The following is a 45,994-nucleotide window of genomic DNA, read 5'->3' on the forward strand; positions in this document are numbered from 1 at the left end:
GTGGTGCTTGGCAAGATTCAGCCTGACCGCTTTCCTTCCGTCTTCGGCCCCGGTGGCGATGAACCGCTGGATGTGGAGGCCGCCCGCATGGGGTTCCAAGCCATGGCCGCGCAGATCGCCGCGGAAACCGGCGAGGCCCCGAAAACGCCAGAGGAGCTGGCCGAGGGCTTCCTGCGGATCGCGGTGGAGAACATGGCCAACGCGATCAAGAAGATCAGCGTTCAGCGCGGCTATGACGTGACCCGCTACACGATGAACTGCTTTGGCGGCGCGGGCGGGCAGCATGCATGCCAGGTCGCGGATGTGCTGGGGATGGAGAGCATCTATATCCACCCTTTCGCCGGTGTCCTGTCGGCCTTCGGAATGGGGCTGGCCGATATCCGGGCGATCCGGGAACACCAGCTGGCACGCCCCCTGACGGATAACGCGGAGGCGCGTGCGGCGCTAGACCGGATCGGCGCGGATGCGCGGGACGAGGTCGCCCGGCAAGGCATCCCGGCAGACCGCATCACCCTGATCGAAACCGCCCATATCCGCACGCCGGGGTCACACCAGACCCTGCCTGTGCCCTTCGGCCCGGTGCAGGAGATGCGCGAAGGGTTCGACGCCGCGCATCAGCAGCGCTTCGGCTTCGTGCCGGATTATGACGGGCTGATCATCGACCTTCTGACCGCCGAGGCCGCGGGCGAAACTGGCGAAGCGGTGACTCTCCCGGACGCCAATGACCCACCCGCGCAACAGGACAACGCCCGTATGTATTGCGCAGGTGGCTGGCGGGACGTCCCGCTGATCGACCGCGCCACCCTGCGCGCAGGCGACACGCTGACCGGCCCCGCCATCATCGTCGATCTGACCGGCACCAATGTGGTGGAACCGGGTTGGCAGGCCGAGGGGCTGGCAGGTGGCGCGCTGGTCCTGCACCGGGTGGTGGCGCTGGACCGGCAGGAGGCGATCGGAACATCCGTCGATCCGGTGATGCTGGAGGTCTTCAACAACCTCTTCATGTCCATCGCCGACCAGATGGGCGCGACGCTGGCCAACACCGCCTATTCGGTGAACATCAAGGAACGCTACGATTTCTCCTGCGCGATCTTTGATGCGGCGGGCGACCTCGTGGCCAACGCCCCGCATGTGCCCGTGCATCTGGGATCCATGAGCGAAAGCGTCCGCACCGTGCTGCGCGAGAATGCCGGTAAAATCCGTCCCGGCGACGTGTTCATGATGAACAACCCCTTCAACGGCGGCACCCATCTGCCGGATGTGACCGTCATTACGCCTGTGTTCGATGAGGCAGGAGAGAAGATCATCTTCCTCACCGCCTCTCGCGGCCACCACGCCGATATCGGCGGCAAGACGCCCGGATCGGCCCCACCGGATAGCAGCCATATCGAGGAGGAGGGCGTCCTGATCGACAATGTCCTGCTGGTGGATCAGGGCCAGTTGCGAGAGGTGGAGACGCGTGCCCTTCTGGCCTCCGGCCCTTACCCCTGCCGCAATATCGACGAGAACATGGCCGACCTCGCCGCGCAGATCGCCGCGAATGCCACCGGCGTGGCGGAGTTGCAGAAGATCACCCGGCAATTCGGGTTGCCCGTCGTGCAGGCCTATATGGGCCATGTGCAGGACAACGCGGAGGAAAGCGTGCGCCGGGTGCTGGATGTTCTGAAAGACAGCCGGTTCACCTACAAGATGGACAGCGGCGCGCAGATCGAGGTGGCGATCACGGTGGACCATGACAGCCGCAGCGCGGTGGTGGATTTCACCGGAACCTCACCTCAGGACCGGCTGAACTACAACGCGCCGCTCTCGATCTGCCGGGCGGTGGTGCTCTATGTCTTCCGCACGCTGGTAGGGGCCGACATCCCGATGAACGAGGGTTGCCTGAAACCCATCGAGATCCGCGTGCCGGAAGGCAGCATGATCAACCCGCGCCCGCCTGCGGCGGTGATTTCCGGCAATACCGAGGTCAGCCAGTCCATCGCCGATGCGCTTTATGGCGCGCTTGGGGTGATCGCGGGAAGCCAGGGGACGATGAACAACTTCGTCTATGGCAATGACCGGTTCCAGAACTACGAAACCATCTGCGGCGGGACCGGCGCGGGGGAAGGGTTTGACGGGGCCAGCGCCGTGCACAGCCACATGACCAACACGAGGATGACCGACCCGGAAGTGCTGGAAACTCGTTTTCCGGTGAGAGTCGAGGAGTTTTCGATCCGCCACGGATCGGGCGGCGCGGGACGCTGGCACGGCGGTAACGGTATCACCCGCCGCCTGCGGTTCCTGGAGGAGATGACGGTGACGGTCCTGTCCTCGCACCGGCAAGTGCCGCCGCACGGAACCCATGGGGGTGAACCGGGGCAATGTGGCCACAACGCGGTGGAGCGGGCTGATGGTCGGGTTGACCTTCTGGCGGGCAACGATCAGGTCCAGATGCAGCCCGGTGACATATTCCTGATGCAAACGCCCGGCGGGGGCGGTTACGGTCGCGCCTAAAACGAAAGGGGCCGGGGGAAAACCCCGGCCCGCTTGGCTTTATTCCCCAAGCGCGTTTTGCAACCGGGTGACGACCTCGGCCACGAACTCCGGGTTGTTGCGTGCCTGTTCCACGGCGGCCGTCAGGGCGGCGCGAGAGATCGGGCTTAGCTCTGCCGCCTCAATGGCCAGCAGCGCCGCATCGGCGTCAAACGCCGCATCCTCCATTGCGCCGTGATCCTCGGTCATGTCGTCGGACCCGGCGTCGTCGGTCATGTCCTCTGCGGCCTCATCCGATCCGTCGGTCATGTCCTCTGCGGCCTCTTCTGTCCCTTCGGTCATGTCCTCGGCGGTTTCCTCCGCGTCGTCAGCCATGGCCCCGGCATCATCGGCGCTGTCCTCTTCCATATCCTCTTCGGGCGCGGCCATAGACTCCGCGAGGGCCTGCTCCAGCTCTGCCACCCGTGCCTCTGCCGCCGCCAGGGTTTCCGCCATCTGGCCTTGCAGGGTCCGCATCTGGGCCATCTCGGTCGCATCCGCTGTCGCGGCAGCTTCCAGGTCCGCCACCCGTGCGTTCGCGGTGGCGAGCGCCGCCAGGGTCTGATCCAGGCTTGTCTGGACCTCTGCCATTTGCACGGCACTTGCCGCTGCCGCCGCCTCCAGCTCCGCGACACGCGCCTCCGCAGCGGCCTGCGCGGCGATGGCCGTGGTCGCTGCGGTTTCCGCCGTTTCCGCGCGGGACAGAAGCGCCGCGGCCTCGTTCAGCGCCGTTTGCGCGGCAGTAGACGCCGCCGCACTGCTGGCCTCGGCCTCAGCGCTTGCCGCAAGCGCCGCCTCGCGCGCGGCAATGGCCGCATCCCGTTCGCCATTGGCGGCACTGAGCGCGGCTTGAAGATTGGCCACCTCTGCCTCCAGTTCCACGATCCGGGCCATCTGGCTGGAATCGGGCGCGGTGGGGGTCGGGGCCGGGGCTGCCGTGCTTTCCACACAGGGCCATTTGCCCGCATCGACACCCTGGTCGATCTGCACGCCCGTGGGGTCGATCAGATAGGTGACACCGCCGCGGGTCACCACATAGACATCCTCGGTCAGAACGCTGAGCGTGCCCGGCCCCTCAGCCAGCGCGCCACCCGCGATCACGAACCGCTCGGTCCGGCCTGCGATCTGACAATCATAGATAGTCGCGCCACCGCTTGCCGCAACGGGAGCGGGCGCAGGAGCGGGCTGTTCAATCGGTGGACCGGCCAAGGCGGGGCTGGCCAGCAGCGACAGGGCGAGGGCGTAAGGCAGTCGGGTCATATCGGATCAGACCTCCGTAAATGCGAGTTTTGAATATATGCACGTCCGGGTAAAATCCGGACGCCTCCCGCCCCGCAGCCTACTCAATCGGGGCCTTTCTGCATAGCCTCGGCCTTGGCGACCTGCGCCTTGACGGCGGCGAAGCTGTCGGGCGTGACGGAAATCGAGTCGATCCCCGCATCAACCAGCAGCTGCGCGAAGGCCGGGTTGTTCGACGGGGCCTGCCCGCACAGGCCGATCTTGCGCCCCGCCGCGCGGGCCTTTTCGATCACCGTGCGGATCATCCACAGAACCGCCGGATCGCTTTCATCGAAGAGGCTGGCCAGCCGGTCGCTGTCGCGGTCCACCCCGAGGGTCAACTGCGTCAGGTCGTTCGATCCTATGGAGAAGCCGTCGAAGCGGTCGGCAAACTCCTCGGCCCGGATCACGTTGGCCGGAATCTCGCACATGACGAAGACCTCCAGCCCCTCCTTGCCCCGTTCCAGCCCGGCGCGGCCCATGACCTCCAACACCTTGTCGGCCTCCTCCGGCGTTCGGCAGAAGGGGATCATGATGGCGACATTGTCGAAGCCCATCTCCTCGCGCAATTGCCGGATCGCCCGGCATTCCAGCTCGAAACCCGGACTGTAGGCCGGGTCGGTGTAGCGCGAGGCGCCGCGGAACCCGATCATCGGGTTTTCTTCCTCCGGCTCAAAGGCCCGTCCACCCAGAAGCTCGGCATATTCATTGGTCTTGAAATCGCTCATCCGCACGATCACCGGGTTCGGGTGGGCGAAGGCGGCGATCTGGCTCAGCCCGCGTGCGAGCTGATCGATGAAATAGTCGGGTTTGTTGGGGTAGCCAGCTGTCAGGGCCTCGATCTGGGCACGTTCGGCGGGGTCCGTGACCTTGTCGAACTCGATCAGCGCCATGGGGTGCACCTTCACGGCGTTGTTCACCACGAATTCCATCCGCGCGAGGCCCACGCCGTCAGCGGGCAGCCGCCACCAGCGGAAGGCGGCAGAGGGGTTGGCCATGTTCAGCATGATCCGGGTGCGCGTTTCGGGCAGGTCCGACAGGTCCAGTTCCTCGACGCTCACCTCGGCAATTCCGGCGTGGATCAACCCGTCCTCGCCCGCCGCACAGTTCACCGTCACATCCTGCTGGTCGTGCAGCACATGGGTGGCGTTGCCGGTGCCGACAATGGCGGGCACCCCCAGTTCCCGGCTGACAATCGCCGCGTGCGACGTGCGCCCGCCATGATCGGTGATGATCGCCGCCGCGCGTTTCATGACCGTCACCCAATCTGGGTCGGTGTTGGAGGTCACGAGGATCGAGCCATCGACGAACCGGTCTATATCGGCCACGCTCTCGATCAGGCAGATGCGCCCCGTGGCGACCGCGTTGCCGACGCTCAGGCCCTGCAACAGAACCTCCCCCTCCCCAGACAAGGAATAGCTGCGTAGCGCGCCCGCCTTGCGTTGGCTTTCCACCGTTTCCGGCCGGGCCTGCACGATGAAGAGCTCGCCCGTATCGCCATCGCGCGCCCATTCCATGTCCATCGCGCAGCCGTAGTGGCGTTCGATGGTGGCGGCCATGCGGGCAAGCGACAGGATTTCCCCGTCGCTCAGCACCCAGGCCGCGCGTTCGGCCTTGGAGGTCGGCACATTGCGCACCGGCGCTGGTCCCGCCCCTCCTAGGATCATCTTGATCTCTTTCGCGCCGCGCCGCTTGCCGACGATGGGGCTGAGGTTCTCGTCCCCCAGGAAAGGCTTGAACACCTGATATTCATCGGGGTCCACCGCCCCCTGCACCACGTTTTCGCCAAGCCCCCAAGCCGCGTTGATCAGAACGATCTTGTCGAAGCCCGATTCCGTGTCGATGGAGAACATGACGCCCGATCCGCCGGTATCGGCCCGCACCATGCGCTGCACGCCCACGGATAGCGCTACGGCCATATGATCGAACCCCTTCACCTCGCGATAGCTGATCGCCCGGTCGGTGAAGAGAGAGGCAAAGCAGCGGCGGCAGGCGGTCAGCAGATCGGCCTCGCCCTCGATATTCAGGAACGTCTCCTGCTGGCCCGCGAAGCTGGCATCGGGCAGGTCCTCGGCTGTGGCGGACGACCGTACGGCCACAGCAACATCCGCCTTGCCCGCCCGGTCGCTGAGCGCCGTGTAAGAGGACAGGATATCCGCGCGGATGTCCTCCGGCCAGTCTCCCGCCACGATGGCGGCCCGGATGGCGCTGCCGGCCTCGGCCAGCGTGATCTTGCCCGCCTGCCAGCGGCCCACGGTGTCGGCAATCATCGCCTCCAACCCGTTGGCCTTCAGAAAGGCGCGATAGGCGTCAGAGGTGGTGGCAAAGCCGCCGGGCACCGCAATCCCCTGCCCCGCCAGTTCCTGCACCATTTCCCCCAGAGAGCTGTTCTTGCCCCCAACAAGCGCCACATCGGCGCGGCGCAGGTCTTCGAATCCGATCACGTAGCGTGCCATGTCTGTCCTCCATTTGGGCCGGGTCGGGCCGTTGGAGTCAGGTTAGGTGGGTTCGGGGGGCTGCTCCTTGATGCAGGTCATGGTCGATTGACGCAGGGCGCGGCACAAAAGATGCAACAGTTGACGGGAGCCGCAGATGACCCAAGACCTGACCACCCGCCTTGCCGCCGCCGAGATGCTGGACACTGACCTGCTGGCCGAGATCTGCACCGCCGCCGCTGCCACCTTCCCCGATGCCCCCGCACACCCAGAGGTGCTGTCAGACCCGACAGAGGCGGTCATGCACCTGCTGGCCCATTGTCTGCCCGGCTGGCATATCCACCTAACGGGACAGGCCGCCGAGCCGAATGGCCACTGGCGGTGTTCCCTGCGCAAATCCGACGCCCATGACGACGATCTGATTGTAGGGACTGCCACCGGGCCGACCATTCCGCTGGTGCTGGCGCGGGCGCTTTGGGATGTGGTGCGGAAGTCGGCGTAACAGTCGGTCGCCCACTACGCTCTCGATCGGACTTTTCGTTTCCCCCGTCACAGTCACTTTTCTTTGAATGCACAAGCATGGTCCGGGGTGCAGGGCATTGCAGCAAATAGATTCAATCCATGATAAAGCCTATCTGGAAGCTATCGGGGCAGGAAATTGACAGGCGAACCGTTTTACAAAGAGCATTGGCGAAGAATCGAACCAGAGAGGATGTCTGCCTATCGGAGTGGTTTCGGTTGGGATAAAGCGGCGGAACAGCTCTATGTTCCTGCCGACATCGCTGTTGGACAATCGGTTGCTGATTTCGGATGTGGGCCTGGTAAAGTTTCTGTGGCGCTCGCCCATAAAGTTGGACCGGGTGGACATGTCTACGCAATCGACATCAACACCGAGTTTCTGAATTTGGTCAAAGAGAATGCCGCAGCCGCCGGTGTCTCGGATCGAGTGACGACCCATTTGAATGATGGCGTCTCCTTGCCAATAGATGACGCCTCGCTTGACCGCGTCACGGCTCGAAACGCACTGATGTACGTTGACGATCCGGTTAACACGCTGACGGAGTTTTATCGGGTGCTTCGCCCCGGTGGGCTCGCTCACGCAATCGACGGCGACTGGTTCATGATGGTAGCGGAGCCCGTTGCGCATCAGCCCTGGAGAGAGTTTGTCGAAGCTGCCTCGCACGCTTGCCGCAATTCGGACATGGGGCGGAAACTATACGTTTCATTTTTGGAAGCTGGCTTTCAGGATGTGCGCGTTTCAATCATTGCTAATGCAGATGTTGAGGGTCGGCTGCTCGGCATGATCCGCAATATGGCAAAGTACGCTAAGGAGAGTGGCACGATTGACCACGACGCTGTTGATCACGTCGTTTCACAAGTCGAGCAAGCACATGTCGAAGGGACATACTTGGTTGTTTCTCCTCAATTTGTTGTTACCGGAAGAAAGACCGGCTGAGCCAAACTTCCGTTGAAATGGGCGCAAACCTGCCGTTGAGAATCTCATCTCAACAGCACTCTAGCCCCGCCCCGCCGACTGGAACTTGTGCGGCGACACCCCGTATTTCTCCCGGAACCGGCGCGAGAAATGGTTGGTCGATTCAAACCCGCAGGAGCTGGCGATATCAGCCACCTTCATATCCGTTTCCGCCAGCAGCATCCGCCCCCGGCGCAGGCGCAGGTCTGTGAGGTATTGCTTGGGCGTGGCTTTCACATGGGTCAGGAACAGCCGCTCGATCTGGCGGCGCGAGACCTTGAAGCGGTCGGCGAGGTCATCGAGCGAGAAGAGCTCCTCGATATTCTCTTCCATGTAGCGCAGGATTTGCAGCAGCTTGCGGTTGCGGGTGCCGATGGAGGCCGCGCGGGACGATTGCTGCGCCTCTTCCTCTGAGCGGTGCACCGGATGCAGGCACATGTTGAGCACCGAATGCGACATGACGGGGCCAAACCGCTCGGATATCAGCCGCAGGAAGAGGTCCGTTGCGGACGAGCCGCCGCCACAGGTCACGATCCGGTCGTCGATGGCGTAAAGCTGATCCAAAGGCTCCAGATCGGGGAAGCTTTCGCGGAAGGGTGGCATGTTTTCCCAATGCAGGGTGAAGTCCCTACCCTTCAATATCCCCGCCCGCGCCAGCGCATAGGCCCCGGTACACAGCCCGCCAACCTGATGGCCCATCCGCCAATGCTTGCGCACCAGGCCCGCCACCTGATCGGTGACCACGGTATCGGGTTCCACCCCGGAACAGACAAAGAGCGGCCCGGTGATCTTGGCATCCGCCAAAGCGCAGGTCGCCCCGATCTCCACCCCGTTGGAGGCGCGGACCGGCTTGCCATCCTGCGTGATCATCTGCCAGCTATAGAGCTTCTGCCCGGTCAACTGATTGGCGATGCGCAGCGGTTCGACCGCCGAGGTGAACGCCAGCAGCGACAGTTTGGGCAGCAACAGGAAACTGATCATTTCCGTCTTCTGCCCGGGGGGCAAATCCACATGTGCCACCCCCTTGGGGATGAACTCGTCGTTCATAGGCCGAGGGCCCTCCGCCGTTCTTCTGCGAAGCCCTGTACTATGCGGTCGGCGATCAGCGCAAGGATGGCCATGGCCGCGCCTGCCGAAATGCCGAGGCCCACGTCGCCTGCGCCAAGCGCAATATAGATCGACTGACCAAGCCCGGTGGTGCCGATGAGCGCCGCGATGACCAGCATGGCGAAGGCGTAGAGGATGGTCTGGTTGAGCCCCAGAAGGATCGTCGGCGCCGCATAAGGCGCGCGCACCTCGCGCATGATCTGCCATTCCGTCGCGCCGGAGGACACGGCGGATTCCAGCATCTCGGGCGGTGTGGTGACAAGCCCGTGGCGGGTGTACCGGATCATCGGCACGATGGCATAGGCGATGATGGCGAGGAAGGCCGAGAACTCGCCGATCTGGAAGAACATCAGAACCGGGATCAGGAAGACGAAGAGCGGGATCGTCTGCAGCATGTCGCAGACGGGCCGGATCACCGCCCATGCCGGTTTCGATACGGCCGAGAGCAATCCCAGAAGCCCGCCCAGAACCGCGCAGGCAATGACCGCCGCACCGCAAAGATAGAGCGACAGCATCGCCCGGGGCCAGAGGCCCGAAATGGCGATGAGCAACATCAGGATGACGACGAGCCGTGTCAGCTTCCATCCGCCCGCGACCCAGGCCACCGCGCCAAGCCCGACCAGAACGAAGGGCCATGGCAGGTCGGAGACGCCGGTTTCCACGATGATCGCGATGATCGGCAGACACATACCGAAGGCCATGCGACCGGTCATCGCCACGGCTATTCCAAGCGCGCCCGCCGCGGCAAAGAGCGCATAGGACATGTTTGCCGTCCAGCTGAAGCCCCAGGTAAAGGGCAGGACCGCCCCATCAAGCCCGATGCGCAGAGGCAGCAGCCCGTAGAACATCGCGTTGTTCTTGACCGCATCCAGCGTCGCGCCCGCGCTGCGGGTGAAGCTGGTCAGCGCACCGTCCACGGCCTCGACTGTCGGTGCCAGAACGGCCATGTCCCCAGGTGCGGGAAGCGCGGCCCATGCCAGGACCGAGGCGGCGATGGCCACGGCCAGGATGACCCAGGATATCCGCACATCGAACCGCTCGCGCGAGGTCGCCATACGGGCCGAAATCCGGTCGATGATGATCGCGAAGACCACGATCACCAGCCCGGCCAGCAGGCTTTGCCCGAAATTGGCCTGCCGCATGGTCAGCAGCACTTCCCATCCGATATCGTCAAAGCCCCCGATGACGGCCGCGATGATCACCATCGACAGCGCCGCCATAAGCGCCTGATTGACGCCGATCATGATCTGCGTGGCGGCAGCGGGGATTTCTACCTGCACAAGTTGCTGCAGACGCGTGGCACCGGACATGACCCCGGCCTCCTTCACCTCCGCCTCGACCCGTTGCAGGCCGAGAAGGGTGTTCCGCGCCATCGGCGGGGCGGCGTAGATGGCCGAGGCGATCAGGCCCACGACCGGGCCAAAGCCGAAAAGCAACAGCAGTGGCGTGAGGTAAGCGAAGGTCGGCACCGTCTGCATCAGGTCGAGCGTTGCCTCGATCCAGGGCCGCGCCCGCGCGCTTTCGTTGGACCAGATGCCGATGAGCAACCCGAGCGTCAACGCCAGCGGCACCGACACGAAGACCAGCGCCAGCGTGTTCATCCCCTCGATCCAGTAACCCGAGGCAAGCACGAAACCCAGACCCACCCCCGACATCAGGGCCAGCGACAGCCCGCCCGCATACCATCCAAGCGCCACGGTTGCGCCGATGATCAGCGGCCATGGCGTGTTGACCAGCAGCCAGTTCACCCAGACCATCGGATATTCCAGTACGGCCGAGATCAGGCGCATCGCGGGGCGGATGATGTCAAAGAGCCATTCCAATGACACGCCGATCCATTCCGTGACCGGCAGGGTCCAGGCCTCTGGCCAGACCGGCAGAAACTCGGTTGCGGATTCCAGTGCGAGGCATAGGGCACCAACGAGCAAGGTCAGCAATGCCGCTTTCGTACCGGGCGTCAGGCGGTCCATCACGGACGGGGCTGGCAGGCTGACGTCGCTCATGTGCGGTCCACCTGCAGGGCCTTGGCCAGATCGGAGGGATGGATATAGCCCGCCATCTGCCCGTCATTACCCCAGACCGGAACCGGCTCATACAGCGACATGCAGGAGGCCAGTGCCTCCTCCAGCGTCATGTCGAGGCGCAGCTTGGGATCGTCCGGCATGGTTGGCGGCGTGTCCGTGTGCAACACGCTTTCCAGTCGCGCATGGCGGCCCTTGGCCACATCGCGGGAAAACTCGCGCACATAGTCATCGACAGGGTTCAGCACGATCTGCGCGGGCGTGCCGATCTGCACGATCTTGCCGTCGCGCATGATGGCGATCCGATCGGCCAGTTTCAGCGCTTCGGAAATGTCATGGGTGATGAAGACGATGGTCTTGTGCAGCGTCGACTGGATCTTCAGGAACTCGTCCTGAAGCTGCCGCCGGATCAGAGGATCGAGCGCCGAGAAGGGCTCGTCCAGGAACCAGATATCGGGGTTCGCGGCCAGCGACCGGGCGATGCCGACCCGCTGTTTCTGACCACCGGACAGCTCTCGCGGATAGGCGTCTTCACGACCAGTCAGCCCCACCATCTCGATCACTTCCAGCGCGCGGGCGCGCCGTTCGGATTTCGATTTTCCCAGCATTTTCAGCGGAAAGGCCACGTTGTCGGCCACAGTCATATGCGGAAACAGGCCGAAATGCTGGAACACCATGCCCAGTTTTTCGCGCCGCAGCTCGATCAGCCGTTTGGCATTGGCCGAGAGGATATCTTCGCCATCGATCCGCACCGATCCGGCGGTTGGCTCCACAAGGCGCGAGATGCATCGGATCATGGTCGATTTGCCGGAGCCCGACAGGCCCATGATCACGAAAAGCTCGCCTTCCTTCACCTCGAAACTGGCGTCCTGCACGGCGGGGATCAACCCGTCATCGCGCAGGGCTTCGGCGGCGTCGGGGGCGGAACTGGTCCGCCCCTGCGCGTCTTTCAATCGGGTTTTGGCGTCATTGCCAAAGACCTGCCACAGCCCCTCGACGGCGATTGCCGGGGTGCCGGTCGGGGCCGAAGCGGTCATGTCCCCGGTTACTCCGTCGCGGCCGCGATCATGGCCGAGATGGCATCGGCATGGTCCGCGACATAGGCGGCGGCGACTTCCTCGACCGACATGCCGTCATTGTCGACCATGCCCATCATCGGCTGCTGGTCTTCGGTCATCATCTGGTAGGCGGTGAGGATTTCCGCAGCCGCAGGCCACTGATCCGCAAAGCCCGACCAGGTGATCTTGAAGACGCGGGTCGGCAGGAAGTCACAGTCGGAGGTCGCGTTCGGGTTCGGACCGACCGAGGCATCCTCATAGCATTCCGGGGTGCCCGGCGGCAGATCGACGAAGCGCACATCATAGGCCGAAACGGCCCAATGCGGCTGCCAGAAGACCATCAGCAGCGGCGTGCCGCGTTCGGTCGAGGCGCGCAATTCGGCGATCAGCGCCCCCTCGGACCCTGCTGGCACGGCACGGAACGGCAGTTCCAGACCGGCGGCGCGTTCGGCACCGGGGGTGCCCCAGTCGGCCGGATAGTCGATCAGGCGGCCCTGCGGGATGGTTTCGGCGGTGGCGAACTGCATGGCGCAATCGTTCAGCGCTTCCCATGCGGGTAGGCCGGGGCAGATCTCTTCGACATGGGCGGGATAGGCGAACCCTTCGCGGGCGGTCAGGCCGAGATCGCCAAGCTCCACCACGCCGCCATCATCCAGAACGTCATAGTAGAGGTCGGGCACGTTCGAGTCCCAGACCTCCAGCGCGGCATGAATCTCGCCCTCGCCGATCGCGGGATACATGTTGTAATACCCTGCGGTGACATATTCGACGGTATAGCCTGCCTGTTCCAGGATCTGGCCTGCTACATGCGTGGTCAGGTGCTGGCCGGTCCATTCATTGATGGCCAGCCGGATCGGTGTGCCTGTATCGCCAAGATCGGCAGCGGTGGCGGTGCCTGCCAGTGCCAGAACGGACAAGCCGGAAAGAAGCACGGATTTCATGAAGTCACTCCCTGAGGTCGTTTTCTTGGATTGTTGTTCTTAGAGTCTGCGGTCATTTCATATGACAAGGCGACGGATTTCCACCCATAATTGCAGATTTCCGCCATCTTATTGCATGAAAACGGCCTGCCCCGAGAAGAGGCAGGCCGTGAAAGGTCTTGCAACTGGGCCATTTGGCCTAGCCACCCTCGCGTTCGCGTAGCAGATCGGTCAGCCAATCCGGGTCCATCTCCGGGACCGAGGACAGCAGCAGTTCCGTGTAAGGATCATGCGGCGGCCGGAACATCTCGGATTTGGGGCCCTGTTCGATCACCCTGCCCTCTTTCATCACGACGACCTCATCCGCGATGGCCTTCACCGTGGCAAGGTCATGGGTGATGAACATATAGGCCAGGTCAAACTCGGATTGCAGCTTGTCCAGCAGCTTCAGGATGCCCTCGGCCACCAGCTGGTCAAGCGCCGATGTGACCTCGTCGCAGATGATGAACTTCGGCTCCGCCGCCAGCGCCCGCGCGATGCCGATGCGCTGCTTCTGCCCGCCCGACAACTCGGCCGGCAGCCGGTCGATATAATCGTCGGGCTCCAACTCGATCAGGTCGAGCAGATTGCGGATACGGTCTGTCAGGGCTTTGCCCTGTAGCCCCAGATACATCTGGGCAGGGCGTCCGATCAGTTCCCGGATGCGCAGCTTTGGGTTCAGCGCCGTGTCCGCCATCTGGTAGATCATCTGCGCTTGGCGCAGCTGGTCGCGGGTGCGCTTGCGGTAGTCCGGGGGCAACGTCTCGCCGTCGAACAGAATCTGTCCCTGACGCGGTGGCAACAGCCCGGTGATGACCCGCGCCGTGGTCGATTTGCCCGAGCCGGACTCGCCCACCACGGCCACGGTGCGCCGTTCATGGATGTCGAAATTGACGTTCATCAGCACATCGACCGAGCCATAGCCTGCGGTGATGTTCTGGACCGACACCACCGGCGTCTTGTCGGCAGCGACCGGGGGCTGTTCGGCCCGCGCGTGGCTGCGCACCGCCCAAAGCGACTTGGTATAGTCCTCTTTCGGGGCAGACAGCATCGACCGCGTATCAGCCTCCTCGACCTCATCCCCCTTCAGCAGCACCTTGATCCGATCCGCCATCTGCGCCACGACCGCGAGGTCATGGGTGATGTAGATCGCCGCCGTGTCGAACTGTTCCACGATGTTGCGGATCGCGGCCAGAACCTCGATCTGCGTGGTCACGTCAAGCGCGGTGGTGGGTTCATCGAAGATGATCAGGTCGGGACGGCAGGCCATCGCCATCGCTGTCATCGCCCGCTGCAACTGCCCGCCCGAGACCTGATGCGGGTATCGGAAGCCGATATTGTCCGGGTCCGGCAGTTGCATCCGGCGATACAGATCCACCGCATCGCTTTCTGCCTCGGCCCGGCCCATGACGCCGTGCTGCACGGGGGCCTCGCAATACTGGTCCATCAGCTTGTGGGCCGGGTTGAAGCTGGCCGCCGCGGATTGTGCCACATAGGCGATGCGCTTGCCGCGAAGATTGCGCTTGGTCGCCTCGCTGGCTTTCATCAGGTCGATCCCGTCAAAGACGATCTCGCCCCCGGAAATCCGACAGCCGTCGCGGGTAAAGCCCATGGCGGCCAGACCGACCGTGGACTTGCCCGCCCCGGATTCGCCGATCAGGCCCAGAACCTCGCCCTTGTGCAGGGTCAGGTCGATGCCATGCACGATCTCGGACCAGGTTTCGTCGGACCGGCCCTCGATACGCAGGCCCTTCATGGTCAGGAGGACCGGTTTTCCGTTGTTTTGCTCGGTCATGGTCTTACTCCTTCAACCCGCTGGCGCGGTGCAGCTGCCAGTCGACGACGAAGTTCACGCTGACCGTCAGCAACGCGATGGCTACGGCGGGCAGCAGCGGCGTGATGTCTCCGAAGGCGATCAGGGTCGCGTTTTCCTTCACCATGGACCCCCAGTCCGCCATGGGCGGCTGCAAGCCAAGGCCAAGGAAGCTGAGCGCCGAGATCGCCAGGAAGACGAAGCAGAAGCGCAAGCCAAACTCGGCCACCAAGGGCGCCATGGCATTGGGCAGGATCTCTCGCGTGATCAGGCGCCACAGCCCCTCACCCCGCAGTTTCGCGGCCTCTATATAGTCCATCACCACGATGTTCAGCGCCACCGAGCGCGCCAGTCGGAACACCCGCGTGGAGTCGATCACGGCGATCACGATGATCAGGGTGATGACCGACGTGCCGAAGATGGTCAGCAGCAACAGCGAGAAGATCAGCGCCGGAATGGCCATGAGCACGTCCACCATGCGGCTGAGCGCCTGATCCAGCCAGCCACCAACCGTGGCCGCCAGAAGACCCAGGATCGAGCCGATGAGGAAGGCCAGCGCAGTGGTCGCAAAGGCGATGCCCACCGTGTTGCGCGCCCCGAAGATCAGGCGAGACAGCATATCGCGACCCAGGTTGTCGGTGCCCAGAAGATGCGTCTCGTCCCAGGGCATGTATTCCGGCCCCACCACCATCCGTTCCGGAAACGGGGCGATAAGCGGGGCGAAGACGGCCACGATGATATAGATGATGATCACCATCATCCCGAAAGACGCGGTCAGCGGCGCGGTACGCAGCTCTTTCTTGACGCCTTTCGGAGTGACGGCAATGGCGATGGTCCGGAACAGCCAGCCCGCAGCCATACAGGCCGCGATGACAGCGACGAACCAGAAGAGTCCAGTCAGAAAACCCATGATCCGCCCCCCTTAACGACGATGCACGAGGCGCGGGTTGGACAAGGTCGCCAACACATCCGCCGTCAGGTTCAGCAGCACATAGGCCGCGGCAAAGATCAGCGCGACCGCCTGTACAACAGGCATGTCCCGCGCCGCCACGCTGTCGACCATCAACTGGCCGAGACCGGGGAAGACGAAGACCACCTCGACCACGACCACACCGGTGATCAGGTAGGCGAGGTTCAGCGCGATCACGTTGATGATCGGGGCCAGCGCATTGGGCAGCGCGTGCTTCACGATCACCCGCATCGGCTTCATCCCCTTCAGCCGCGCCATCTCGATATAGGGGCTGGCCAGCAGGTTGATGATTGCCGCGCGTGTCATGCGCATCATATGGGCGGTGACGACCAGCGTCAGGGTCAGCGCCGGAAGGAAGGTGCGATAGAGCATCTCCGCCATGGACGGATCCCCCCGGAAACTGGCCATCGAGGGGAACATGCCACCCCGGCCCGCCAGCCAGAAGATCAGGATATAGGCGACGAAGAACTCTGGAAACGAGATCGAGGTCAGCGCCGAGGCGTTCGAGAACCGATCGAAAAAGCTGTTGCGGAACAGCGCCGCAAGGATACCCAGCATCAGCGACAGCGGCACTGCAATCGCGGCAGCGTAGAGCGCCAGGAACAGCGTGTTGCCAAGCCGCGTGCTTATCAGCTCGATCACCGGGCGGCGGTTCGACAGCGAATTGCCGAAATCGCCCTGCAAGACGCCGGTCAGCCATTCGATATAGCGGGTGTGCATGGGCAGATCGAGCCCCAGCTCGCGCCGGATCGCGGCAACGGTTTCAGGCGTCGCGGCCTGCCCGAGGAATTCTTCGGCGAAATCGCCGGGCAACAGTTCCGTCGCCCCGAAGATCAGAAGTGACACGATGAACAGCGTCAGCAGGCCAAGGGCCAGTCGCTTCGCGATCATGCTCCAGATATGTGACATGGGTCCCCCTTCAGGCGGCACCGTCCCGAGTGCGCCTAAGGTCACAGAATAGAAACCCCGGGCCAGAACGGCCCGGGGCGATGTGTGTCAGATCAGGCAAACCACCAGCGTTCCGCGATCCGGTGACCGTCGTTGCGCCAGTTGGAAGCCACCTGTTCGCCATGCATCAGCGCATCGCTATGCGCGCCGACATAAGCCGCGAACATCGGGATCAGCGCGCCACCTTCGTCCGAACAGATCTGCTGCATCTCGAAATACATCTCGCGACGCAGGTCTTCGTTCAGCTCGGCACGGGCGGCCAGAAGCAGCTCGTTGAAGCGCTCATGGCTCCAGTAGGTTTCGTTCCACGGCGCGCCCGTTTCATAGGCGGTCGAGAACATCAGGTCCTGGGTCGGACGGCCGCCCCAGTAGGTGCCGCACCAGGGCAGCTGCATCCAGACGTTGGACCAATAACCATCGTTGGGTTCACGAACCACGTTGATATTGATCCCGGCCGCTGCCGCAGTTTCGGAATAGAGCACACCCGCATCGACCGCGCCCGCGAAGGCCGCATCGGCGAGGTGGATATCTACGTCGAGACTGTCCACGCCCGCCTGCGCGAGGTAGTAGCGCGCGCGATCGGGATCGTAGGCTTTCTGCTCCAGCTCGGTATTGTAGTAAAGCTGGCCAGAGCCGATCGGATGGTCGTTTCCGACAGCGCCATAGCCGTTCAGGATTGTATCCACCAGCTGCTGACGGTCGATGGCATATTTCAGCGCCATGCGGATGTTGTTGTCGCTGAACGGTGCTGCGCGGGTGTCCATCGGCAGGCCGTAATGCTGGTTGCCGGTGACCGACAGAACCACCACGCCCGGCGCACGCTGCAGCAGGTGCACGGTGTTGAGGTCGGCGGAGTCGATGTAGTCGACCTCGCCCGAGATCAGCGCGTTCTGACGCGCGGCGGCATCGTGGATGACGATCTGTTCGACCGCATCGAAATAGGCCGCGTCCGATTTCCAATAGCCTTCGTGGCGCGAATAGGTCGCCCCGACACCGAATTCGAGTTCCTCGATCTTGTAGGGGCCGCAGCCATCCATTGTCATCGGGTCGATGGCACCATCGCGCGAGGGCAGCATCGGCAGGTGATAATCGGCCAGCACGAAGGGGAAGTCGGCATTGCCAGAGGCCAGCGTGAAGATGACGTTCATGCCGTCAACGCGCATATCGGTGATCGGCGCCACGATCGGCGCGGCGGCCGAGGTGGAATCTTCGCCCATGTGGTGGCGCAGCGAGGCGACCACGTCTTCGGCGGTCAGGATATGGCCGGAATGGAACTGAACGCCGGACCGGATGGTGAACGTCCAGGTGGCGGCATCCGCCGAGGCTTCCCAGCTTTCCGCCAGTTCAGGAATCAGCGACCCGTCAGGCGCGATTTCCGTCAGGTAGTTGTTGCGGGTATGGGCCTGCAGAATGGTGAAGTCGTTTTCCCAAGACCCCGGATCCATCGAGTCGGTGGTGGAGCCATGGGCCTGAGCGACGCGCAGGGTGCCGCCACGGGTCGGCTGCGCCTGCGCTTTGCGGGCCCCCATTGAGCTGATCAGCGCCGCACCGCCAATGGCAGACGCGCCTTTCAGCACGCCACGGCGGCTTACACCGCCCGAAAGAAGTGAAGTTTTCGTCATGTTGCTTTCTCCGCTGTTGTCATAGTTCTTTCGAGTTTCTCACAGTCTCGAGCTGTGTTTCGTTGGCCCGCATGGTCAGGAGCAGGGACTGTCATCGGCCTTCCGTCGCATGGTCCAAGCCATGTTTTAAGCTAAACGGCTTTCGATATGCGCGGCAAGTGGTCTGAGCTGCACCCCCTGGGTCCCAATCGAAACAATGATCCTCAAATCCGCAAGCCAATTGCCCTGTTTTCGAGTTTTTCGAAACCTCAGTTCCGGAGTTCTGGCATGATGGCATCAAGTGCAGCGAGTCCATGGGGGCACTCTTGCACGGGTTTCCGAGGGCGAAAACCCAAATTCGACCGGTGATTGACGATTTGCGACACCGTTTCCGCAAAAGAAAGAAATTTTCTTGCGTCCGGCCCGGATCTTCATGTCATTGACACTGCACGTGCCCGATCGGCGCCGTGCCCGGCCACCCCCCGAAAAGAGGACAAACAGATGCAAAGGCCCCCGAATATCGTGCTGATCATGGCCGATCAGCTTGCCCCGCAGTTCACGGGCACCTACGGCCATCCGGTGGTGAAAACCCCGAATATGGATGCTTTGGCCGCACGCGGAACGCGCTTTGATTCCGCCTATTGCAACTCGCCGCTCTGCGCGCCGTCGCGGGCGTCTTTCATGACCGGTCAACTGGTTTCGAAAATCGGGGCCTATGACAATGCCGCTGAATTCCCCGCATCGATCCCCACATTTGCCCATTACCTCAGGATGATGGGGTATCGCACCTGCCTGTCCGGCAAGATGCACTTTGTCGGCCCGGATCAGCTGCACGGGTTCGAAGAACGGCTGACCACCGATGTCTATCCGTCCGATCATGCCTGGACGCCGGACTGGACCAACCCGCACGAGCGGATCGACAAGTGGTATCACAATATGGAGTCCGTGCAGCAGGCCGGACCTGCCGCGACCACGTTTCAGATCGAGTATGACGAAGAGGCGACCTTCCTCGCCCGCCGCCGCATTCTTGAATATGCGATGCGCGGGACTGCGCCCTTTGCCATGGTGGTCAGCCTCATCCACCCGCATGACCCCTATGTGCCTCGGCCCGAGTTCTGGAACCTCTATTCCGACGAAGAGATCGACATGCCCCAAACCGGACTGACGGATGACCCACACACGCTGCGCGTGCATCACGGGATCGGCGCGGATGCGCAACCGGTGACGGAGCAGGAGATCCGCAATGCACGCCACGGCTACTATGCCAACACGTCCTATTTCGACTCCAAGGTCGGCGAGATCGTGAAGGCGTTGGAGGAATCCGGGCAGTTGGAGAACACGATCGTCATCGTGACCTCGGATCATGGCGACATGCTTGGCGAACGCGGGCTCTGGTACAAGATGAGCTTCTTCGAGCATTCCGCTCGAATCCCAATGATAATTGCGGGTCCGGGTGTCGGGAACCGGACCGTGGCAGAGCCCGTCAGCCTGCTGGATATCCTGCCGACCTTCCTCGATATCGCGGCCTCCACGGGGCAAACTGCCCCCGATCCGGCAATGGATCTGGATGGGCGGTCGCTCTGGCCACTGCTTCAGGGGGCTGTGGATAACCCGGATGGCGGAGAGGTGCTTGGGGAGTACTGTGCGGAATGTGCAAGCCATCCGATCTTCATGATCCGGCGTGGCCCCTGGAAATACATCCACTGTGAGGTTGATCCTCCTCAATTATTTGATATTTCCTCAGATCCTTTTGAGCGTGAAAATCTGGCAGATGATCCCGCGCATGCGCAGAAAGTCGCAGAATTCAAAGCGTTCATTTCAGAGAAATGGCAGGAAGAACCGCTCTACGAGGCTGTTTTGGCCAGCCAGAAGCGACGAGGACCGGTGCATCGCGCGATGGAGATCGGGAACCTGGTGAGTTGGGACTATCAGCCGCCCCGCGACGCCGCGCAGGAATTCGTGCGCAACCATATGGATTGGACGGTGGCGGCAGAGATGACCCGCTTTCCACCTTTCAAAGCAAAATCAGATAGTTAAAAAAAGACTACTCGCCTTTAGGATGTTTGATCAAACAAAAGAGTGCCCCGCCAGTTCCAAACCTGGCGGGGCATTGCCTTGAATGGATCCTGCGGCCATTCTTCATGAATGACTCGAAAGTCGCTCAACAACTACTTGGATTCCAATAATGAATCTGATTTCAACGACTTAGAGCGGCCGTGTCAGCCCTGCCCGTCAAGAATTTCACAGGCTTTTTCGGCCAAAGGAGCAGCCAGCGCCCCCACCTGCAAGGCCCGATCCGAAGACGCATTGCCCTGCAATCCGCGATAACCCACGCCCTGCACGATGGCGGCCAACCGAAACAGGCCGAAGACCAGATAGAACTCCCAGTTCTCGATCCCTGAAAGCCCCATTCTGTCACAATACCGCGCGACGTATTCCTCTTCCGTCGGCACGCCAAGACTTGCCCGGTCCACCCCCTGCAATCCGCTCAGCACAGGCCCCGGCGGCATCCGCCACAACATGCATTGATAGGCCAGATCGGCCAGCGGATGGCCGAGCGTAGACAGTTCCCAATCCATCACCGCGATCAACCTGGGCGTGTCTGGCGCGAACATCACATTGTCCAGCCTGTAATCGCCATGCACCAGCGACACGCGCCCGTCATCGGCCACCATATTGGCACCCAACCAGTCGATGATCCGCTCCATCGCCGGGATCGGCCCGGTTTCCGTTGCCCGGTATTGGCGCACCCAAGTGGCGTATTGGCGGTCATAGTAGCTGCCCGCCCTGCCGAAATCAGACAGGCCCACGGCCGCCAGATCCACACTATGGATCGCCGCGAGCGCCACGTTCATCTGATCATAGATCTCTGCCCGCATCTCAGGGTCCATCCCCGGCAGCGACGGGTCCCAAAAGACCCGCCCCTCGACAAATTCCATCACGTAGAACATCGCCCCAAGCACGCTGTCATCGGCACAGAGATGCAGGGCACGTGCCACCGGCACATCCGTTTGGGCCAGTGCCGACAACACCCTAAACTCCCTGTCCACCGCATGGGCCGATTTCAGCAACTCGCCCGGTGGTTTGCGGCGCAGCACATAGGCCCCGCTTTCGGCGCGCAGCTTGTAGGTCGGGTTAGACTGGCCATCCGAGAATTTCTGTGCCGTGCGCAGCCCGCGAAAGCCCGGAAGATGCGCCTCCAGGTAGCTGCCTAACCGTCGGAGCTCCGCCTCTTCCATCAGACCGGCCCCTTATTGCCCTCGTGATGCGCCCTGACCAGCTGCCGCCCAAGCGCCATCATGTGCACCTGGTCAGGCCCGTCGGCAAAGCGTATCTGTCTGGCATAATTAAACAATTCCGCCAGAGGAAGGTCCTGGGTCAACCCCTTTCCGCCGTGGATCTGGATCGAGCGGTCTATCACCGTCTGTGCCATCATCGGGGCGACGATCTTGATTGCGGAAATCAGGTCTTTCGCGGCTTTCGCCCCGTCCCGGTCGATCTTGGCAGCCGCTTTCAACGTCAGCAGCCGGGCCTGTTCGATCTCGCACCAGCTTTTGGCGATGTCCTCCCGCACCGACTGGTGCTGGCTGAGCCGCCGGCCAAAGGTTTCACGCTCCTCCACCCGGTCCATCATCAGCTCCAGCGCCCTCTGCGCGGCCCCGACCAGCCGCATGCAATGGTGAATGCGTCCCGGCCCGAGCCGCCCTTGCGCAATTTCGAACCCCCTGCCCTCGCCAAGCAGCAGGTTGTCCGCTGGCACCCGCACATTGTCGAATTCAATCTCCGCCTCGCCAAAGGGCGCATCCGCATAGCCAAATGTTGTGACATGACGCAGAATTTTCAGCCCCGGCGCATCCCGCGGCACCAGGATCATGCTTTGCTGCTTGTGGCGGTCGGGATTGTCCGGGTCCGACTTGCCCATGACGATGAACACCGCACAGCTTTCCCGCATGCCCCCGGTCGTGTACCACTTGCGCCCGTTCACCACGTAGCTATCGCCATCGCGGCGGATCTCCGTGCGGATATTCGTGGCGTCCGAGGACGCGACATCGGGTTCCGTCATCGCGAACCCGGACCGGATTTCGCCCGCCAGCAAAGGCTCCAGCCAGCGCGTCTTCTGCGCGTCGGAACCATAAAGCATAAGCGTTTCCATGTTGCCCGTATCAGGCGCGTTGCAGTTGAAAATCTCGGGCGCCCACCAGACCCGGCCCATGATCTCGGCCAGCGGCGCATATTCGAGGTTCGACAGCTCCCCGCCATGGGCCTTGGGACGGAAGAGGTTCCACAACCCCGCCGCGCGGGCCTTTTGCTTCAGATCCTCGTAGAAATCGGGCGTGCGAAACGGCGTCTCCGTGGCCTCGAAATGCCGCGCGAAGACCGGTTCCGCCGGATAGATATGTGCCTCCATGAACTCGGTCAGGCGCGCCTGCATCTCGCGCATCTTCGGCGTCGGTTCGAAATCCACCGGTTCTGTCCTCCCTCGCTGGCTGGCGCTACGTTCCGGGTGCGGCCATGTGCTGTCAACTGTGCCGTGGTGTCATTTCCCACAAACCCCCGAAAGCCCTTGCCTTTCGTCTCCTCCTCTCTAGCCTTTCCAGAAAAGAGAGGCGCAGACATGACCATCCAACCGCATCCGCTATTCGACCTCACCGGGCGCGTGGCGCTTGTCACCGGCGCCAGTCGCGGCATCGGCGAGGAGATTGCGAAGATCCTGGCCGATCACGGCGCCCATGTGATCGTGTCCAGCCGCAAGATTGACGGCTGCACCGCCGTGGCCGAGGCCATCATCGCCGCAGGCGGCAGCGCAGAGGCCTTCGCCTGCCATATCGGCGACATGGACCAGATCACCGCCATTTTCGACCATATCAAGGCCACCCATGGACGGCTCGATATCCTCGTGAACAACGCCGCCACCAACCCCTATTTCGGGCATATCCTCGACACGGATCTCTCGACCTTTGAGAAGACGCTCGACGTCAATATCCGCGGCTATTTCTTCATGTCAGTCGAGGCGGGCAAGATGATGCGCGATCAGGGCAAGGGCGCGATCGTCAACACGGCCTCTGTCAATGCGCTGGAACCGGGCGACATGCAGGGCACCTATTCCATCACCAAGGGCGCGGTCGTGAACATGACCCGCGCCTTCGCCAAGGAATGCGCGCCGCTTGGTATTCGCGTGAACGCTCTGGCACCGGGCTGGACCCGCACGCGTTTCGCAGGCGCGTTGCTGGACAGCGAAAAACACTACAACGACATCATGGCCCGCCTGCCGATGAAACGCCCCGCAGAGCCGTCAGAGATGGCGGGCGCGGTGCTCTATCTGGTTTCGGATGCCGCCAGTTACACCACCGGAGAACTGCTGGTCGTCGATGGCGGGCTGACCATATGAAACGCTTTGACGGCAAGGTCGCGCTCATCACCGGGGCCGCAAGTGGCTTTGGCAAACTGCTGGCCGAGGCGCTTGCCGCAGAGGGCGCCCTTCTGGTCATGGGGGACCGCAACAAATGGGGTCTGCGCCATGTCGCGCGGGGGCATCTGGCCACTTACATGCGCTGTGACGTGACGAAAGAGGATCGCGTGAAGGCGCTCTGTGACCTCGCCATCGAACAGTTCGGCAAGCTCGATATTGCGGTGAACAACGCCGGAATCGCAGGCCCGATGAAACCCCTGACCGAGATCCGCGAGGATGAGTTCGACCTCATTCACGCGGTCAACGCCAAGGGCACGTTCTTCGGCCTCAAGCACCAGATCCCCCTGATGCGGGACACCGGCGGCGCGATCCTCAACGTGGCGTCGGTGGCGGGCCTCGGCGCCGCCCCCAAGCTGGCAGCCTATGCCGCCGCCAAACATGCGGTGGTGGGCCTCACGAAAACCGCCGCCATCGAGGAAGCGCGCAACAACATCCGCGTGAACGCCGTCTGCCCCTTCTACAGCCCCACGCCGATGGTCACCAATGGCGACATGGCCGACATGCAGGAGTTTCTCGCCAGTGCCTCCCCGATGAAACGTCTCGGAACGCCCGAGGAAATCACCGCCGCGATGATGGCGCTTCTCGATCCGGCCAACAGCTACATGACCGGTCAGGCCATCGCCATCGACGGGGGCGTCACCGCCTACTGATCCTCTTCTTGGCCCAAATACTCCCGCCGGAGGCGTCCCAACCTCACCACCGGGGACAGGGCCTGACACCCAAGCGCCGTCCTCTCCACGCAACCGTGGCAACACGCGCCGAGGAGGTCCCCGCGCAAGCGGGGGGTGACGAGGCGCGTTCACGGGTCGACGCCGAAGGCGGCGAAACGAAAAGGGCGGCCCCGAAGGCCGCCCTGATCCGTTAACCGGGGCTCATCCCCCGCAGCCGTTCCGACCGTCGCCGCAAAAGCTCCACGGTCGTCAGCAGGGCGATGGAGATCACCACAAGGATCGTCGCCACCGCCAGGATCGTCGGCGAGATCTGTTCGCGCAGACCGATGAACATCTGCCAGGGCAGCGTCTTCTGACCGGCGGAGCCGACGAAGAGCACCACCACAACTTCATCAAACGAAGTGATGAAGGCAAAGAGACCGCCGGAAATCACGCCCGGCAGGATCAGTGGCATCTGCACCTTGAAGAAGGTCGTCACCGGATCCGCCCCGAGGCTCGCCGAAGCCCGAGTCAGCGACTTGTCGAAACCCACCAGCGTCGCGGTCACGGTGATGATCACGAAGGGGATGCCAAGCGCCGCGTGCGCCAGCACGACGCCCAGATAGGTCCCCTGCAGCCCGATGCGGCTGTAGAAGAAATACATGCCGGCAGCCGAGATGATCAGTGGCACGATCATCGGCGAAATCAGGATCGCCATGATCGCGCCCTTGAAGGGCACATGGGACTGCGACAGGCCGATGGCGGCCAGGGTTCCGAAGGCGACCGACAGCAGGGTTGCCATGGGCGCGATCCGAACCGAGTTCCACAACGGTTGCTGCCAATCCGGGTTGGTGAAGAAATCCCGGTAGTGATCCAGCCCGTAGGCATCAGGATCCAGCGCCAGCATGCCCGGCGTGAAGGTGAAGAAATCCTCGGCGTTGAAGCTTAGCGGGATGATCGTGATGATCGGGGCGATCAGGAAGAAGAAGATCAACCCGCAGATCACCCGGAAGCTGTAGAACCAGATCTTCTGGCCGGTCGAGGCATAAGGAGGAAGGCTGCTCATGGTCTTTACCCCAGCTTCACGTTGTCGATGCCCACGATGCGGTCATAGATCCAGTAGAGGATCAGCACGACCCCGAGGAGGATACTGCCAAGCGCAGCGGCCAGACCCCAGTTGAGCGACGATGAGATATGATAGGCGATCCGGTTCGAGATGAAGGTACCCGTCCGGCCCCCGACCAGTTCCGGCGTGATGTAGTAGCCGATGGCGAGGATGAAGACGAGGATACAGCCCGCCCCGATACCCGGGATGGATTGCGGGAAATAGACCCGCCAGAACGCCGTCCAATCCGTCGCGCCGAGCGATTTCGCCGCGCGGACATATGAGGGCGGGATCGTCTGCATCACCGAATAGAGCGGCAGGATCATGAAGGGCAGCAGAATATGCGTCATCGCGATGATCGTACCGGTCTGGTTGTTGATCAGCTGCAATCGGGAATCATCGGCAACCAGTCCAACCCACACCAGGATGTCATTGATCACACCCTGCTGTTGCAACAGCACCTTCCAGGCCGAGGTCCGCACCAGAAGCGAGGTCCAGAAGGGCAGCAGAACCAGGATCATCAGGATGTTCGACACCCGCATCGGCAGGTTCGCCAGCAGGAAGGCAATCGGATAGCCCAGCAACACGCAGCTGCCCATGATGACCAGCGACATGAACAGCGTCCGGCCAAACAGCGTCACGTAGATCTGACGGTCTTCCGGCTGTGCGGTGATCCCGTCCGCCGACAATTGCATGTCGATGGCGGTCAGGAAATAGCCCGGCGTGTAGGAGGGCGAATAGACCCAGATCGTCTCCATCAACTCGGGGTTCAGCCAGTCTTCGTCCAGATCTTCGAACTGATCGCGGATCGAGATGCTGTCGAACCCGCCCACGGCGTCTGCGGCGGCGCTCAACAGCGCGTTGCTGCCGGAATAGCCGCTGCCAGCGAGGTCACGATACAGCGAGAAATACACGAAATCCTCGATGTTTTCCTCAGCCGGGTCATCATCATTGGCCTCGATGGTGATCCGAACCCATGTATCGAAAGAGGCTGCGGTCTCGGGCAGAGCGGCGCGGATGGCGCTGTCGCCCATCAGCCCGGTCCAGGTGGCGTAGTCGGCCCAGGCCGCATCCAGATCGGTGAATTGATCGGTGTAGATGTCGGTGTCAAAGCGGCCAACGCCGCGGCCCGCCTGCCGGAACAGCGACGAGATACCCGTCATCTCGTAGTTCAGACGGCTGCCAACGCGGGTGTGGCGGCGGAACTCGGCGGCCTCGAACAGGTCGATATACAGCCCCGCATACACGTCTTCGCCCGGCGCTTCGTCGTGGTTCTCCCACTCCTCCATCGCGGCGACGGTGCGCGGCAGGGTCTCTCGCACGATCTGGTTTTCGACCGAGCGGAACAGCATGTCCGCGATCGGAAGAATGAAGGTGATCAGGATGAACAGAAGCAGCGGCGCGATCAGCAGCAGCGCACGGATCTTCTGGGCCCTGAGCGCGCGATTGAGGCTCGCTTTCAGGGGTCGCCCGTCAGCGGCCAGCACCGGGCCTGCGGGGGTATCTGCCGTATTGTCGGTCATTCGTGGCCTTCCACTAGGATAATGACGCTATCCGCCGAGGCCCGGCGAATTTCGGCCACTTCCTGATATTCTGGGTCGTTGTAAGCGGCCTTGGCGGCCTCAAAGCTCGGGAACTCGATCACCACATGGCGCTCGAATGTCTCACCTTCCGGCACCTCCGACCGACCGCCCCGGACAATGAACTTGGCGCCCAGGTTCTGAAGGATCGGCGTATCGCGCCGGATATATTCCGGGTAGGCGTCAGGATCGGTGACGGTGATATGTCCGATGATATACCCCTTGGGCATCTGTCCCCCGCCTTTCGTGGTGAGCTGGCAAGGCGGCGCATGTCCGCCTTGCCACTGTCTCAGGTCATCGGGCGGGGTACGAACCCCGCCGCGAACGTCAGCTTACTGCGACAGCCACGCCTGGAAACGGGCGTCCATGTCGTCGCGGTAATCGGCCCACCATTCGTAGTTGAACAGGAAGGTCCGGGTCGCGTTGGCCGGATCGGTCGGCATATGCGGTGCCATGTCGATGCCCAGGTCGGCATGCTGACCAACCAGCGGAGCCGAGGAGGCACGGGTCGGGCCGTAGGAGATCCACAGGGCCTGGTCAGCCAGACGCTGCGTGTCGGTTGCGAAGCGGACGAAGTCCAGCACGCGGGCCAGACGGTCTTCCGGCAGACCTTCGGGGATGATCCAGCCGTCAAGGTCGAAGACCTGCGCGTCCCACATCATGGCGACGGGCTGGTTCTGCTCTTCGATCAGGCTGAAGAGACGACCGTTGTAGGTGGAGCCGAACACGACTTCGCCATCGGCCAGCAGCTGCGGGGTGTCCGCACCGGCAGACCACCAGACGGTGCTGTCCGCGATGGTGTCGAGCACGGCAAAGGCGCGCGCGATGCCCTCTTCGGTTTCCAGCACGTCATAGACATCTGCCTGGTCGACACCGTCGCACATCAGCGCCCATTCCATGTTGCCGATCGGGCGACGCTCCAGCGAGCGCTGACCGGGGAAGTTTTCCAGGTCGAACACGTCACAGATGTCGTCGGGGGTGTTGCCGCCCCAGGCTTCCACATCGGTGCGGTAGCCAAAGGTGGTGGAGTACACGATCTGCGGGATGAAGCAGTCGGACACGATAAAGTCGCCGAAGTCTTCGGAGGCCGGGGTGCCGTCGGGCGCCGGGGCCAGAACCTCGTCATGGTCGATTTCCATCGCCAGACCTTCGTCGCACAGGCGCATGGCGTCTGCGGCCACGACGTCGACGAGATCCCAGGTGATGTTGCCGGCTTCGTTCATGGCGCGCAGACGGGCCACGGCCTCGGCCGAGCTTTCGTCCCAGACCACTTCCAGGCCTTCATGCATTTCCTGATAAGGCGCGGAATATGCGTTCACCTGGCTGACCTGATAGGCGCCACCCCAGCTGACGAGCGTCATGCTGTTGGCCATATGACCGTCGGCATGTGCTACGGATGCGGCCATAACCGCGCCCGAGGTCAGCATAAGAGCTGTCTTGAGTTTCATGAGTCTCTCCTCTGTTGGTCGTCTTTATTAGAATAGGCACCGCCCCCATTCAGAGGGGCGGACCCGTTGCTCAGGCGTCCAGCGCCCGGCAATCCTCTGCGCGCCAGCCGATCTCGATCTGTTCGCCGGGCTGTAGCCGGCGCTGATCGGGGGCGTTACGCGTCTTGATGATGAAATCCTCGTTGCCGGCCACACGTAGCCGGGTGCGATAGATGTCACCCATATAGATGAACTCCAGCACTTCCGCCTTGATGGTGTGCGCGCCGGGGGTCAGGCGGTCCTTGTTGAATTCCACCCGCTCGGGGCGGATCGACACGAGCGTCCGCTCACCGACCTTGCTGACATTCACGGGCTTGGTGTCGATGATCTCGCCATCGTCCAGCCGCACCTCTGCGCGGTCGCCGTCGATCTTGCTGACAGTGCCCATCAGCGTGTTGTTCTCGCCGATGAACTGCGCCACGAAGCTGTTGGAGGGCGCCTCGTACAGTTCGTCCGGCGGGGCCAGCTGCTGAATGCGGCCATCGTCGAACACGGCAACGCGGTCCGACATGGTCAGCGCTTCGGTCTGGTCGTGGGTCACATAGACCGTGGTGATGCCGAGGTTATGGGCCAGGTTGGTGATCTCGAACTGCATGTGTTCACGCAGCTGCTTGTCGAGCGCGCCGAGCGGTTCGTCCATCAGCACGAGTTCCGGTTCGAACACCAGCGCGCGCGCCAGCGCGATCCGCTGCTGCTGACCACCGGACAACTGGGCCGGACGGCGACCGCCGAAATCGCCCATCTGCACCATGTCGAGCGCCCGCTTCACCTTCGCTTCCTGGTCGGACTTGCCCATGTTGCGGACTTGCAGCGGGAAGGCGAGGTTTTCGGCCACCGTCATGTGCGGGAACAGGGCGTAGTTCTGAAACACCATGCCTATGCCACGCTTGTGCGGCGGGATATTGTTGATCGGCTGACCGCCCAACAGGATTTCCCCGTGCGTCGCGGTCTCGAACCCGGCCAGCATCATCAGACAGGTGGTTTTCCCCGACCCCGAGGGACCAAGCATGGTCAGGAATTCACCCTTTCCGACGCTGAGATTGAGGTCTTTTACGACGAGTGTTTCGCCATCGTAGCTTTTCTGCACGCGGTCGAAGACCACGAAGTTTTCCGATCCGGAACTCGCGTTCATGTTTCTTCCCTGTTGTCCGGCGCCGGGGCGCTGGTTCTTATTTTCGGCTCTGGCGGCCATTCTTTATGCATTCGCCTCGGTTTCGGGCGCGCCAAACGACGCATGGCCGTCGAAAACCGACACGTATGTCCTGCTGCCCACCTTAAGCGCACAGACGAAGGCGTCCAGCCCCCGCAGGGAATTTAGTTCGAAAGACCAAAATACGGGGGTTTGTTAGGCAATCAGTGCAAGGGGTTGCGCTATAGATACGCGGAAATTGGACATCGGAGCCACTCGACCCTGACCGGTTGTGCAGCTTGCGGGAATCGGGTCCCGGATCAAATGGCCAAAGCCCAAAGCTGATTCGCGGCGATCGGGATTCGGGTGGCGCAGATCACAGCGCCGCCTCCAGCGATACCAGATCGGGGGCGGGCAGCAGGCCCATAAGTGACCGGAAGAGTCCCCGGCAGTCCGGTCCGCGCCAACCGGAGGGAAAAAAACAGTCCGGCAGGTCGGGATGACGGAACAGCAGGCGCCGCCAGCTATGAACGACAAGCAGACGCAGCGCCGCGGCCTCTGCCGTTGCCAGCGGAAGGGCGCGATCCAGTTTGGACAGCAGCGTTGTGAAATCCCGCTCCAACGCCGCATATTGCGCCATCAGGTCCGGCGGGCAAACCTGTTCCCGCAGCCAGTCTGGCACCGAGACCTGCCCGGTTTCCACCCCTAGCAAGCCCTTGAGAGTCTCGGGCAGAGGCCCCTGCCCGATCACCACCTGCGATCCGACCGGCAGGTATTCCCCGGTCAGCAGGAAACTGTCGAGCTGGCCCCGGCCGGTCTGTTCCCCGGTGCCGGACACCAAAAGATGCCACCTGTCCGGAAAGCCGCGCTCGGCCTCGTAGATGCGCGGGCTGGCCTCGGCGCTTTGCCTGCGCCCCATGGGGGTCAGGAAATGCAGGCTGCCCCGCCCTTCGCGGACACTGTCGATCCAGCCATCCTTTCGCAGGCGGAACAGCGCCACGCGCATCGCTTCGGGCTTCACGCCCATCAGGCCAACAAGCCGCGTCAGCGCCGCGCCGCTGATCCGGTCGCCATCACGCCGGGCGAGGTCGCCGAAAATGGTCACGATCAGCGACCAGACCCGGTGGCTTTCGCCCCCGGTCAGCAAAGCCGCCGCATCCCGGAATGTCTGGCTTTCCGTCTCCATGGCGCGACTATAGGCAGGCGCGACGCGGCTCGCCACTCTCAGAAGGCGACCATGGTCAAAAGCTCGTACTCCGCGACCATTTCGTCATCCTGATTGGTCAGGGTCGCGTGCCAGCGGACCTCTCCATATTCATCGTTGCGGCGGGTTTTCTTCTTGACGGTCAGACGCACCTTGATCGCATCGCCCGCCTGCACCGGCTTCATGAAGCGCAAGCCATCAAGCCCGGTATTGGCCAGAACCGGGCCCTCATTGGGTTCCACGAACAGCCCCGCCGCGAAGGACAGCAGCAGATAGCCATGCGCCACGCGGCCGGGGAAGAACGGGTTCCGCTTTGCGGCCTCCTCATCCATATGGGCGTAGAAGGTGTCGCCGGTGAAATGGGCGAAATGTTCGATATCCTCCAGCGTCACCACGCGCGGATCGGTATGGATGGTCTCTCCGATCGCCAGATCGCCAAAGCGGCGGGTGAAGGGATGCGCAGGGCCTTCGATCTCCTGCGCGCCAGGCACCCAGGTGCCGCCAATGGCCGACAGGATGTCGGGGCTGCCCTGAATGGCGGTCCGCTGCATGTAATGCATAACGCCCCTGATGCCGCCCATTTCCTCACCGCCCCCCGCGCGCCCCGGCCCGCCATGGACCATATGCGGCAGCGGCGAGCCATGGCCGGTGCTTTCCTTCATCGAGTCGCGGTTGTTGAAATAGAGCCGCCCGTGGAAGGCCCCCGACCCAAGCGCCACCTCGCGGGCGACAGCCGGATCATGGGTGATGACGGACGCCACCAGAGACCCCTGTCCCCGGTTTGCCAGGTCCACCGCATGCCCCAGATCACGATAGCCCATGACGGTGCTGACCGGCCCGAAGGCTTCCGTGTCATGCACCCGCTCGGCCCCGTCGGGATCGGCACAATGGAACAGCATCGGCGGCAGGAAGGCGCCTTTCGATCCGGCCATGGCGAAGTCATCGGGGTCACCAAAGACCCGTTCCGCCTCTGCCCCGATCAGCGCCGCTTTTTCCAACACATCGGCCTTCTGCGCCGCACTGACCAGCGCGCCCATGCGGACGCCGTCATCCTGCGGGTTGCCGATGGTGGTGCTGCCAAGCCGGGCCGACAGTGCCTCTAGCAATGCAGGCACCGCAGCCTTTGGCGCGATGATCCGGCGAATGGCGGTGCATTTCTGACCCGCTTTCGTGGTCATCTCTCGCGTCACTTCCTTGACGAAGAGGTCAAATTCCGGCGTTCCCGCAATAGCATCTGGCCCCAGGATCGAGGCGTTCAGGCTGTCCTGTTCGGCCACGAAACGCACCGAATTGCGCAGGATCACCGGGTTCGACCGCAGCGCCAAAGCGGTCTGCGCCGATCCGGTGAAGCTCACCACATCCTGACAGCCAAGCCGGTCGAGCATATCGCCCACACCGCCCGACACCAGTTGCAACGCCCCGACGGGCAGGATGCCGCTCTCAACCATGATCCGCACTGCCAGTTCGGTCACGTAACAGGTGGCTGTCGCGGGTTTCACGATAGCCGGAACCCCCGCCAGCAGCGTCGGCGCGAGCTTTTCCAGCATCCCCCAAACGGGGAAGTTGAACGCATTGATGTGAACCGCAACCCCTTGCAATGGCGTCGCAATATGCTGACCGAGGAAGGTTCCGTTGCGGCTCAGCTGCTCTACCTCGCCATCCAGATACACATGCCCATCCGGCATTTCCCGCCGCCCCTTGGACGCGAAGACGAACATGGTGCCGATGCCGCCATCAATGTCGATCAAGTGATCCGATTGCGTGGCCCCGGTGCTGAAGCTGAGATCATAGAGCACCTGCTTGTGCTTGCCCAGTTCCAGCGCCAGCGCCTTCAGCATCCGCGCCCGGTCATGGAACGTCATGGCCCGCAGGGCCGGTCCGCCCACACCCCGCGCATAGTCCAGCATGTCCTGCACCGGCAGCGCAGACCCCGCCCGCGCCATCGGCTCACCCGTCACGGCGCTTGCGATCATCCGGGCGCTGCTATCGGGCGCGATCCACTCGCCCGCAGCGAAGCTTCGAATATCCAGCAGGCTCATGTCTGTTCTCCTTCCAGCGCGCGCGCAAGATGCTCGGCCATAACCCAGGACCCGGGGCTTTCCCCAGCAACCTCGGCCATCACCCGGGCCATCGCGGCCCACCCCACCTGCGCCGCGTAATGCATCGGCCCGCCCCGCCAGCGCGGGAAGCCGTAGCCATGCAGCTTGACAATATCCACCGCCGCGAAATCCTCGGCGATGCCTTCCTCCACGATCCGCGCGCCCTCATTGGCATAGACGGTCAGCAGCCGGTCGCGGATGTCCTGTTCCGTGTATGTGCGCCGGGTGATGCCCCGGTCGGCCGAATAGGCCACGATCAGAGCCTCGACCTCCGCATCCCGCTCCGGCGCGCGGCTGCCCTCGGAATAGGCATACCACCCCTTGCCGCTGCGCTGCCCAAGGCGGCCCATCTCGCACAGCGTATCAGCAATGCGTTCATAGCGTTCTGCAGGGTCGCGCGTCTCCGCCTGCCGCTTGCGATTGGCCCAGGCAATCTGCAGCCCCGTGAGGTCCTGCAATTCAAACGGCCCCATCGGCATGCCGAAGCCGCGCATCGCCGCATCGATCTCATGCGGCAGCGCGCCATCGGCCAGCAGATATTCCGCCTCGCGCCGATAGGCCGAGAGCATCCGGTTGCCGATGAACCCGTCGCAGATGCCCGACAGAACCGCGATCTTGCGCAGCCGCTTGGCCAGCTGAAACCCGGTGGCCAGCACATCGGGGTCGGTTTCGGGGGTGTTCACCACTTCGACCAGCTTCATCACATGGGCGGGCGAGAAGAAATGCAGGCCGAGGCACCGCGCCTTGTTGGGGATATCCGCGAAGATCTCGCGCGGATCGAGATAGGAGGTGTTGGTGGCCAATATGGCATCCCGCGACAGATGTTTCGCCAGTTCCGCAAACACCGCCTGTTTGACACCCAGGTCCTCGAACACCGCCTCTATCGCCAGATCGACCCCAGAGGCCGCCGCGTAATTGTCCACCGCCGCAAAGGCGGTCATCTGGCTTTCATACTGGGATTGCGAAATTTTCCCGCGCTTCAGCGCCCCCGCAACCAGCCCCTCCACGCGGCCTTGCGCGGCGCTTGCCTCTTCTGCGCTTCGCTCGATCAAGGTCACCCGCAACCCGGCAGACAGACACGAGGCGGCAATCCCCGCCCCCATCAGCCCGCCACCGACCACGGCCACATGAGACAGATCGCGCGGGGTCGCGCCTGCGATGGCCTTGGGCTTCATCACCTGCCGCTCTGCAAAGAACGCGTGCCGCAGCGCCCGGCTTTCGGCACCTGCCCGCATCTCCAGATGCCGTGCGCGTTCCATGGGCTGACCCTCTGCGAAAGGCAGAGCCGCCCATTGCAGCGACTCCAGGTTCAACAGGGGCGATTGCTGGCCCTTGGCGCGCTTGGCGATCTCGGCTGCCTTGGCCGCATATTCCGCATCGCTCAGGGCCGCGCAGCTACGCGCGCTGACCGCGACGGGGCGCTCCGGCAGATCGGCGGCGAAGGCACGGGCGGCGGCATCGGGATCGTCAACGATCCTGTCGATGCCGCCAAGCGCCAGCATATCCGTCGCTGAATACATCCGGCCGTTGCAGGCCATCTCGATGGCGGCCTCCATGCCCACCAGGCGCGGGGCGCGTTGCGTGCCCCCGGCGCCGGGGATGATGCCGACATTCACTTCCGGCAGGCCAAACTTGGTCCCCGGCGCGGCGAAACGCCAGGCGCAGCCCATGGCAATCTCGAACCCGCCCCCCAGAACCGAACCATGCAGAAGCGCCAGGAACGGCACACCTGAGTCCTCGATCATCTGCACCACGTCTGGCAGATGCGGCAGCAACGCGGGGCCGTCAAACTCCGACATGTCACCGCCCGCGATGAAGGTCTTCCCGGCGCATTTCAGAACCGCCAGACGCGCGCCTTTGACTGCTTCAACAGCACTTTCCAGACCTGCCCGAACGGCCTGCGATGTCGCGTTCACCGGCGGACTGTCGATAGTGACCCAGGCAATATCCCCGTCTTTTCTGACAGTTACTGGCATGTCGGCGGTCATTGCGGCGATCCCTCCCTCTCGGTGTTGCGGAATTTATTGACCAACCGTTCGGTTTATGCAAGAGATTCCTGAGCGAGGGAGGAGAGGCCGCAGATGAGCGACACGGTATTGGTGACGGACCACGGGGACTGGCGTGAAATCACGCTCAACCGCCCCGACCGGCTGAACAGTTTCAACGAAGAGATGCACCTTGCCCTGCGCGCCGCGCTGACCGAGGCGCGCGATAGTGGCGCGCGGGCGGTCCTGCTGACCGGCGCGGGCCGAGGCTTCTGCGCCGGGCAGGATCTGGGCGACCGCGACCCCTCGAAAATGGATGGTCCGCCCGATCTGGGCCACACCGTCCGCACCTTCTACGCCCCGCTTGTGCGGCTCATCCGCGACATGCGCCTGCCAGTGGTGTGCGCCGTGAACGGCGTCGCGGCAGGCGCGGGCGTCAGCCTTGCCTTGGCCTGCGACATCGTGCTGGCCGCCGAGAGCGGCAAATTCATCCAGTCGTTCAGCAAGGTGGGTCTTGTCCCCGATACCGGCGGCAGCTGGCACCTGCCCCGACTTCTGGGTGAAGCCCGCGCCAAGGCGCTCGCCATGACGGCAGAACCCCTGCCCGCCCAAACCGCCGCCGACTGGGGCCTGATCTGGCGCACCTACCCCGACGATCAGCTGATGGCGGAGGCGCGCGCCCTGACCGCCAAGCTCGCCAGCGGCCCGACCCTTGGGCTTGGCCTCACGAAACACTGCATTCAGGCCGCCGCCACCAACACGCTCTCCGATCAGCTCGACCTGGAAGCGGACGCCATGAAAACCTGCGGCGAAAGCGCGGATTACGCAGAGGGTGTCAGCGCCTTCCTGACCAAACGCCAGCCGGAGTTCAAAGGCCGATGACCCCTGAAACCCGCGCCCAGAAATCCGCTGAAGCCATGTGGGCCGACGACAATGCCTCGCCCTGGTTCGGCATGGAAATCGTCGAGGTCAGCGAAGGCCGCGCCACATTGGCCCTGACGGTGGAATCCCACCACGCCAACGGCCACGGCATCTGCCATGGCGGCGTGACCTTCTCACTGGCCGACAGCGCCTTTGCCTTCGCCTGCAACAGCCGCAACCAGTCCACCGTCGCCCAGACCAATACCATCACCTATGTCGCGCCGGGTCGCGTTGGCGACCGCCTGACCGCAACCGCGCGCGAAATCAGCCTGACCGGCCGCAGCGGCATCTATGACGTGACCGTGACCAACCAGAACGGCACCGTGATCGCGGAGTTCCGGGGAAATTCCCGCGCGATCAAGGGCCAGTTGTTCGAGGAGTAAACCGACATGAAAGACCTCAGCCCCCGCAAGGAAGAGCTCGACCCGATCGAGATCGCCTCGATTGACGAGATCCGCGCGCTGCAACTCGACCGCCTGAAATGGTCCGTCCGCCACGCCTATGACAATGTGCCGATGTATCGCCAGCGCTTTGATGCAGCGGGCGTGCATCCCGATGATCTGCAACAGCTTTCGGACCTCGCGAAGTTCCCCTTCACCTACAAGACGGACCTGCGCGACAACTACCCCTTCGGCCTTTTCGCCGTCCCGCGCGAACAGATCTCCCGCATTCACGCGTCCTCCGGCACCACCGGGAAACCCACCGTTGTAGGCTATACGAAAAACGACATCAGCAACTGGGCCGACCTCGTCGCGCGCTCCATGCGCGCCTCCGGCACCCGCGCGGGCGACATCGTGCATGTGGCCTATGGCTACGGGCTTTTCACCGGCGGCCTCGGCGCGCATTACGGGGCTGAAAGGCTCGGCGCGACGGTGGTCCCGGTGTCCGGCGGCATGACCGAACGGCAGGTGACGCTGATCAACGATTTCAAGCCCACGACGATCATGGTCACGCCCTCCTACATGCTCAACATCCTCGAACAGTTCCACAAACTGGGCCTCGATCCGCGCGACAGCAGCCTGGAGGTCGGCATTTTCGGGGCCGAACCCTGGACCGACGCCATGCGCAAGGAGGTCGAGCAGGCCTTCGATATGCATGCGGTTGATATCTATGGGCTTTCCGAGATCATGGGGCCGGGCGTGGCCAATGAATGCGTGGAAACCAAGGATGGCCCGGTGATCTGGGAGGATCACTTCCTGCCCGAAATCATCGACCCCGAAACCGGCGAAGTGCTGCCCGATGGCGAGCTGGGCGAACTGGTCTTCACCACGCTGACCAAGGAAGGCCTGCCGATGATCCGCTACCGCACGCGGGACCTGACGCGCCTTCTGCCCGGCACGGCGCGATCCATGCGGCGGATGGAAAAGATCACCGGACGCTCCGACGACATGATGATCCTGCGCGGCGTCAACGTCTTCCCCACCCAGATCGAAGAACAGCTGATGGCGACCGGCGGCCTCGCGCCCCATTTCCAGATCGAGCTCTATACGGCAGGTCGGATGGACGCGATGCGCGTGCATGTAGAGGCGCTGCCCGACGCCACCGACGAACTGTCGAAAACCGCGGCCTCCCGGATGCTGTCCAAGCGCGTCAAGGATATCGTCGGCATTTCCATCGAGGTGAATGTGGGCGACCCCGGCGCGGTGGCCCGCAGCGAGGGCAAGGCCAAGCGCGTCGTCGACAACCGCGAGAAAGGATAAGCCTTGGCCCGGACAATCGCGAAAGACCACGACCAGAAACGGGATCAGATCCTGCAATCGGCGGCCAAGATCTTCGCCACCGAGGGGTTCGACCGCGCCTCGATGGCGCAGCTCGCCAAGGAATGCGGGATCTCGAAGGCGAATATCTACCACTACTATGACAGCAAGGACGCGATTCTCTTCGACATTCTCGACAGTTACCTGTCAGACCTGCGCGATCTGATCCTGGCTACCGATGTAGAGGGCCTCGACCCCGAAGACCGGCTGCGCCGGGTCATCCGCGACGTTCTGCGCGCCTATCAGGGGTCGGATTACGAACACCAGGTGCAACTCAATGCGCTCTCTGCCCTGCCCGAGGATCAGCAGGACCGCATGCGCGCCTATCAGCGGGACATGGTGCGCTATCTCTCCGATTGCATCCGCGCGGCGGCCCCGCAGGTCTTCGGCGACGACCGGGCCAAGCTGCGCGCCGTGACCATGTCGGTCTTCGGCATGCTGAACTGGTACTATATGTGGAACGGCGGCGCCGGACCTCAGGCTCGTGACGCCTATGCCACGCTTGTTGCAGACCTGACGCTGAAGGGCCTTCCCGGCATCTGAGGGCTTGCCGAGAACGCGCTCTCGGGGCAGGCTGTGCGGGGTCGGGCCAGTCACCCCGACGCATCCCGATCAGGAGCCAAGCCCATGTCCCGCCTGCAGGAAATCGCACGGCAGCCCGGAGCTGCCGCGGTCGCCATCGTGATCGGCGGCGCGCTTTGGGGGCTGATCTGGATCCCGATCCGCGCCATCGAACAGGCCGGGCTGCCGGGGGCCTGGGCCGGGTTCTCGCTCTATTTCGCGGCCGTTGCCCTGATGATCCCGGTTCTGCTGTGGCTCAAGGCCCGCCCCCTTGCACATCTTGCGGTGCTGGTGCCCTGCGGCCTGCTGACCGGCTGCGCCTTCAGCCTCTATTCCACCAGTCTCGTCCTGACGGATGTGATCAGATCCGTCCTGCTGTTCTATCTCTCCCCGATCTGGAGCACGGCCCTCGGCCTCGCCTTCCTGGGGGAAAGGCTGACCCCGGCCAGGATCGGCGCAATCGTGCTTGGGATTGGCGGACTGGTGGTGATGATGGGGGTCGGTGCACTTGGGCGCGGTCCGAATCTTGGGGATATTCTGGCGCTGATCTCGGGGATGAGCTGGGCACTCGGGTCCTTCTTCCTCTATCGCGCGGGCACGGTGGCGGTGGCCGAACAGGTCTTCGCCTTCGTCTTCGGCGCATTGGTCGTGACCGGCGCGACACTCTTGCTCGGTGGGGCCAGCCTTGGCGGCAGCTTCACCAGCGCGCATGTGATGGGCGCGGCCCCCTGGTTCCTGATCGCGGGCCTCGTCCTCGTTCCCATGCTCTTCCTGACCATCTGGCCGGCCACCGTCCTGACCCCGGCGCGGCTGGGGCTTCTGTTGATGAGCGATATCGTCGTCGGCGTGATCTCAGCCGCGCTCTGGTCGGGCGAGCCCTTCGGGTGGCGAGAGGGGATTGGGACGATGATGATCGTCGGCGCCGGATTCGTGGAGGTTTTGGGGCATAAATCGCAAGTGTGAGCCGGCCTGTGGCTCATATTTGATCAAATCGGGAAATTTCGCTCCATAGCGACCTTCTGATTTTAGCAAAACTCCTCTATATTGACTCCATGACTACTCCCAGCCTGAATACGCTCCGCGCTTTTGACGCAGCAGCCCGCCACGGCACGCTTAGTGCTGCCGCGCGGGAACTTCAGGTGACAACAGGGGCAGTTTCTCAACAAATCAATCAGTTGGAAGCTGTACTTGAAGCAAAGCTATTCGAGCGACACCGCCGCGGCCTGCGCCTGACAGAAGCCGGCTTGCAGTTACACAGACCAATCGAACAGGCAATGGGGCTCATTCAGCAGGGTATAGATTCACTAAATTCACGATCCACGCGGATTTCCATCGCAATCAGCCCCTCCCTGGCCGCAAAATGGCTGTTTCCATCCTTGTCGGAGATCGCGGAACGCAACCCGGAAATCGACCTTCAGATCATCACCGCGCAGGCCCCGGATCAGAGCGATGCGGAGTTCATCCTGCATCTCGGCGCGGCGCCGTCCACCGCCGGGCGGAAGGTCGATCTGCTCTGCGAAACCCCGTTGGTCGCGGTGACCGGCCCCACCCTCATCGCCCGCGCGCCGGTGATCGCGCGCGAAAGCTTCTTCGCGCAATACCTGCTGATCGAGGATGCCAGCCGCCCCTGGGCCAAGTGGTTGTCCGAAAGCGGCACGACCTTCCAATCGCATCAGGTCGCCCAGAGCGCCCTTGCCCTGGATGCCGCCGAGGCGGGAACCGGCATTGCGCTTGTCCCCGCCATCATGGCGAAAGACGCCCTTGCCGCCGGGGGTCTCGTCAAACTGAAGGAATTTCCGCCCGAACCGGGCCGGGGGCTCTACCTGATCCGCCCCGCCAACACGCCCGCCAGCAAGGCGAGGCGCATCGTCGAGGACTGGATCCGCAGCGCGGTTTAAGTCGCGCTCAACCCCACGCGGGACAGCGCCGCCCCGGCCTCCGTCTGCCAGCGGGCAAACAGCTCATCGCGAGAGGCATGGCGCAGCCCCATGGCGCGCAGTTGGTCGAACCGGGCGGGGTCGCCCTGCCCGAAACTCGCCGCCACACGGGGCCACCAATAGGCGACAGAGGCTTGCAGCGCCTCTCCCTGCCCTTCTGACACCAGCCGTTCCAGCCCTTCCTCGGCCAGCTCCGCATGGCGCAGTTCCACTGGGGCCACGGCGCGGAACGCCTCGGCCAGCGGCTGATAGCTCACCATCTGCATATCTGACAGCTGCGCCACCACGGCGCGCCCCATCAGCAGGTTCATCACCACCGCATCGCCCCAGCCATCGAGCGGATAGTTGAACACCGCAAGCCGCATATCATGATCGCCGCGCACAGCGCCGATATCGGCGTCGCGGTCCAGCCGCGCGGTCCAGGGATGATGGTTGGCATAGCGCGCCGTATCGACCCCAAATTCACCCATCACCCGCAGCACCTTGTCCGCGTGATCGGTCTTTTCCAGCACGATCCGCGCCGCCGCGATCCGTTCCTTGATGCCGGGGCCTGCGTTGATCACATCGGCAAAGCCCGCCGCCCCCGCCAGCTCGCTATCGACGAAACTGGCCATCAGCTTCATCAGCTCAGCGCGGTAACGGGGCGGCACATTGGCGGGGCTGGTCAGCACGCCGCCCTGGGCCAGATACTCCTCGATCTTCATTTCCATGATCCGGCTCCTTACTGGTCGAAATCCACGACCACGCGGTCGGTGACGGGGAAAGACTGGCAGGACAGCACATAGCCCTTGGCCACCTCGTAATCCTCCAGCGCGTGATTGGCGACCATCTCGACCTCGCCTTCCAGCACCCGGCAGCGGCAGGTCGAACAGACCCCCGCCTTGCAGGCATAGGGCGCGTCCATGGCGTTTTCCAGCGCCGCGTCCAGCACGCTGATATCCTTGCCCACGGTCAGCGACCGGGTGGAGCCATCGAGCGTCACCGACAGGGCTGCCTGATTGGCGGCACTTCCCGCGTCCTTCGACACGACCCGCCGCGCCAGCCGCCCCGGTTGGGCCGAGGCAAAAAGCTCGAACTTGATCTGCGCATCGTCCAGCCCATGCGCCCGCAGCGCCTTGGCGATGCCCAGCATCATCGGTTCCGGCCCGCAGATGAAAGCGATGTCGACGCTGTCGATATCCACCCAGCCCGTCCTCACAAGCTGCGCGACCTTTTCTTCGGTCACGAGGCCGGTAAAGAGGTCAATCTCCTGCGCGTCGGTTTCCAGCACGTGGATCACGTTGAACCGGCCCATATGCTCGTTCTTCAGATCCTCCAGCTCCTCGCGGAACATGATCGTGTTCACGCCCTTGTTGGCGTAGACCAGCGTGAAGCTCGACCTTGGTTCCGTGGCCAGCGCGGTCTTGATGATCGAGAGCACCGGGGTAATCCCCGACCCGCCCGCGAAGCCCAGGTAATGGCGCGCCTGAGATGCATCCAGCGTTGTGTGGAAGCCCCCCATGGGCGGCATCGCCTCAAGCGTGTCACCGACCTTCAGCTCTTCATTGGCCCAGGTGGAAAACGCCCCGCCATCGACGCGCTTGATCCCCACTTGCAGGATGCCCTCCTGCCTCCCTGCGCAGATCGAATAGGACCGGCGCAGCTCCTCCCCTTCGAACTCGTGACGGAAGGTCAGATACTGCCCCTGAATGAAGTCGAACGCCTCGGCGTCCTCCGGTTTCAGGGTCACGACAACGGCGTCGCGGATCGTCTTGTGGATGTCAGTGACGGTGAGCTCGTGAAAGCGCGCCATGGGGCTCCTCCCTCATATGCACTTGAAATAGTCGAACGGTTCCAGACAGTCGCGGCAGCGCCACGTCGCCTTGCACGGGGTCGATCCGAACTGGCTGATCCGTTCCAGGTTGGTGCTTTTGCATTGCGGGCAGCGGCTTGGGCCACCCGCCGGTTGCGGTGGCGCAATGCCGTAATCTTCCAGCTTGGCGCGTCCCTTCTCGGTCAGCCAATCGGTGGTCCAGGGCGGTGATATCTGGCGCTTCAGCTCCAGCTTCTCGATGCCATGGCCGCGCAGGGCCGTCTCGATGTCGAGATTGATGATGCTGGTTGCGGGACAGCCGGAATAGGTGGGCGTGACCGACACGACCAGTGTCTCGCCCTGCCATTCCACGCCCCGGATGATGCCCAGATCGACCAGAGAGATCACCGGGATCTCGGGGTCGGGCACGGCATCCAGCCACTCCCAGACCTGATCGACCGTGGGCTTGTCCATCACGCTCACCACGCGGCGCCCGGATAGGCGCGTTGCAGCCACTGCATTGAGGTCAGCAGATGGCCCAGATGTTCGGTATGCATCCGGCCATTGCGCCCGCCCTTGTGGACATAGCCGCCACCGGGAATGGCCAATGTGGCCTCCGCCAGCACCCGACCGACGATATCGTCGTATTCGGCGCGCAATTCGGTGGGGTCAGGGGCGATCCCGGCCTCTGCCAGCAGTTCATCAGCCTTGTCCTTTTCGAACATCTCTCCACAATAGGGATAGAGATAGTCCAACGCTGCTTGCATCCGGCTGTGACTTTCCTCGGTTCCATCCCCAAGACCGATCACCGTGTCGCCGGAGCGTTCCAGGTGGTAGGTCACCTCCTTGTGGGCCTTCTCGGCAATCGCCGCGATCCGCGCGTCAGCAGATCCTTTCAGCCAGTCGGTCATCACGAAGGACCACGCGTCATAGAGAAACTGCCGCATCAGCGTCTGGCCGAAATCGCCATTGGGCAGCTCCACCATCAGCACATTGCGAAAGTCCCAGGCGTCGCGCAGGAAGGCGAGGTTATCCGCCGTCCGGCCCTTGCCCTCGACCTCTCCCGCCAGCCCCAGCCACAGCTGAGTCTGCCCGATCATGTCGAGCGCCGTATTGGCCAGCGCGATATCCTCCTCCAACACCGGGGAATGGCCGCACCATTCCGATACCCGATGCCCGAGGATCAGCGTATTGTCCCCCATCCGCAGGAGGAATTCGAACAAAGCCTCGTCCCGAGTCATCACATATGCCCCACTTCGTCGGGAATGTCGTAAAAGGTCGGGTGACGGTAGATCTTGCTCTCCGACGGCTCGAACAGCGGGCCTTTTTCGGACGGCGCACTGGCCGCGATATGTTTCGCTTCCACCACCCAGATCGACACGCCTTCGTTGCGGCGGGTGTAGACGTCGCGCGCGTTCTTCACCGCCATTTCCGCGTCCGGCGCATGGAGCGAGCCGACATGCCGGTGGCTCAGCCCATGCTGGCCGCGAATGAAAATCTCCCACAGGGGCCATTCGTTTTTCATCTCAGATCCTCCTCATTCCGCCGCAACTTTGCGGGCGGCTTTCTTGCGGGCATGGGCCAGCAGCCCCTCACGCACCCATTCGCCGTCGTCCCAGGCTGCGACGCGATCTTTCATCCGGTCCACGTTGCAGGGGCCGTTGCCCTTGATGACATTGAAGAATTCCGGCCAGTCGGGTTCGCTGAAATCGTAATGCCCGCGCGCCTCGTTCCACTTGATATTCGGGTCCGGCAGGTCGAGCTTCAGGTATTCGATCTGCGGAATGGTCTGGTCCACGAATTGCTGGCGCAGCTCGTCATTGGACTTCACCTTGATCTTCCACGCCATCGACTGTTCCGAATGGGTCGATTCCGCGTCCGACGGCCCGAACATCATCAGCGCCGGGAACCACAGCCGGTTCAAGGCATCCTGCGCCTGCCGCTTCTGCTCCGGCGTGCCGAAGGCCATCGCGCGGATCGCGTCATAGCCCTGCCGCGCGTGAAAGCTTTCTTCCTTGCAGATGCGGATCATGGCGCGGGAATACGGCCCGTAGGACGTGCGCTGCAACGCCACTTGATTGACGATCGCCGCACCATCGACCAGCCAGCCCACGGCGCCGATATCGGCCCAGTTCAGCGTCGGGTAGTTGAAGATCGACGAATACTTCATCTTGCCTTCATGAAGCAGCTCGATCAGCTCATCGCGGCTCACGCCAAGCGTCTCGGCCGCGGAATAGAGATACAGCCCATGCCCCGCCTCATCCTGCACCTTGGCCAGCAGGATCGCTTTTCGTTCCAGCGTCGGTGCGCGGGTGATCCAGTTGCCCTCGGGCAGTTGCCCCACCACCTCGGAATGGGCGTGCTGGCCGATCTGGCGGATCAGCGTCCGGCGGTAATCTTCCGGCATCCAGTCGCGCGGTTCGATCTTGATATCGTTGTCAATCTTGTCCTGAAAGGCACGCTCTTCCTCGGACATCTCCTCGCGCGGTTTGATCCCGTTCGAGGCCGTCTTGATCATCTGTGCATACATGTCTGAAATCCTCCCTCAGACCCGTTCCAGGATCAGGGCCACGCCCTGTCCCACGCCCACGCACATGGTACACAGCGCATAGCGCCCGCCCGTGCGGTTGAGTTGATAGGCCGCCGTCAGCACCAACCGCGTGCCCGACATGCCAAGCGGATGGCCAAGCGCGATGGCGCCGCCATTGGGGTTCACATGCGCCGCATCATCCGCTACCCCCAGTTCCCGCAACGTGGCCAAGCCCTGGCTGGCAAAGGCCTCGTTCAATTCGATCACGTCCATCTGCTCGATTGTCAGCCCCGCCCTGGCCAGCACCTTGCGGGTGGCCGGCACCGGGCCGATCCCCATCACGCGGGGTTCCACCCCGGCAGCCGCCATCGCGACGACCCGCGCCATTGGCGTCAGCCCGTTGGCCTTGGCCGCCGCCTCTGATGCCAGCAGCACAGCCGCCGCCCCGTCATTAACGCCCGAGGCATTGCCCGCCGTCACTGTCTTATCCGGGCCATTGACGCCCTTCAGACCCGAGAGCTTCTCAGCCGTCGTGCCGGGGCGCGGATGTTCGTCCGTGTCGACCACCACAGGATCGCCCTTGCGCTGTGGGATCGTCACCGGGGTGATCTCATCGGCAAACAGCCCCGCCGCCTGAGCCGCCTCCCACCGGGCCTGAGACCGGGCGGCAAAGGCGTCCTGATCGGCGCGGGCAATGCCATAATCCTCGGCCACGTTATCGGCAGTCTCAGGCATCGAATCCGTGCCATAAGCCGCCTGCATCTTCTTGTTCACGAAGCGCCAGCCGATGGTGGTGTCATAGACCGCATTGGCCCGCGAAAAGGCGCTGGTGGCTTTCGGCATCACGAAGGGCGCGCGGCTCATGCTTTCGACACCACCCGCGATCACCAGGTCATAGTCGCCCGCCTTGATCCCCCGCGCGGCCATTCCCACGGCATCCATGCCGCTGGCGCACAGCCGGTTCACCGTGGTCCCCGGCACGCTCACCGGCAGCCCGGCCAACAGCGCCGCCATGCGCGCCACGTTGCGATTGTCCTCACCGGCCTGGTTGGCGTCGCCGTAGATCACGTCGTCAATCGCGCCCCAGTCCACACCGGGATTGCGCGCCATCAAGGCGGCAATGGGCAGCGCCGCAAGGTCATCGGTGCGGATGGAACTCAGCGCCCCCCCGTAGCGTCCGATTGGCGTTCGCGTGGCGTCGCAGATGAAAGCGTCCATGTGGCGGAATCCTCCCGAGTGTCGCGCAAATAACTGACCGCATGGTCGGGATATGCCGCAACGCGATTCGTTGCAAGAGAAATGTTACGTCAATCGGTAACTATGCGAATATCTCGTAACGCATCCAGCCGAGCCGAGCGAGCGAAAACAGCCCTCCAAAAGACCGACCTCCCTTCTTCGTGGCCCAAATACTCCCGCCGGAGGCATCCGCCCTCGCCACACATCCGGCCACACGACCCGACAGACCACCCTCACCACAGATCCGTGGCAACGCGGCCCGACGAGGCCTCCCGGCGCATGCCGGGGGGTTGAGAAGGGCCGCTCCCGGGTCGACGCCGAAGGCGGCGAAATCGCCGTTTCATATGCACAGGGGGGTGTACGGGGGGTGTACAGG

General features: G+C 63.1%; 38 protein-coding genes and 1 pseudogene. 12 read left to right on the forward strand and 27 right to left on the reverse strand.

Annotated elements, in window-relative coordinates; all coding sequences use genetic code 11:
- A partial coding sequence (locus BKY26_RS13045; protein WP_071690825.1) for a hydantoinase B/oxoprolinase family protein occupies window positions 1-2,493 on the forward strand: 2,493 nt, incomplete at its 5' end.
- Window positions 2,494-2,532: 39 nt separating this feature from the next.
- Here BKY26_RS13045 and BKY26_RS13050 read toward each other — a convergent pair.
- Window positions 2,533-3,771 (reverse strand): hypothetical protein, encoded by a 1,239-nt coding sequence (locus BKY26_RS13050; RefSeq protein WP_071690826.1) that lies wholly within the window; start codon window positions 3,769-3,771, stop codon window positions 2,533-2,535.
- Between the two features lie 83 nt (window positions 3,772-3,854).
- A complete protein-coding gene (gene ppsA / locus BKY26_RS13055) occupies window positions 3,855-6,245 on the reverse strand; it encodes a phosphoenolpyruvate synthase (protein WP_071690827.1) in 2,391 nt (796 codons plus the stop codon).
- A gap of 136 nt (window positions 6,246-6,381) precedes the next feature.
- On the opposite strand from ppsA, the gene BKY26_RS13060 reads away from it, so the two are divergent.
- Together BKY26_RS13060 and BKY26_RS13065 are read left to right on the forward strand one after the other, a co-directional pair.
- Window positions 6,382-6,726, forward strand: a complete 345-nt coding sequence (locus tag BKY26_RS13060; RefSeq protein WP_071690828.1) for a hypothetical protein — start codon at window positions 6,382-6,384, stop codon at window positions 6,724-6,726.
- Window positions 6,727-6,936: 210 nt separating this feature from the next.
- Window positions 6,937-7,680, forward strand: coding sequence for a methyltransferase domain-containing protein (locus BKY26_RS13065; RefSeq protein ID WP_071690829.1), 744 nt, complete (start codon window positions 6,937-6,939; stop codon window positions 7,678-7,680).
- A gap of 60 nt (window positions 7,681-7,740) precedes the next feature.
- Here the strand turns inward: BKY26_RS13065 and BKY26_RS13070 are convergent, their stop codons facing one another.
- From BKY26_RS13070 to BKY26_RS13105, 8 genes are all read right to left on the reverse strand, one after another.
- Window positions 7,741-8,745 (reverse strand): GlxA family transcriptional regulator, encoded by a 1,005-nt coding sequence (locus tag BKY26_RS13070; protein ID WP_071690830.1) that lies wholly within the window; start codon window positions 8,743-8,745, stop codon window positions 7,741-7,743.
- On the reverse strand, window positions 8,742-10,808 hold the full coding sequence (locus tag BKY26_RS13075; protein WP_071690831.1) for an ABC transporter permease: 2,067 nt from the start codon (window positions 10,806-10,808) through the stop codon (window positions 8,742-8,744). The genes BKY26_RS13070 and BKY26_RS13075 overlap by 4 nt, the downstream gene beginning before the upstream one ends.
- Window positions 10,805-11,863: a quaternary amine ABC transporter ATP-binding protein gene (locus BKY26_RS13080; RefSeq protein WP_071690832.1), complete on the reverse strand. Its 1,059-nt coding sequence runs from the start codon at window positions 11,861-11,863 to the stop codon at window positions 10,805-10,807. Before BKY26_RS13080 ends, BKY26_RS13075 begins: the two co-directional genes overlap by 4 nt.
- A gap of 8 nt (window positions 11,864-11,871) precedes the next feature.
- On the reverse strand, window positions 11,872-12,825 hold the full coding sequence (locus BKY26_RS13085) for an ABC transporter substrate-binding protein (protein ID WP_071690833.1): 954 nt from the start codon (window positions 12,823-12,825) through the stop codon (window positions 11,872-11,874).
- 178 nt (window positions 12,826-13,003) lie between these two features.
- On the reverse strand, window positions 13,004-14,638 hold the full coding sequence (locus tag BKY26_RS13090) for an ABC transporter ATP-binding protein (protein ID WP_071690834.1): 1,635 nt from the start codon (window positions 14,636-14,638) through the stop codon (window positions 13,004-13,006).
- A 4-nt stretch (window positions 14,639-14,642) separates the two neighbouring features.
- Window positions 14,643-15,566, reverse strand: coding sequence for an ABC transporter permease (locus BKY26_RS13095; protein ID WP_083431444.1), 924 nt, complete (start codon window positions 15,564-15,566; stop codon window positions 14,643-14,645).
- A gap of 12 nt (window positions 15,567-15,578) precedes the next feature.
- A complete protein-coding gene (locus BKY26_RS13100; RefSeq protein ID WP_071690835.1) occupies window positions 15,579-16,535 on the reverse strand; it encodes an ABC transporter permease in 957 nt (318 codons plus the stop codon).
- Between the two features lie 92 nt (window positions 16,536-16,627).
- On the reverse strand, window positions 16,628-18,196 hold the full coding sequence (locus tag BKY26_RS13105) for an ABC transporter substrate-binding protein (protein ID WP_071690836.1): 1,569 nt from the start codon (window positions 18,194-18,196) through the stop codon (window positions 16,628-16,630).
- 480 nt (window positions 18,197-18,676) lie between these two features.
- On the opposite strand from BKY26_RS13105, the gene betC reads away from it, so the two are divergent.
- Window positions 18,677-20,212, forward strand: coding sequence for a choline-sulfatase (gene betC / locus BKY26_RS13110; RefSeq protein ID WP_071690837.1), 1,536 nt, complete (start codon window positions 18,677-18,679; stop codon window positions 20,210-20,212).
- Between the two features lie 182 nt (window positions 20,213-20,394).
- Here betC and BKY26_RS13115 read toward each other — a convergent pair whose 3' ends face one another.
- Window positions 20,395-21,414 carry a phosphotransferase family protein gene (locus BKY26_RS13115; protein WP_071690838.1) on the reverse strand — a complete coding sequence of 340 codons (1,020 nt, stop codon included), beginning with the start codon at window positions 21,412-21,414 and terminating at the stop codon, window positions 20,395-20,397.
- Window positions 21,414-22,640, reverse strand: coding sequence for an acyl-CoA dehydrogenase family protein (locus BKY26_RS13120; protein WP_071690839.1), 1,227 nt, complete (start codon window positions 22,638-22,640; stop codon window positions 21,414-21,416). The genes BKY26_RS13115 and BKY26_RS13120 overlap by 1 nt, the downstream gene beginning before the upstream one ends.
- Window positions 22,641-22,790: 150 nt before the next feature.
- Between BKY26_RS13120 and BKY26_RS13125 the strand changes: the two genes are divergently transcribed.
- Both BKY26_RS13125 and BKY26_RS13130 read left to right on the forward strand, forming a co-directional pair.
- On the forward strand, window positions 22,791-23,564 hold the full coding sequence (locus BKY26_RS13125; protein WP_071690840.1) for an SDR family oxidoreductase: 774 nt from the start codon (window positions 22,791-22,793) through the stop codon (window positions 23,562-23,564).
- Window positions 23,561-24,295, forward strand: coding sequence for an SDR family NAD(P)-dependent oxidoreductase (locus BKY26_RS13130; protein WP_071690841.1), 735 nt, complete (start codon window positions 23,561-23,563; stop codon window positions 24,293-24,295). Before BKY26_RS13125 ends, BKY26_RS13130 begins: the two co-directional genes overlap by 4 nt.
- Window positions 24,296-24,506: 211 nt before the next feature.
- Here the strand turns inward: BKY26_RS13130 and BKY26_RS13135 are convergent.
- The 8 genes and pseudogenes from BKY26_RS13135 to BKY26_RS13170 all read right to left on the reverse strand — a co-directional run.
- Window positions 24,507-25,352, reverse strand: a pseudogene (locus tag BKY26_RS13135) (ABC transporter permease); the annotation flags it as partial.
- A gap of 14 nt (window positions 25,353-25,366) precedes the next feature.
- Window positions 25,367-26,923, reverse strand: coding sequence for an ABC transporter permease (locus BKY26_RS13140; protein ID WP_071690843.1), 1,557 nt, complete (start codon window positions 26,921-26,923; stop codon window positions 25,367-25,369).
- Window positions 26,920-27,210 carry a DUF1330 domain-containing protein gene (locus BKY26_RS13145; protein ID WP_071690844.1) on the reverse strand — a complete coding sequence of 97 codons (291 nt, stop codon included), beginning with the start codon at window positions 27,208-27,210 and terminating at the stop codon, window positions 26,920-26,922. Before BKY26_RS13145 ends, BKY26_RS13140 begins: the two co-directional genes overlap by 4 nt.
- 102 nt (window positions 27,211-27,312) lie before the next feature.
- Window positions 27,313-28,428, reverse strand: a complete 1,116-nt coding sequence (locus BKY26_RS13150) for an extracellular solute-binding protein (RefSeq protein ID WP_071690845.1) — start codon at window positions 28,426-28,428, stop codon at window positions 27,313-27,315.
- A 70-nt stretch (window positions 28,429-28,498) separates the two neighbouring features.
- The gene (locus tag BKY26_RS13155; RefSeq protein ID WP_071690846.1) at window positions 28,499-29,599 is read right to left on the reverse strand and encodes an ABC transporter ATP-binding protein; all 1,101 of its coding nucleotides are present in this window, start codon (window positions 29,597-29,599) and stop codon (window positions 28,499-28,501) included.
- A gap of 373 nt (window positions 29,600-29,972) precedes the next feature.
- A complete protein-coding gene (locus BKY26_RS13160) occupies window positions 29,973-30,818 on the reverse strand; it encodes a PaaX family transcriptional regulator C-terminal domain-containing protein (RefSeq protein WP_158514339.1) in 846 nt (281 codons plus the stop codon).
- A gap of 2 nt (window positions 30,819-30,820) precedes the next feature.
- Window positions 30,821-32,839: a phenylacetic acid degradation bifunctional protein PaaZ gene (gene paaZ / locus BKY26_RS13165; protein ID WP_071690848.1), complete on the reverse strand. Its 2,019-nt coding sequence runs from the start codon at window positions 32,837-32,839 to the stop codon at window positions 30,821-30,823.
- Complete coding sequence (locus BKY26_RS13170; RefSeq protein WP_071690849.1) at window positions 32,836-34,887, reverse strand: FAD-dependent oxidoreductase; 2,052 nt, start codon at window positions 34,885-34,887, stop codon at window positions 32,836-32,838. The genes paaZ and BKY26_RS13170 overlap by 4 nt, the downstream gene beginning before the upstream one ends.
- Before the next feature lie 93 nt (window positions 34,888-34,980).
- Here BKY26_RS13170 and paaG point away from each other — a divergent pair, with 93 nt between their 5' ends.
- The 6 genes from paaG (at window position 34,981) to BKY26_RS13200 (ending at window position 40,021) form a co-directional block, all read left to right on the forward strand.
- On the forward strand, window positions 34,981-35,766 hold the full coding sequence (gene paaG, locus BKY26_RS13175) for a 2-(1,2-epoxy-1,2-dihydrophenyl)acetyl-CoA isomerase PaaG (RefSeq protein WP_071690850.1): 786 nt from the start codon (window positions 34,981-34,983) through the stop codon (window positions 35,764-35,766).
- Window positions 35,763-36,188, forward strand: a complete 426-nt coding sequence (gene paaI / locus BKY26_RS13180) for a hydroxyphenylacetyl-CoA thioesterase PaaI (RefSeq protein ID WP_071690851.1) — start codon at window positions 35,763-35,765, stop codon at window positions 36,186-36,188. The genes paaG and paaI overlap by 4 nt, the downstream gene beginning before the upstream one ends.
- Window positions 36,189-36,194: 6 nt before the next feature.
- Window positions 36,195-37,505 carry a phenylacetate--CoA ligase PaaK gene (paaK, locus tag BKY26_RS13185; protein WP_071690852.1) on the forward strand — a complete coding sequence of 437 codons (1,311 nt, stop codon included), beginning with the start codon at window positions 36,195-36,197 and terminating at the stop codon, window positions 37,503-37,505.
- Window positions 37,506-37,508: 3 nt separating this feature from the next.
- The gene (locus BKY26_RS13190; RefSeq protein ID WP_071690853.1) at window positions 37,509-38,105 is read left to right on the forward strand and encodes a TetR/AcrR family transcriptional regulator; all 597 of its coding nucleotides are present in this window, start codon (window positions 37,509-37,511) and stop codon (window positions 38,103-38,105) included.
- Window positions 38,106-38,189: 84 nt separating this feature from the next.
- Entirely contained in the window at window positions 38,190-39,086 is an 897-nt protein-coding gene (locus tag BKY26_RS13195; RefSeq protein WP_071690854.1) for a DMT family transporter, read from the forward strand.
- 89 nt (window positions 39,087-39,175) lie between these two features.
- Entirely contained in the window at window positions 39,176-40,021 is an 846-nt protein-coding gene (locus BKY26_RS13200) for a LysR substrate-binding domain-containing protein (RefSeq protein WP_071690855.1), read from the forward strand.
- Here the strand turns inward: BKY26_RS13200 and BKY26_RS13205 are convergent.
- Genes BKY26_RS13205 through pcaF form a run of 7 tightly spaced genes read right to left on the reverse strand, consistent with a single transcriptional unit; the run spans window position 40,018 to window position 45,600 of the window.
- Window positions 40,018-40,770 (reverse strand): Phenylacetic acid catabolic protein, encoded by a 753-nt coding sequence (locus BKY26_RS13205; RefSeq protein ID WP_071690856.1) that lies wholly within the window; start codon window positions 40,768-40,770, stop codon window positions 40,018-40,020. The genes BKY26_RS13200 and BKY26_RS13205 overlap by 4 nt on opposite strands.
- A gap of 11 nt (window positions 40,771-40,781) precedes the next feature.
- On the reverse strand, window positions 40,782-41,852 hold the full coding sequence (gene paaE, locus BKY26_RS13210; RefSeq protein WP_071690857.1) for a 1,2-phenylacetyl-CoA epoxidase subunit PaaE: 1,071 nt from the start codon (window positions 41,850-41,852) through the stop codon (window positions 40,782-40,784).
- A gap of 12 nt (window positions 41,853-41,864) precedes the next feature.
- Complete coding sequence (gene paaD / locus BKY26_RS13215) at window positions 41,865-42,326, reverse strand: 1,2-phenylacetyl-CoA epoxidase subunit PaaD (RefSeq protein ID WP_071690863.1); 462 nt, start codon at window positions 42,324-42,326, stop codon at window positions 41,865-41,867.
- Between the two features lie 5 nt (window positions 42,327-42,331).
- Window positions 42,332-43,093: a 1,2-phenylacetyl-CoA epoxidase subunit PaaC gene (gene paaC / locus BKY26_RS13220; RefSeq protein WP_071690858.1), complete on the reverse strand. Its 762-nt coding sequence runs from the start codon at window positions 43,091-43,093 to the stop codon at window positions 42,332-42,334.
- A complete protein-coding gene (gene paaB, locus BKY26_RS13225; protein WP_071690859.1) occupies window positions 43,093-43,377 on the reverse strand; it encodes a 1,2-phenylacetyl-CoA epoxidase subunit PaaB in 285 nt (94 codons plus the stop codon). Before paaB ends, paaC begins: the two co-directional genes overlap by 1 nt.
- A 12-nt stretch (window positions 43,378-43,389) precedes the next feature.
- Window positions 43,390-44,382 (reverse strand): 1,2-phenylacetyl-CoA epoxidase subunit PaaA, encoded by a 993-nt coding sequence (gene paaA, locus BKY26_RS13230; RefSeq protein ID WP_071690860.1) that lies wholly within the window; start codon window positions 44,380-44,382, stop codon window positions 43,390-43,392.
- 15 nt (window positions 44,383-44,397) lie between these two features.
- Entirely contained in the window at window positions 44,398-45,600 is a 1,203-nt protein-coding gene (pcaF, locus tag BKY26_RS13235; RefSeq protein ID WP_071690861.1) for a 3-oxoadipyl-CoA thiolase, read from the reverse strand.
- Window positions 45,601-45,994 lie beyond the last annotated feature (394 nt).

This window comes from Nioella sediminis (assembly GCF_001879695.1).
In the GTDB taxonomy this organism is placed as follows: domain Bacteria; phylum Pseudomonadota; class Alphaproteobacteria; order Rhodobacterales; family Rhodobacteraceae; genus Nioella; species Nioella sediminis.

Bases quoted from the DNA above. Each gene is read 5' to 3' on its own strand.
- BKY26_RS13050 (WP_071690826.1), bottom strand. From the start codon at position 3,771: ATGACCCGACTGCCTTACGCCCTCGCCCTGTCGCTGCTGGCCAGCCCC.
- ppsA (WP_071690827.1), bottom strand. From the start codon at position 6,245: ATGGCACGCTACGTGATCGGATTCGAAGACCTGCGCCGCGCCGATGTG.
- BKY26_RS13060 (WP_071690828.1), top strand. From the start codon at position 6,382: ATGACCCAAGACCTGACCACCCGCCTTGCCGCCGCCGAGATGCTGGAC.
- BKY26_RS13065 (WP_071690829.1), top strand. From the start codon at position 6,937: ATGTCTGCCTATCGGAGTGGTTTCGGTTGGGATAAAGCGGCGGAACAG.
- BKY26_RS13070 (WP_071690830.1), bottom strand. From the start codon at position 8,745: ATGAACGACGAGTTCATCCCCAAGGGGGTGGCACATGTGGATTTGCCC.
- BKY26_RS13075 (WP_071690831.1), bottom strand. From the start codon at position 10,808: ATGAGCGACGTCAGCCTGCCAGCCCCGTCCGTGATGGACCGCCTGACG.
- BKY26_RS13080 (WP_071690832.1), bottom strand. From the start codon at position 11,863: ATGACCGCTTCGGCCCCGACCGGCACCCCGGCAATCGCCGTCGAGGGG.
- BKY26_RS13085 (WP_071690833.1), bottom strand. From the start codon at position 12,825: ATGAAATCCGTGCTTCTTTCCGGCTTGTCCGTTCTGGCACTGGCAGGC.
- BKY26_RS13090 (WP_071690834.1), bottom strand. From the start codon at position 14,638: ATGACCGAGCAAAACAACGGAAAACCGGTCCTCCTGACCATGAAGGGC.
- BKY26_RS13095 (WP_083431444.1), bottom strand. From the start codon at position 15,566: ATGGGTTTTCTGACTGGACTCTTCTGGTTCGTCGCTGTCATCGCGGCC.
- BKY26_RS13100 (WP_071690835.1), bottom strand. From the start codon at position 16,535: ATGTCACATATCTGGAGCATGATCGCGAAGCGACTGGCCCTTGGCCTG.
- BKY26_RS13105 (WP_071690836.1), bottom strand. From the start codon at position 18,196: ATGACGAAAACTTCACTTCTTTCGGGCGGTGTAAGCCGCCGTGGCGTG.
- betC (WP_071690837.1), top strand. From the start codon at position 18,677: ATGCAAAGGCCCCCGAATATCGTGCTGATCATGGCCGATCAGCTTGCC.
- BKY26_RS13115 (WP_071690838.1), bottom strand. From the start codon at position 21,414: ATGGAAGAGGCGGAGCTCCGACGGTTAGGCAGCTACCTGGAGGCGCAT.
- BKY26_RS13125 (WP_071690840.1), top strand. From the start codon at position 22,791: ATGACCATCCAACCGCATCCGCTATTCGACCTCACCGGGCGCGTGGCG.
- BKY26_RS13130 (WP_071690841.1), top strand. From the start codon at position 23,561: ATGAAACGCTTTGACGGCAAGGTCGCGCTCATCACCGGGGCCGCAAGT.
- BKY26_RS13140 (WP_071690843.1), bottom strand. From the start codon at position 26,923: ATGACCGACAATACGGCAGATACCCCCGCAGGCCCGGTGCTGGCCGCT.
- BKY26_RS13145 (WP_071690844.1), bottom strand. From the start codon at position 27,210: ATGCCCAAGGGGTATATCATCGGACATATCACCGTCACCGATCCTGAC.
- BKY26_RS13150 (WP_071690845.1), bottom strand. From the start codon at position 28,428: ATGAAACTCAAGACAGCTCTTATGCTGACCTCGGGCGCGGTTATGGCC.
- BKY26_RS13155 (WP_071690846.1), bottom strand. From the start codon at position 29,599: ATGAACGCGAGTTCCGGATCGGAAAACTTCGTGGTCTTCGACCGCGTG.
- paaZ (WP_071690848.1), bottom strand. From the start codon at position 32,839: ATGAGCCTGCTGGATATTCGAAGCTTCGCTGCGGGCGAGTGGATCGCG.
- BKY26_RS13170 (WP_071690849.1), bottom strand. From the start codon at position 34,887: ATGACCGCCGACATGCCAGTAACTGTCAGAAAAGACGGGGATATTGCC.
- paaG (WP_071690850.1), top strand. From the start codon at position 34,981: ATGAGCGACACGGTATTGGTGACGGACCACGGGGACTGGCGTGAAATC.
- paaI (WP_071690851.1), top strand. From the start codon at position 35,763: ATGACCCCTGAAACCCGCGCCCAGAAATCCGCTGAAGCCATGTGGGCC.
- paaK (WP_071690852.1), top strand. From the start codon at position 36,195: ATGAAAGACCTCAGCCCCCGCAAGGAAGAGCTCGACCCGATCGAGATC.
- BKY26_RS13195 (WP_071690854.1), top strand. From the start codon at position 38,190: ATGTCCCGCCTGCAGGAAATCGCACGGCAGCCCGGAGCTGCCGCGGTC.
- BKY26_RS13200 (WP_071690855.1), top strand. From the start codon at position 39,176: ATGACTACTCCCAGCCTGAATACGCTCCGCGCTTTTGACGCAGCAGCC.
- BKY26_RS13205 (WP_071690856.1), bottom strand. From the start codon at position 40,770: ATGGAAATGAAGATCGAGGAGTATCTGGCCCAGGGCGGCGTGCTGACC.
- paaE (WP_071690857.1), bottom strand. From the start codon at position 41,852: ATGGCGCGCTTTCACGAGCTCACCGTCACTGACATCCACAAGACGATC.
- paaD (WP_071690863.1), bottom strand. From the start codon at position 42,326: ATGGACAAGCCCACGGTCGATCAGGTCTGGGAGTGGCTGGATGCCGTG.
- paaC (WP_071690858.1), bottom strand. From the start codon at position 43,093: ATGACTCGGGACGAGGCTTTGTTCGAATTCCTCCTGCGGATGGGGGAC.
- paaB (WP_071690859.1), bottom strand. From the start codon at position 43,377: ATGAAAAACGAATGGCCCCTGTGGGAGATTTTCATTCGCGGCCAGCAT.
- paaA (WP_071690860.1), bottom strand. From the start codon at position 44,382: ATGTATGCACAGATGATCAAGACGGCCTCGAACGGGATCAAACCGCGC.
- pcaF (WP_071690861.1), bottom strand. From the start codon at position 45,600: ATGGACGCTTTCATCTGCGACGCCACGCGAACGCCAATCGGACGCTAC.